The organism is Streptomyces sp. NPDC048211 (assembly GCF_043202315.1).
Lineage (GTDB): Bacteria > Actinomycetota > Actinomycetes > Streptomycetales > Streptomycetaceae > Streptomyces.
On the sequence record NZ_JBIDAD010000004.1, the window covers coordinates 1 to 57,445 of the forward strand.

Here is a 57,445-nt window from a genome sequence, read left to right on the forward strand (position 1 = left end):
GGTGCCGACCATGAGGGCGGTCGGGGTGGCGAGGCCCAGGGCGCACGGGCAGGCGATGATCAGTACGGCGACGGCGGCCGTGAACGCGGCCGTCACGTCGTCCGTCACCAGCAGCCAGGCGACCAGGGTGGCCAGGGCGATCAGCAGGACCACGGGGACGAACACCGCCGAGATCCGGTCGGCCAGCCGCTGCACCTCGGCCTTGCCGTTCTGCGCGTCCTCGACCAGCCTCGCCATCCGGGCCAGCTGGGTGTCGGCGCCGACCCGGCTCGCCTCGACGACGAGCCGGCCGGAGATGTTCACGGTGGCGCCGGTGACGGAGTCCCCGGCCCGCACGTCGACGGGTACGGACTCACCGGTGAGCATTGACGCGTCCACCGCCGACGCGCCCTCGACGACGGTGCCGTCGGTGGCGACCTTCTCGCCGGGGCGGACGACGAAGCGGTCCCCGACGGCCAGCCGGCCCACGGGGACGCGTACCTCCGTACCGCCCCGCAGGACCGCGACGTCCTTGGCGCCCAGGTGCATCAGCGCCCGGAGCGCGGAACCGGCCTTCCGCTTGGACTTCGCCTCCAGATAGCGGCCCAGCAGGATGAAGGTGACGACTCCGGCCGCGACCTCCAGATAGATGGTGGAGGCGCCGTCGGCGCGGGAGACGGTGAAGTCGAAGGCGTGCCGCATGCCGGGCATGCCGGCGTCGCCGAGGAACAGCGCCCAGAGCGACCAGCCGAAGGCGGCGAGGGTGCCGACCGACACCAGGGTGTCCATGGTGGCCGCGCCGTGCCGCAGATTGGTCCAGGTGGCGCGGTGGAAGGGCAGCCCGCCCCAGATGACGACGGGGGCGGCGAGCGTGAGGGAGAGCCACTGCCAGTTGTCGAACTGGAGGGCCGGGATCATCGCGAGCGCCACGACGGGGGCGGCGAGTACGGCGGAGACGAGGAGCCGTTGCCGCAGCGCGGCCAGCGCGGGAGTGTCTCCGGCGGCGGCGGCGGCAGCGGCGGCGTCGGTGCCGGACTCCGCGCTGACGTCGGTGGCGGTGGAGGTCCGGGTATCGGCGCCGGTGTCGGAGTCGGGCGCCGGCGCGGGAGGGGGTGGCGCGGGAGGGGTCGGTGCGGGCGGCGTGGGTGCCGGACGGTGCACCGGCTGCGCGGTGTACCCGGTCTTCTCGACCGTGGCGATCAGATCCGCGAGGCCGGTCCCGGGACCGAAGGCGACCCTGGCCTTCTCGGTCGCGTAGTTGACGGTGGCGGTGACCCCGTCCATCCGGTTCAGCTTCTTCTCGACACGGGCCGCGCACGACGCGCAGGTCATCCCGCCGATCGTGAGCTCGGCCTGCGAGCTCTCCGCTGCCGGGACCTCGACATCTGTTGCGCTGTGCATGTCCGAACTCCTGAAACGCCGACCGGGCCGTGCCCTACCAGTATCTGCTGGTCGGTCCGGCCCGGCGGCAAAGGGGGTGGTGCGGTTGCGGTGGATCCCGAAGCGGTCAGGCGGCCCGGCCGGCGAGCTCGTAACCCGCCTCGTCGACGGCCGCCCGCACGGCCTCCTCGTCCAGGGGGCCCTGGGAGACGACCGTCACCTGCCCGGTGGACGCCACGGCCTTCACCGAGGTGACACCCTCGATGCCGGAGATCTCCTCGGAGACCGCACCTTCGCAGTGTCCGCAGGTCATGCCGGTCACCTGGTAGACGGTGGTCACGCCGCCCTGCGCCGTGGCGTCCGCGCCGTCGTGGCAGGAACCGCTGGGCGAGCAGCAGGAACCGGTCGCCTGGGGGAGCTGGGTCTCGGCGGTCATCGTGTTCTCCTCTTCGACGAGCACAAATGGATGTGGCGGCTGGGGCCCCAGGGCGCTCCGGGAAGGCCGGTGCGCCTCCACACTCACGACTGTATACCCCTAGGGGGTATAAATGCGAGCGCTCGCCGGAGGAGTGGGCCAACCGGGTGACCGGGCGGGGAAGCGGTCACTCCCGGCGGCCCCGATTGCCCGGGCGGGCGGCGACCCAGGTGCGGATGGTGTCCGCGTACCAGTACGGCTTACCGCTCTCCACGTGGTCCGGAGCCGGGAGAAGGCCGTGCTTGCGATAGGAGCGGACGGTGTCCGGCTGCACCCGGATGTGCGCGGCGATCTCCTTGTAGGACCAGAGCCTTCTGTCCGTCATACGTGTCACCTCTCTGCGCCGCAGCATGGGCCCGGGGGCCGTCGGGGGAGCTGCGGCACGGACGCTTTCGATCACTCAGCCTCTGGGCGGTGAACGAGGGCGACGGGAGGTGGGGTGGGGCTGTCGACCGCCTGTGACGGAAAACCCGCGTAACGGAGACATGTGTGACGAAGGGGTCACTTCCGGGACGGGAGAAACACAGGGGGCGGAGGTGGCGGCGGGTGCGCCGGGGAGCGGGGCCCCGGGCGCACCCCGGTCGTCAGGCGTGCCAGAGCGCCGACCAGGTGCGCGGCCCGACGAGCCCGTCCGGGGCGAGGGGCGGGTGGTCGGCCTGGAAGCGCTGGACCGCGGCGAGGGTCCGCGCGCCGAACACGCCGTCGACCGCCTCCCACGGCAGGTAACGCCGGTTGGCGAGCATGCACTGCACCTGGGAGACGCGCTCGCCCTGTTCGCCGAACGCGGTCAGCGCGTCCCCGTCGTAGAAGGCGCAGACGGGGCTGGAGCCGGCCGGGGGCACGTTGTTCTCGTCGGCCGTGGCGCCGGGGGCCACGGCCAGTGCGGCGGCCAGGGCGAGCGCGGCCAGGACCGGGCCCCGGGCGGCGCGGCGGAACGGCGGAGTCGTACGGATCACGGTGGGGTACTCCTCGAACGATGCGGTGACGGTGGCCGGTGCCAAAGCGCCGTGCCCCGTCCTCTCGTCGAGGACAACACCGCGTACCGCCGTCACGTCACTCCCGGGACGGCCGCCGGGACCCGGAACCGGGAGGAGTTCACCTACTTGTCACCGGGGAGAGCGAAGGGACCGTACTGCCGTCGGCCGTTGGCTGTACGGTGCACACCTCAGATGAGATCTTTGAACTGCTGGGCCGGACAAGAGTGTTCAGCGGGGTATCCGTCTTCCCGTGTGTACGCGTGGCGCCCATGCACAGATCGCCTCCGGCGTAGGCGGCCGCTTCGCCCTGGCAGGAGCGAAGTGCGAGCGACGACTCCCCGCTCGCTACGGCCCCGCGCCGGAGGTACCCGTCGGGCCGTGCGGCCCCGGGAACCGCACGCGCCCAAGCCGGTCCCTCCGCCTCCGCCGAGGCCGGCACGCCCCCGCCCGGTCCGTCCTCCTTGTGTCTACGCCGGTACCGAAACGGCAGACACAGTGTCGGGCCTCCCCTTGGCGCGGGCGTGGTGGGATGTTGACGTAGGAGGGCGGGAAGACCACGACCGGCGCCTCACCGACCGACGCAGCCATCTCTGAAGGAGACACAGTATGAAGACCGTCAACCACTGGATCGGTGGCAAGACCGTCGAGGGCGCGTCGGGTAACTACGGCCCGGTCACCGACCCGGCCACCGGAGCCGTCACCACCCAGGTCGCACTCGCCTCCCCGGAAGAGGTCGACGCCGCGGTGGCCGCGGCGAAGGACGCGTACGCGACGTGGGGCACCTCGTCGCTCTCCGCCCGCACCGCGATCCTCTTCCGGTACCGGGCACTGCTGGACGCCCACCGCGACGAGATCGCCGCACTCATCACCGCCGAGCACGGCAAGGTGCACTCCGACGCGCTCGGCGAGGTCGCCCGCGGTCTGGAGATCGTCGAGCTCGCGTGCGGCATCACCACGCAGCTCAAGGGCGAGCTGTCCACCCAGGTGTCCACCCGGGTCGACGTCTCCTCTATCCGCCAGTCGATCGGTGTCGTCGCCGGCATCACGCCGTTCAACTTCCCGGCCATGGTGCCGATGTGGATGTTCCCGCTCGCCGTCGCCTGCGGCAACACCTTCGTCCTCAAGCCGAGCGAGAAGGACCCGTCGGCCGCCAACCTCCTTGCCGAGCTGGCCTCCGAGGCCGGTCTGCCGGACGGTGTCCTGAACGTCCTGCACGGTGACAAGGTCGCCGTCGACGGCCTGCTGAACCACCCGGACGTGTCCGTCGTCTCCTTCGTCGGCTCGACCCCGATCGCCCGCTACATCCACGCCACCGCCTCCGCGAACGGCAAGCGCGTCCAGGCGCTCGGCGGCGCGAAGAACCACATGCTTGTCCTGCCGGACGCGGACCTCGACGCCGCGGCCGACGCCGCCGTCTCCGCCGCGTACGGCTCCGCAGGCGAGCGCTGCATGGCGATCTCCGCGGTCGTCGCCGTCGGCTCCGTCGCCGACGACCTGGTCGCCCGGATCAAGGACCGCGCCGAGAAGATCAAGATCGGCCCCGGCAACGACCCGACGTCCGAGATGGGCCCGCTGATCACCGCCGCCCACCGCGACAAGGTCGCCTCCTACGTCACCGGCGCGGCCGCCCAGGGCGCCGACGTCGTCCTCGACGGCACCGGCCACACGGTCGAGGGCTTCGAGGACGGCCACTGGATCGGCCTCTCCCTCCTCGACAACGTCTCCACCGACTCGGACGCGTACCGGGACGAGATCTTCGGCCCGGTCCTGTGCGTGCTGCGCGTCGACACGTACGAGGAGGGGGTCGCGCTGATGAACGCCTCGCCGTACGGCAACGGCACCGCGATCTTCACCCGCGACGGCGGCGCCGCCCGGCGCTTCCAGCTGGAGATCGAGGCCGGCATGGTCGGCATCAACGTCCCGATCCCGGTGCCGGTGGGCTACCACTCCTTCGGCGGCTGGAAGGACTCGCTCTTCGGCGACCACCACATCTACGGCAACGACGGCGTGCACTTCTACACCCGCGGCAAGGTCACCACCACCCGCTGGCCGGACCCGGCCGACGCCCCGGCCGGTGTCGACCTGGGCTTCCCCAGCAACCACTGACCCGGGCCACCCGCCCGCACCGCACAGCACTGCAGGGCCGCTCCCCCGGGGCGGCCCTGCAGTGGTTCGTGGGAGGTCAGCGACCCGTACCGGCCGCCTCCTCGATCATCCGCTCCATCGGTACGACGGCGACCCGGCCCGAGACGACGAACGCGAGCACCATCGCCGCCACCAGGACGACCGTCCCGGCCCACACCATCGTCTCGACCGGCACGGTGTACGCCCCGACGGCCCGCACCGCGCACTCGCCCAGCAGCGCCGCACCCCACACCACGGAGAACCGCTTCTCGGCCCGCCGGAACGCGTCCGACTCCGTGGAGAGCCGCGCCCAGGCCGCGGACTTGCCCGTCTCGCCCCGCGTCAGCCACGGCCGCAGCGCCGCCGACATCATCGGCCGCCCGCGCAGCGCCGTCACCAGGACCACCAGGCCGATGGTGCTGCTCACCCCGCTGTCCTTGAGGAGCATCAGCCGCGGGTCACCGGCCACCAGACTCAGCAGCAGCCCCACCACGTTGACGGTCACCATCAGCGCCGCGAGCCCGTTGAGCCGCCGGTCGCGCACCACACCCCACACGGTCCGCACACCCGGCACCACGCTGCTCCAGGCCAGGGCGCCGAAGGTACCCATCCCCGCCGCCTTCAGCAGGTAGTACGAGGCGAGCGGCACCGCCACGTCCGCGAGCAGCGGCATCATGCTGTCCAGCAGGGCCTTGCGCGACGAGAACGCAGCGGCGCCGGCGGGAGCGTCGACGACAGGTGCGGTGACGGTGGCGACCGGGCTGCTCATGACGGGTTCCTCCCGTATCGGCGGCGCCCTCGCGGCTCCCGCTCTCGATACGTACAGACTGGCCGCCGGGCCCCGGTCCCCGGCAGAGCCGGGTGTACTGACCTCGGTATGACGAATGTCAGTGTCCGCGGATGACGCGGGTGTCCCGACGAGCGTCGAGTGACGAGACGTCAGAAGAGTGTCGCCCAAGCCGCTTCCGGAAACCCGTTCGCCCGCGACGGCCCCTCGGTGCTGGGATGGCGCCATGACCGCACCGCAGCCACCGCAGCACGAGATCCGCGCGCTCCACACCGACACGACCGTCACCGTCTACCAGGCGTACTCCCCGGCCCTCGGCCTCCCCGCCGCCCGCGACGGCCGCTTCCCGCCCGCCTGGAAGCGCGACCGGATGACGTGGATCAAGCCGAGCTTCCTGTGGATGATGTATCGCTGCGGCTGGGCGGCCAAGGAGGGCCAGGAGACGGTCCTGGCCGTCGAGATCAGCCGCGAGGGTTTCGACTGGGCGCTGGGCAACGCCGCACTCTCGCACTACGAGCGCGGCGTGCACCCCGACCGCGCCACCTGGCAGCGCAGTCTCCGCGGCGCCCCGGCCCGTGTGCAATGGGACCCCGAGCGCGACCTGCACCTGAACCGGCTCCCGTACCGCTCCCTCCAGCTCGGCCTGTCCGGGGAGGCGTCGCGGCGGTACGCGGACGAGTGGACGGTGGCGATCCGGGACGTCACCCCGCTCGCCCGGGAGATCCATGAACTGGCGCGGGCGGGCAGGGCGGACGAGGCGATCCGGCTCCTGCCGCCCGAGCGGGCGTACCCGGCGCCCACGGGGACCCCGGGAGCAGGGTGAGGAGTCGCGCCCGGACCTCTCAGTGCGCGATGCCGTCGATCAGTTCGCGCGCACCCTGGCGCAGGAGGGCGACGGCCACGGAGGTGCCGAGCGTGGCGGGGTCGAGGCGCCCGGCCCACTCGTGGGCGTTGAGGACCGTCTTGCCGTCCGGGGTGAAGACCTTGGCGCGGAGCGAGAGTTCGCCGTTGCCCTCGACCTGCGCGTAGCCGGCGATCGGCGAGTTGCAGTGGCCCTGGAGAACGTGGAGGAACATCCGCTCGGCGGTCGTCTCACGGTGCGTGGCGGGGTCGCCGAGCGCGCTCACCAGGTCGATGAGTTCGGCGTCGTCCTCGCGGCACTGGAGGGCCAGCACCCCCGCGCCGATCGGCGGACACATCACCTCGGGCGACAGGACCTCGGTGATCACGTCCGTGCGGCCGATGCGCTCCAGGCCGGAGAGGGCCAGGATGAGCGCGTCGGCCTCCCCGGCGGCGAGCTTCTCCAGGCGGCGGTTCGCGTTGCCGCGCATCGGTACGCAGTCCAGGTGCGGGTGGGACGCGGCCAGTTGGGCGATGCGCCGCACGGAGGACGTGCCGATCCGGGTGCCGGGCGGGAGCTGGTCCAGGCCGGCACCGGCCGGGTGGATGAGGGCGTCCCGCACGTCGTCGCGCTTGAGGAACGCCGCGAAGGCGGTCCCGGCGGGCAGCGGCCGGTCGGCGGGGATGTCCTTGACGCAGTGCACGGCGAGGTCGGCGTCACCGGCGAGCAGCGCCTGGTCGACCTCCTTGGTGAACGCGCCCTTGCCCTCGACCGCGCTCAGGTCGCCCATCCACTTGTCGCCGGTCGTCCTGACCGGGACGACCTCGGTGCGGGTGCCGGGGTGGAGCGAGGCCAGTTCTGCACGGACACGTTCCACCTGGGCGAGGGCCATGGGCGAGTCGCGGGACACGATGCGGATCAGATCAGGGGCCGACATGGCGACCATGATAGGCCGTCAGATACGTCACGTGGGCCGGCGCGTACCGGTGAACCGGCGCGGGGCGGACCAGGGGTGGCGGACGGTGGCCCGGTGCCGGACGGGCCCGCGCCCCGCCACCACCGATCGTCCCGGAACCGACCCGGCCGGGCGGGCATGGGTGGATCATGAGCCGAGGCAGGGGGCGCGACGGGCGGCGGAGGGGGAGCGGGATGATTTCCGAGCCGGAGATGACGGGGGAGTCCGGCGATCCGGGCACGCGGGATGTGCTGGACCTGGGCGCCCCGCCACCCGTGCGGGTACGGGAGCCGCGGCCTCCGGGGGCGCGCAGGCGATGGCTGTGGGCGCTCGGCGGGGCCCTGGTCGCGTCCGCCCTGTGGGGAACGGCCCTGATGGTGTACACACCGGCCGACCGGACGCCGGATCTGCGCGGGTACCGGCTGGACAGGGACCCCTGCCCGGACATACGGCTGAAGTCGGTCGGCGAGGCGATCGCACCGAGGGAGCCCGGGGGATCCCTCGGCCCGGGCATGCTGCGCGACGGCGTGCTGGACCGGGTGCGGTGCTCCATCATGCTCGGGGAGGGGAAGAGCGGACGCCGCCCGGACGCGGGCGGCTCGGAACGCTATGCGGTCGCCGTCACCATCGCCCTGCACAAGAAGACCGACCCGCGCGCCGAGTTCGAGGCCGCGCGGAGCGAGACCGACCTCGGCGTCGACCCCGGGACCGAGGTGGAGATCGTTCCCGACCTCGGTGACCAGGCGTACCTGCTGTCCCTGGTGGACGGGGAGACCGAGCTGCGGGTCCTGGACGGCGGCGCGGTGCTGTCCCTGCGCCTGTCACAGTTCTTCGTCTACGACGACGCCGACGGCGGCGGCGGGCACCTCACAGCCGACGACGCCGAGGACCTGGATCTGTCCGCCCATAAGCCGGCGCTGATCAGCGACATGCACGACCTCATGTCCTCCCTCAAGCACTGAGCCACGGCCACCGGGTGGTCCCGGAGGGCTGTCCGGGGCCGGCCGGGCAGTGCGGCGGGCGTACCGCAGACGGAGTACGCGCGGCGGGCCCCGTACGCCCTGAGGATGCCGGGCACCTCCCCCTGACGGCAGCGGAGGCGGGGAGGCGGTCCGCTTAGGCTCGACATCATGGAGACCCCTATTGCGCGTACGCCCCGGTGGCGGCGCCTGCTGCCCCGCACTCGCGGCCGGTGGGCGGCGGGCATCGCCGCGCTCGCCGTGCTGGCCGGCGCGGGCACCTGGACCGCCGTGGCCGACGACAGCGCGCCGGCCGTGCACCGGCAGGACCGGATGATGCGAGTCGACGGGGTGTCCGTCGACACGTCCTACTTCACCACCGGCGGCACCCGGCGCCGGCCCGCCGTGCTCATCGGCCACGGCTTCGGAGGCAGCAAGGACGAGACGAGGGCCCAGGCCGAGCAGCTGGCCGCCGACGGCTACGCCGTCATGACCTGGTCCGCCCGGGGGTTCGGGAAGTCCGGGGGCAAGATCTCGCTCAACGCACCCGACCGCGAGGTCAAGGACGTCTCCCGGCTGATCGACTGGCTCGCCGGCCGCCCCGAGGTACAGCTCGACGGCAAGGGCGACCCCCGCGTCGGCATCACCGGCGCCTCCTACGGCGGAGCCGTCTCGCTCCTCGCCGCCGGGTACGACAAGCGCGTGGACGCCGTCGCCCCGGAGATCACGTACTGGAACCTCGCCGACGCGCTCTTCCCCGACGGCGTCTTCAAGAAGCTCTGGGCCGGCATCTTCGTCACCACCGGCGGCGGCTGCGGGAACTTCGAGAAGCAGCTCTGCGACATGTACGAACGGGTAGCCGTCAGCGGGAAGCCGGACGCCGCCGCGCGTGCCCTGCTCGCCGAACGCTCCCCGAGCGCCGTCGCCGACCGCATCAAGGTCCCCGCGCTGATCGTGCAGGGGCAGACCGACTCCCTCTTCCCGCTCGGCCAGGCCGACGCCATGGCCGAGGCCGTGAAGGCCAACGGCGCGCCCGTCTCCGTCGACTGGATCGCCGGCGGACACGACGGCGGCGACCGGGAGACCGGCCGGGTCCAGAAGCGGGTCGGGGAGTGGTTCGACCGCTATCTGAAGGGGGACGAGGGCGCCGACACCGGACCCGCCTTCCGCGTCACCCGGACCGGTGGCATCGACTCCACCGACGGGGCCGCCCTCACCCGGGGTGCGAGCAGCGACACCTACCCGGGGCTGCGCAGCGGCCCGGAGGGCATCCGGCTGCGGGGTGGCGAGCAGAAGTTCAGCAACCCCGCCGGAGCCAGCCCGCCCGCGATCTCCGCCGTTCCCGGTGTCGGCGGCGGTCTCGCCCAGCTCTCCACGCTCGGCGTCGGGCTCTCCATCGACTTCCCGGGGCAGCACGCCACGTTCGAATCCGCCCCGCTGACCGCCTCGCGCCGCATCACCGGCTCACCGACCGTCCGCGTGAACGTGAAGGCGGGACAGGGCGACGCGGTGCTCTTCGGCAAGGTGTACGACGTCTCGCCGGACGGGAAGCAGCAGGTGCTCCCCTCCCAGCTCGTCGCGCCCTACCGGATCACCCCCGAGCAGCAGGGCAAGCCGCTGGAACTGACGCTGCCCGCCGTCGACCACGAACTCGACTCCGGGCACCGCCTCCGGCTCGTGCTGGCCGCCACTGACCTCGGCTACGCGTCCCCGGCCGCGCCGACCACGTACACCGTCTCGCTCGACGGACCGCTGACCATCCCCACCGCGCCCGGCCTGAAGACCGCTGCCGCCACGCTCCCCTGGTGGACCTGGGGGCTTCCGGCCGCCGCTGTCGTGATCGCCGCGGCCCTGCTGCTCACCGCCCGGCGCCGTACCGCCACGCCCGCCCCGGACCCCGCACTCACCGACGTACCGCTGCAGATCACCGGCCTGTCGAAGAAGTACGCCAAGTCCGCCGACCGGTACGCGGTCAAGGAGCTGTCGTTCCGCGTCGAGAAGGGGCAGGTGCTGGGGCTGCTCGGGCCCAACGGCGCCGGGAAGACCACCACCCTGCGCATGCTCATGGGGCTCATCACGCCCGACGACGGCGAGATCCGCGTCTTCGGGCGGGCCATCCGGCCCGGCGCCCCCGTGCTGTCCCGCGTCGGGTCCTTCGTCGAAGGGGCCGGATTCCTGCCCCACCTGTCCGGCCGCGCCAACCTGGAGCTGTACTGGCAGGCCACCGGACGCCCCGCCGACGACTCGCACATCGAGGAGGCACTGGAGATCGCCGGGCTCGGCGACGCACTGGCCAGGGCCGTCCGTACGTACTCGCAGGGCATGCGGCAGCGCCTCGCCATCGCCCAGGCCATGCTCGGGATGCCGGACCTCCTCATCCTGGACGAACCGACCAACGGGCTCGACCCGCCCCAGATCCGCGAGATGCGGGACGTGATGATCCGGTACGCGGCCGGCGGCCGCACCGTCATCGTCTCCAGCCACCTGCTGTCCGAGGTCGAGCAGTCCTGCACCCACCTGGTCGTCATGGACCGCGGCCGGCTCGTCCAGGCCGGGCCCGTCGCGGAGATCACCGGCTCCGGCGACATGGTGCTGGTCACCTCCGCCGAGGAGATCACCGAACCGCTCGCCCGGAAGATCGCCGCGCTCGCGGGGATCGGCTCCGCCGTCCGCACCGACGACGCGCACGGGCTGCTCGTCCGGCTCGACGGTGCCACCTCGCCGCAGCTCGTCACCGAACTGGTCCGTCTGGACGTGCCGTTGACCGGCGTCGGGCCGCACCGCCGCCTGGAGGACGCGTTCCTCACCCTGATCTCCGGAGGCTCCGCATGAGTACCTCAGCCGCAGTCGCCGAGGCCCCGGAGGCGCCCGGATACCGCGCCCGGCGCACCCTTCCGCTCCGCGTGGAGGCCGTACGCCAACTGCGCAGACGGCGCACGCTGCTCATGGGCGGGGTGCTGGGCGCGCTGCCCTTCATCCTGATCATCGCGTTCGCGATCGGCGGCACCCCGGGCGGCGGGCCCGGGGGCGGTGACCGGCTCACCCTGATGGACACGGCGACCGCGTCCGCCGCGAACTTCGCGGCGACCTGCCTGTTCGTCTCGGCCGGCTTCCTGCTGGTGGTCCCGGTCGCGCTGTTCTGCGGCGACACCGTCGCCTCCGAGGCCAGTTGGTCCTCACTGCGCTATCTGCTGGCGGCGCCGGTGCCCCGGGCCAGGCTGCTGTGGAGCAAGCTCGTCGTGGCGCTCGGCTTCAGCCTTGCCGCGATGGTGCTGCTGCCGCTCGTCGCGCTGGCCGCGGGAGCCGCCGCGTACGGCTGGGGGCCGCTCGAACTGCCCACCGGGGGCGCGCTCGCGACCGGGGACACCGTGCCCAGGATCGCGCTCGTCGTCGCCTTCATCTTCGTGTCGCAACTCGTCACCGCGGGGCTGGCGTTCTGGCTGTCGACCAAGACGGACGCCCCGCTCGGCGCGGTCGGCGGCGCGGTCGGGCTGACCATCGTCGGCAATGTGCTGGACGCGGTCACCGCGCTCGGCTCCTGGCGCGACTTCCTGCCCGCCCACTGGCAGTTCGCGTGGGCCGACGCGCTCCAGCCCGACCTGGAGTGGGCCGGCATGGCGAAGGGCGCGGCCATCTCGGTGACGTATGCCCTGATCCTGTTCGCCCTCGCCTTCCGGGGGTTCAGTCGCAAGGACATCGTGTCCTGACCTCGACGTTCCGCCGGACCGCCGTCCGCCGTTGCCGCATCGAGATGCTTCCGCAACGTCTTCGACGGCTCCGGCACCCCGGCTCGCACGTCACATTCACACGTGCTGACATGACGACACTGGGGGGCCGAAGGATGGAACGGCGGACACGGATGTACCGGGGAGCAGTAGGACTGCTCCTCGCCGGGGGCGTACTGCTCACGGGCTGTTCGGGTGGTGGGGCGACCCAGGACACGAGCGCGGAGAAGCGCGGACGGGCACCCGCGCAGGCGCCCGCCGCCACGGGCGGGGCGGCCGGGGACGCGGCGGAGCCGGCGGACGGGGCGGAGAAGCCGGACGGGCTGAGGGAGGCCGCCCCGCCCGACTACCTCTCCACCTTCGCGCTGGACGTGGACACCGCCTCGTACGGATACGCCCGCCGCACCCTCGCCGACGGCAGGCTGCCGGTCCCGGAGACCGTACGGCCCGAGGAATTCGTCAACAGCTTCCGGCAGGGCTACCACCGCCCGGACGGCAACGGCTTCACCGTCTCCGTCGACGGCGCACGGGCCGGTGGGGCGGACGGCGACTGGTCGCTGGTACGGGTCGGCCTGGCGACGAAGGCCGCGCCCAGCGGCGCCGAACGGCCGCCCGCCGCTCTCACCTTCGTCGTCGACATCTCCGGCTCCATGGCCTCGCCCGACCGTCTCGGCCTGGTGAAGACCTCACTCGGCATCCTCACCGACGAGCTGCGTGACGACGACTCGGTCTCCCTGGTCACGTTCAGCGACGAGGCGACGACCGTCCTGCCGATGACCCGGCTGCGCGACCACCGCGGAAAGATCCACGACGCCGTCGACTCCATGGAGCCCGCCGACTCCACCAACGTGGCGGCGGGCGTCGGGCGCGGTTACGAGGAAGCGGTCGACGGCCACCGCAAGGGCGCCAACAACCGCGTCGTCCTGCTCTCCGACGCACTCGCCAACACCGGAGAGACCGACGCCGACGCGATCCTCGAACGGATCGACTCGGCCCGCCGCGACTACGGCATCACCCTCTTCGGCGTCGGCGTCGGCAGCGACTACGGCGACGCCCTGATGGAACGGCTCACCAACAAGGGCGACGGCCACACCACCTACATCGCCGACGAGGAGCAGGCCCGCAAGGTCTTCGTCGACCAGTTGCCCGCGCACGTCGAACTCACGGCGCGCGACGCGAAGGCGCAGGTCGCCTTCGACCCGAAGACCGTGGAGAAGTTCAAGCTGATCGGCTACGAGGACCGCAAGGTCGCCGACGACGACTTCCGCGACGACAGCGTGGACGGCGGCGAGATCGGCCCCGGCCACACGGTGACGGCGCTGTACGCCGTACGCCTGCGGGACGGCGCCTCGGGCCATGTCGCCACCGCGACCGTGCGCTGGCAGGACCCGAAGTCCCGTGCGGCGCACGAGCGTACGGGATCGGTCGAGACCAGCGACATCCACGGCAAGCTGTGGGGCGGCAGCAGCACGCGTCTCCAAGTGACCGCCGTGGCGGCCTATTTCGCCGACAATCTGCGCGGCGGCGGACTCCCGGGGGCGCCCGGCCTCGGAGAACTCGCCACCAGGGCGACCGAACTGGCCCGGAGCACCGAGGACGACTCGGTGGCGAAGCTGGCCACCGCCATCGGCCGGGCGGACGGCCTCAGGGGCGGCCGCGAGGACACCGGAACGCGGACGGGCGAGGGCGAGATGGACTGACGGGTCCGCCCGCCACCCCGCGGGGGAGTTCGGGAGGGGGGCCGCCCGCCATCCCGAGGGGGAGCTCGCACAGCCTTGCGGAATCGGGCTGTGCGAGCAGCTCCGCCGAGCCATGATGGACCGGTGGCCTCCCTGATCCTGACCCTCGCCGTGATCACGACCGGCCTCTACGCGGGCTTCATGCTGACGTTCCTCCTCGCGGTGATGCCCGGTCTCGCCGCACTGCCGGACGACCGGTTCACCGCCGCGATGCGCCGCTTCAACGAGAAGGTCCCCGGGCCCGTCTTCCTCCTGCTCTTCCTCGGGGTGATCGCGTTTCCGGTCGTCGCGCTGTTCACGGAGTCCGGTGAGGACCGGTGGCCGCAGGTGGTCGCGGCGTCTGCGTGCGCCGTCGCCTCCCACCTCGTGACGATCGGCGGCAACATTCCGCTGAACAAGGCGCTCGCGGAGTCCGAGGGCGGCGACGACAGCGCGGCACGGGCCGCGTTCGAAACCCGCTGGAACACCCTGCACCGCTTCCGAACCGTGCTCTCGCTCGCCGCCTTCGTCCTCCTGGCCGCCGCCGCGCACTGACCCGTCGGGCCGGCCGCCTCTCCCCTCGCCGCGCTGCTGGACACCTGGCGCACGCCGGTCGGTCCGGCGATTACGATGCCGCTGAATTGGTCACCCCACAGGGGACATTGACTGCGTTCACTGCCTGTGGGGGGCGGCATGGTTCTGCGGTTCGGTCTGCTCGGCCCGGTACTCCTCCACGACGGCGCACGCGCCGCGGGAGTGAGCAGCCCCAAGGGGAGAGTGCTGCTCGCCGCCCTGCTGCTCCAGGCCAATCGGCCGGTCGCGCTGGAACACCTCAGGAACGCCCTCTGGGGTGAGCACCCGCCCGCCGGAGCCCAGGCGGCGCTGCCCAATCACGTGACCCGGCTCCGGCGGCTCCTCGCCGCGGCCGACGGCGGGGCGTCGAGGCTCCGGGCGGTTCCACCGGGATACCTGCTGGAGGTCCACGACGGCGAACTCGACCTGGACGTCTTCGAGGAGCGACGGACCCAGGCCCGCCGTGCGCACACGGACGCCGACTGGACCGCGGTCGCCCGGACCACCGACGCCGCACTCGATCTGTGGCGCGGGAATCCGCTGGCCGACCTCCCGGACTTCGCCGAGGCCCCCGCCCGGCTGCCGGTGATCCGGCGGCTCGTGGAGGCGCGGCTTGAGCTGCTGGAGTGGCGCTTCGACGCCGCGCTGGGCCGGGACAGCCACCACGAGGTGCTGGCCGAACTGGCATCGGCGGCCGATGAGCATCCGTTGCGCGAGGTGTTCCACCGCCAGCTCATGCTCGTCCTGCACCGCACCGACCGGCAGGCCGAGGCGCTTGAGGTGTTCCAGCGGCTGCGCCTGACCCTGGCCGATGAACTGGGTGTCGCGCCCGGCCCGGCCGTGCAGGAGGCGTACCAGGAGATTCTGACCCGGCCCCCGGGCCGGCCGCCCTCGGACCGTGCGCAGGCGGCCGGCCCGGCGCCGAGCGCACCCGAGGACGCCCCGCCGCCGCCCGGAGCGCAGGCGGCCGCACCAGCGCGCGTGACGCCCATCGGCCCCGTCCAGGAACAGCCGGCCTTCAACAGCCAGCTCCCCATGGACGTGCGCCACTTCGTCGGACGGCAGGCCGAACTCGAGAGCCTGGTCACTCTCCTGACCCCGGCCCCGACGAGCGGCGCGCCCGTCGCCACCGCTCCCGTCGTCGTCACCGGCATGGGCGGGATCGGCAAGACCGCGCTCGCCGTTCATGCCGCACACCGGCTGCGGCACCTCTTCCCCGACGGGATCCTCTACGCCGACCTGCGCGGCTTCGGGGCGGGGGAGGCCCGCGGCGCCGGAGACCTGCTGGCCCGCTTCCTCTCGGACCTCGGCGCCGTCCACGGGCCGCTGCCGGAGGAGACCGACGACCGGGCCGCGACGTTCCGCGCCGCCCTCGCCGATCGCCGGGTCCTACTGGTGCTGGACAACGCCCGGGACGCCCGTCAGGTCGCCCCGCTGCTGCCGGGCAACGGGGCGAGTGCCGCGATCGTGACCAGCCGGCAGACCCTTGCCCCTCTGCCGGGAGCCGACCTGCTGCCCCTGAAGCCGCTCGGCCCCGCCGAGCAGCGGGATCTGCTGGCCGAACTGTGCGATGTCGCCCGGCTGCGGCACGAGCCGGCCGCTGCCGCCGACATCCTGGCGGCCTGCGGCGGGCTGCCGCTCGCCCTGCGTATCGCCGGGGCCCGGCTGGCGGCCCGGCCGTCCTGGCCGCTGACCGCGCTGGCGGAGCGGCTGAAGGGCCCGAGCGGCCGGCTGAGGGCCCTGTCCGTCGGAGGTGCGGCCGTGCGTTCGACCCTGGGTATGAGCTATGTCGCGCTCCGCGACAGCGAGCTCCCCACCGAACGGGCCGCGGCACGGGCGTTCCGGCTGCTGGGCCTGTGGCCGTGCCACGTCCTCTCCCTGGAGGGTGCTGCCGCCCTCCTGGGACTCGCCGTGGACGACGCGGAGGACGCCGTCGAGGCGCTGGTCGACGCCCATCTGCTGGAGAGCCCGCAGCCCGGCAGGTACACCTTCCACGACCTGCTCGGCGAGTACGCGCAGGAGTGCGTCGAGGCCGAGGAGAGCCCGCTGGACCGGCACGACGCGCGGTCCCGGCTGCTGGTCTGGTACGCGGCGGCGGCGGCGGAATCCTGCCGGACCGTCTCCTTCACGAGCCAGGCGCCGCCCCCGCTGGACGACCCGGCCGGGGCGCCGATGCCCGTTTTCGCCGATGCCGAGTCCGCTCTGCACTGGTGCGTACAGGAACTGCCGGCGATCACGGAGGCGATCGGTCTGGCGGGCGAGCTCCGCCGCCCCGACATCGCCTGGCGTCTCGCGGTGGAGATGTTCGGATACGCGGAGACGTACTGGTGGACCGGTGAGTGGGACGCCCTCCTGGACGAGGCCCTGGCTATCGCCCTTCGTGAGGACGACACCTTCGGGCAGGCGTGGCTGCACCGGCGGATCGGGGTGGCCCACGGCATGGCCTACCGCAACGAGGCCGCGCTGGAGAGCCTCCTGGAGGCACTGGCCCTGTACGAAGCGATGGACGACGTGGGCGCGGAGGCTTCGATCACGGGCAACATCTTCATGTGCTACATGCAAATGAACAGACCCCAGGAGGCGTTGCGGTACGCCCGCCGCTCCCAGGAGCTGTTCGGGCTGGCCGGGAACAAGGTGAGCGCGCTGATCGCCCTGACCCGGACGACGGACGCGCTGGTCCTCGGTGGCGAACTGGAGGAGGCCGAGCGCCAGTTCCGCAAACTGGTCGCTCTCCTGGAGTCGGAGCACAGGCATCCCACTCAGGTCGCCACCGCACTGACCAACTTCGGCAGGACCCTCGTCGCCCTGAACCGGCGTGAGGAAGCGCTTGAGACGCTGTACAAGGCGCTGGCCATCCGGCGCCGGCTCGATGACCAGGGCGGCACCGTCGACTGCCTGGAAGCGGTGGCGGAGGCGTACTTCGCGTTCGGCGACTGGCAGCAGGCCCGCGTCCACTGGGAGCAGTCCCTGCTGATCAGCCGGACCCTGGGGCTGGCCCACGGGATCGAGCAGGCCCGGCGCGGCCTCGCGATGCTGGCGGAACACGCCTGACGGGCGGGACCGGGGAGGGACCTCGCCCGGATCGCGAGGCGACGGCGACCGGCACCCCGCTGCCGTCACCCGAAGCCGTCCACCCCCGGTTCCCGGCCGACTACCGTCCGGTCCGTGGCCAACTTCCGCCCGGCGTGCGGCCGGACCGCGCGGTCCGGCCGGGCCGCGACCCGTCGGCCGTCGTCCCGCTCAGCCGCTGTGCCCTGCGTCAGGACGGCTGCCGCGACGGCCGGCTCCGCCCTTCGCTCAGTACCAGAGGGTGCATGTGCGCCCGGCCCAGTCGCCGAAGCGGTAGAGGCAGGCGCGGGATACCCGGCCCACGTCGTAGTACATGGGGGACCGGGTGAGGGAGTAGTTGGGCGAGCTGGAGGACACGGTCCTGCCCTCCGTGCCGGGCTGGGTCTCGCCGAGGATCTCGCACACCGTGTGGTCGTTGTGGCAGCGCTCGATGTACATCGAATAGTCGTACGGATTGGAGCCGTTGACGTACTCCGTGCGGGCCCAGACGTAGAAGTCCCCGTCGGTGGTGCCACTGCGCATCTCGATGGAGTACCCACTGGTGTAGTCGTACGGTCCGGACTGTGTACGCGGACCGTACTGCCAGGTCTGGATGTTCGGATCGTGCCCGTCGCATCCGAAGCCGGAACACGAGGCGGCCCAGGCGGGAGCCGGGGCGCTGAGCAGGGCGCCGATGGCGGCGCAGAGAGTGGCGAGCACGACTCCCGCCCTGACCCGGAACGTTCTTCTTCGCTGCTGCTGCATGATGGTCTCTCCTTGTCGACGACTGTGTGCGCGGTACTCGGTCAGCAGGCCGGCTACCAGCGGTAGAGGGCCCACACCTGGTTCCAGTTGTTGTCGTCGGTGTTCTTGTGGTTCCACTGGACGACGTCCGTGCCGTTGTTCAGATCCGAGTACGGGACGTCGATGACGAGCCAGCTCGCGTTGTTCCAGAGGACGCCCTCGTTCGCGACCTTGTCGTTCTGGCCGAAGGACCACTTCTGGTTCGCGCCCCCGTGGCAGTCCCAGACCCGGATCGGCGCCCCCGGGTCGGTGCGCCAGTCCGCGACCTCCAGGCACTTGCCGCTCTCGGCGTTGACCAGCGTGGTCCCGGCGCTCTTGTTCAGGTCGTCGAGGTACCAGCGCTGGTTCAGACCGCTGTTGCAGTCCCACTGCTGGGCAACGGCGCCGTTGAAGTCCTGACCGCCGGGGATCTCCAGGCACTTCCCGCTGTTGGTGTTGACGACCTCGAAGTAGCCGTAGTCCGTCGCGGCCGATGCTGGGGAGACGGCCACGCCCATCAGCAGCCCCGCCGCGCCCGCTGCCGCGACCGCGGCACGTCGAACCGACCTCATCACATGCGTCTGCACGGTCCACCCGTTTCCACTCGCGGGACCACACCGTGCGGCCCCGATGCGGCGATCCTGGCGGGGGCCCTTAACCGTTGCCTATCCGTTCGCTACCCGGGCTGTCCCGCCGCAGGTGAACAGGTGCGTCACGCACAAAGGCCGGTCCGGATTCCAGGGGAATCCGGACCGGCCTTCCCGCCGCATGTCTCACGCCAGGTGGAACACCTCGGTGAGCGGCACCATCGCCTCGTCCGCAGCCTCCGACTGCTCGAAGAAGTCCGCCATGTCGCGCTGCCACCGCTCGTTCACCTCGGTCGAGGCCATCGCCGCGCGGGCCGCGTCGAAGTCCTCGGTCTCCAGATAGCCGACGAGCAGCCCGTCCTCACGCAGGAAGAGCGAGTAGTTGTGCCAGCCCGCGTCGGAGAGGGCGGCGAGCATGTCCGGCCAGACGGCGGCATGGCGCTCGCGGTACTCGGCGATGCGGTCCTTGCGTACGGTCAGCAGAAAACAGACGCGCTGCATGGTCGGGCTCCCGGGCGGTGGGCGCGCCGGTGCGGGACCGCGTGGCGCGCGGAGTGAGGGGCGGACTGAAAGGTTTCAATCCGCTCGTCGCAAGTTAGACGGGCAGCGGGCAAACGGTCAATGGATCGTCCCAGCGGTGCGCCCGGGGCTGGTGCGTCCGGATGAATCTCGGCCGAGGTGCGATGCGGAACTTTCGGAATCGGGCTGTATGGGGAGGTCGAGAACGAGCCACCGGCTCCGTCCCAGGGGCATCGTTGGCCACCACGGGCCGCACGAGGAAGAAGGAGAGGCCGGTATGGCGATTCAACGGATGGACAACGTCGGCATCGTCGTCGAGGACATGGACGCCGCCGTCGCGTTCTTCGTGGAGCTCGGCTTGGAGCTGGAGGGCAGGACGGAGGTCCAGGGCCTCTTCGCCGACCAGTGCACGGGACTCGATGGTGTCCGCTGCGAGATCGCGATGGTCCGCACCCCGGACGGGCACAGCCGACTGGAGCTGGCGAGATACCACAGCCCTGCGGCGACCGCCGGCCCGCGCAACCCGCCCCACAACGTCCTGGGCACGCACCGCGTCATGTTCGCGGTCGACGACATCAAGGACACCGTTGCCCGTCTGCGCCCGCACGGCGCCGAACTCCTGGGCGAGATCGCCCGGTTCGAGGACAGCTATCTGCTCTGCTACGTCCGGGGCCCGGAGGGCATCATCGTCGGACTGGCCGAGCAGTTGGGCTGAGGAAGAGGTGAGGTGGGTCCGCCGGCCCCGTGAGCAGGCCGTGGCCGGCCTTGGGGGAGGGCGCTCTCCGCGGAAGCTGTTCCGCGGAACCTGCCCTGCGCGACGTGCCCTGCGGCGCCAAGTGAATCACCGACGTGGTGAAGGCCGTACCCGTCCTTCACCACGTATCGACGTGAGACCGGGAAAAGCTCGGCTACCCGACGCTCTCCCAGTCTTTTCGTGGCGCGTTCGGCTACTCAGTGATGCTGGAAACCGTGCACGTGCTGTCGATGGGCTTGCTCTTCTCGCTGAGGCAGACCGTGATCCACTCGGTGTGTCCGTTCGGGAGGTTCGGGGGCTTGAATTCGAGGCCGCCGCCTCCGTAGCCTTGATTGAACGCCTTGAAGTAGGTTTGACCGTTGGGGTGGTCCACTCTCAGGAAGACTCCGTGCCCGTCCGCGCGCAAGTCGACAACGACGAAACTGTCCGCGTCATTGGACGGCTCAGGCTTGTAGTAGTCGTTCCATTCGACGCGCCCCGTCTGCGCGTTCGCCGGGTAGTACTCGGCCCCTTGGGGGGTGTCCACGCCCACTTGGGCGGATGCGAAACCCTGCGAGCCTATGGCGAGGGCTATACCTGCGACCGTCACAACGGCGGCCTTGGTGCGCTTATTCATGGCCATCATTCCCCTCCGTAATTTATTCGGTGATGTTCCACGACTGGCATCGCGTGGAGATGGGCTTCCCGTTCTGGGTCATGCAGATCTTGAGTTTGCCCGTGGTGTTGTCCTTGAGGTTGGCGATGTTCAGGGCCACGCCGTTACCGTTCGCGCCGTTGGTGTTCGTCACCGAGTAAGTGGTGCCATTGGGATGGGCGAATGACGCGTAAGTGCCGTAGCCGTCCTTGGCGATGTCGTAGACGAAGAACTCGTCCAGGTCGTCGAGCGAGTCCGGGTCGAAGTCCCACCAGTCGACCTGTGCGGCCGCAACGAGGGGCGGGTCTATGTAGTAGTACGAGGTCGGGTTCGCATCGAGCGGTCGCGGCTGAACCGCGTCGGCCTGCGACGGGGCTGCTCCGGTCGAGAAAGCAATCGCAACGACAGCGGCCGCGACACCGAGAGACGATCGCGTGATTCTGCGCATGGTGACTCCCTCACTGTGGATTGGATGCGCCACACGCTGGAGAGTGCCACGTCCCCCTTGCAAGACTCCTGCAACCGGGTTGCAGGACACGCCCGTTGGGCGATGTGCCTGATGTGCGTCATCTCGCCCACGGTGACCGAGAGGGCCCTTTCGCGGCGCGTCGGCGACTACCGCGAGCGGGCTCCGCGACCGGGTCGGCCGGTGCCCTGGACCGGAGGCGCGGGAGCACCACGTCGACCGGGTGCTACGGAAGGGGGTGCCAGTTCGTCCGACGAGCGCCGCTGCCCAAGGGCTGTCCCGCCCGTGCCCCGCCCGCCCCGGCCGGCCCCGCGCGGATGCGTACTCCGACGCGGGGCTCAGCCGTCCCCCGCAGGGGACAGCGCCTCGACGAGCAGCCAGGTCACAAGACCCGGGTCGCGGGATCCGGCTCAGCGGTGATGGCCGCAGTGCTCCGCGTCGGCGCGGCCGACCGCGGCCAGGACGGCCCGGGCGCGCTGCTCGGCCGGACGGAGGCACAGCTCCTCGGCTACGGTCAGGGCGGCTTCCGCCTGCTCCGCGGCGGCCGGCACGTCGCCCTGCGCGTACCGGACCCGGGCGAGGCCGATGCGGGCCTCCGCCTCCTGGTGGCGGAAGCCGCAGCGGGTGGTGATCTTCAGTGCTTCCGTCAGGTGCGCCACCGCCTGCGGGAACTCACCGCTGAGACGCAGGAGTTCACCCAGGTTGGTCAGGTGGCCGTTCAGTGTGCCGGGGTCGGCGTACTCGCGCGCGTACGCAAGCGCCTTCTCGGCAAGTGGGCGGGCGAGACCGAGACGGCCGGTGTCGCGGTGCGTGCGCGCCAGGATCTCCAGGGCCTCGGCTTCGTTGCGGCGTTCCCGGTGCTTCCGGGACAGCCACAGGGCCTGGGTGCCGTCGGCCAGGGCCGCCCCGTAGTCCCCCCGCCCGTGATGGGCGATGGCCCGGTTGACCAGCGGGCTGATGGTCTCCAGTGGCTGTCCGTGGCGCCGGGAGAGAGCGATGGCCTCGCTCGTGGACTCGATCGCCTGCTCCGACTCGCCGAGATAGGAGTGGATCAGCCCCATGATGTCGAGCGCGACACCCAACAGCACCGGGCGGTCGAGGCCGCGGATCAGTGTCAGGGAGCGCTTCTGCCATTCTTCGGCCCGGCGCATCTCACCCCGACGTCCGTAATAGACGGACAGATTGCTCAAGGCTGCTGCCTCGCCGGGGGTGAAGCTGCCGGCCCGGAATCCCTCCAAGGCTCCGAGGAGGTGCTTCAGGTTGTCCCCCTGGTCCTCGACGTGGTGGCCGAGCACGCCGAGGCTCTGGAGCATCGCCGCCCGGGCGAGGATGTCGCCGGCGGCTTCGGCGGCGTGCAGACCGGCGGTGGCCATCCTCTTCCACTCGACCCGGTGGAGCCGGGCGCAGAGGTACATGCGCAGCTGGTCGGTCAACTGCCAAGCGATGTGATGCGGTCCAGTCGAGGCGGCCTGGCTGACCACGGCGGTCATGTTCGCGAGTTCCTGATCCAGCCATTCCAGGGCCTGTTGCCGGTCGGCGAATCTGTCGGAACCGGCGCGCGGCCGGGGCAACTGCGCGATCCCGGTGTACTCGAAGGCAGTGGCGGCATCGGCGGCCGCGAGGTACCAGTCGCACAACCGCTCCCATGCCTCTTCGTGCAGGGGATCCTCCGCGGCGTGCTCGGCCGCGTAGAGCCGCAGCAGATCCTGGAACTGGAAACGGTCGGTCGCGGTGCGCTGTACCAAGCTCGCGGCGGCCAGGATGTCCAGCAGCTCCTCCGCCACGCTCGGCTCGGCCCCCAGCAGCGCGGCCGCGGCTTCCGTGCTGAACTCCGGTCCGGGGTGCAGGCCCAGCAGGGCGAACAGGCGTGCCGCGGACGGTTCGAGCTCCGCGTACGAGTGATCGAAGGCGGTACGGACAGCCTGGCGGTCACCGGCGATGGACAGCTTCGTGAGCCGCGCGCCATCGGCCAACTCGGTGGCGTAGGTCGCCAACGACCGTCCGGGCCGGGCCGCGAGATTGGCGGCGGCGATGCGCAGGGCCAGCGGCAGCCGGGCGCATTGTTCGGCCAGTCGCCCCGCCGCTTCCGGCTCCGCCGCCACCCTCTCCTCGCCCAGGACGCCGGACAGCAGGGCGCGTGCCTCGCCCGGTTCCAGGACCTGCAGCCGAACGGCGTGAGCGGCGTGGCTGACGCTGAGACCGCGCAACTCCCTCCGGGCGGTGATCAGCACCGCTGCCCCCGCGGTGCCGGGGAGCAGGGGCCGAACCTGCTCGGCGTCCGCAGCGTTGTCGATCACGAGGAGCACGCGACGGTCGGCCAGCCGGCTGCGGAAGGCCGCCGCCTGGTCGTCCACGGTCCCCAGGGGGGCGGCGGCGTCCATCCCGGAGGCGTGCAGGAGCGACGTCAGGATCTCGGAGGGATCTCGCGGCCGGTCACCGGCGGCCGGCATCTGTACGTACCACTGGCCGTCCGGGAAGGCCGCCCGCAACCGGTGGCCGAGGTGCACCGCCAACGTTGTCTTGCCGACACCGGGTGAGCCGGTGATGACGACGGGGCCGACCGGAGTCCCCTGCGCCGCTCGCGTCAGCAGGTCCTCCAGTTCCTCCATGTGTCCCGATCGGCCGACGAAAACCGGTCCTGCGGGCGGTAGTTGGCACTGCACGAACCAGTCCGGCCGCGGGGCGGCCACAGCGACGTCCTGGGCCGGGGCGGCAGGGGCCGGGGACGCGCTCAGCTCCGGATCGTCACGCAGGATCGCCTCGTGCAGACCCCGCAGGGCTGCGCCGGGGTCAACTCCGAACTTCTCCGCCAGGCCGCGCCGGAACGACTCGAAGTGGTCGAGCGCTTCGGCCTGGCGGCCGCAGCGGAACAACACGGTCATGAGCTGGGCGACGAGTCGCTCGTCCCACGGGTTCTCGGCCGCGAGGTCGCGCAGCTCAGCCGTCAGCCCGCCGGCTTCCCCCACGGAGAGCCTCCGGTCGATACGGTCCAGCTCCGCTGCCAGCCGTTCCTGCCGCAGACGGGCACGCATCGCTTCGGCCCAGTCCCCGGCAATACCGGAAAGCGGTTCACCACGCCACAGCGCCAGCGCCTCTTCCAGGATCCGCTCGGACTCGACGCCGCTGCCGGCGGCGCGCGCCTCAGCCGTCAGGTCCCGGAAACGATGCAGGTCGACGTCGTCGGCCGGGACCGTGCACACATAACTGCCGGCCCGGCGCACGATCGCTACCGCGCTGTCCTGCCGGCGCAGGGAACCACGCAGACGCGCGACGTAGCTGTGCAGCGTGCTGCGCGCGGTGGCAGGCGGGAAGTCTCCCCATACACACTGGATCAGCTGCTCGGTGGAGAGCGTCTTCCCCGGAGCCAGAAGGAGCGCGGCCAGGACACACCGCTGCTTGGGTGAGCCCAGGGGTATCGGGTGGCCGCCGCACGACGCCGCTATGGGGCCGAGGAGTTGGAATCTCACAGCACGTCACCCACCGATGGTCGGGGGAGGCATGCCCCCCATGCCCCTGAATCGATCAGGACAGCGGCCTGTGGACGACGACTACGCGCGCATGCATACACGGCGTCGCGTCGTCGGTTGTGGCCGGTGTTCTGGTGGATCACTGCGCCAACTTAGCGCGGGCCGACTCTCCAGCCGGAGCGAATAAGGGAACCGTCATGGCGCGCGCCACCTCGTAGTTCTTCCTCCGGCCGTTCACCTGCCGCACCCTCTCCCGGACCTTGCGGTGGGCGGCATCGTCGTCCTCCTGAGCGGGGAGCATCGGCCATCGGGGGCGCTTGCGTTGTGGCGCGGCGATGCCGCAGTCGGGGCAGGCGCTGCCGCTGCCGGCGAGGTCTGCCGGCACGGGGCGGCAGGGGTGGGTGGACGCCGGGAAGCCGCGGTGGTCCAGGCGGGGCGATGGGCAGCTTCACCGTGCATTCACCGTGGACACCCGTAGAAACCCGGTGACAGCCGGACAGCGCCGGGCCGTCCTCGCAGCCTGCAGCGGCCGGTCCGGCGCTTACGCGGCCTCTACGGGCCACTCTCTAGTCTGCTCCGACCAGCGAAAAGGCCCTCCGGGGTGGAGGGCCTCATAGTGGTGCGCGCTGTGCGCCCCCGGCAGGACTCGAACCTGCGGCCAAGCGCTTAGAAGGCGCCTGCTCTATCCACTGAGCTACGGGGGCCGGGTATTGGCCGCGGTGGCCTGGAGCCCCTGGGACCCGGGCGGTCCGTGACCTTGCCGGGACAAGGATAGGGCTCCGATTGTCTCGGCCCGGTTGCTTCACCTGCGTGGCACGATGTGGAGGTTCGGTGAAGCGAGACGATAATCGCAGGTAGGTGCGATTCATGCACCGCTTTTGGCGCCTCACGCCCCGGGTGTTGTGCACTCGTTATGCCTGCGCCCCACTCGTCCCCTCTGTCCGGACGGGGGAACCGGCGCGCAGAGGTGGCTATACGCTTCAAAAAGGCGCCAAAATTGGGCATTCTTCGCATGTGGTGACCTTGGACGTACGGCCTCAGCTCATCGACGCACTTTCCGCCCTGCGCGACCGTGTCGCTGCCGTGCGTCTTCCACTCCCGCTCCCAGGAGCCCCACGCGCCCGGCAGACCAGGATCGAACTGCTCGCCCAGCTCGACGACTACCTGCTGCCCCGGCTCAAGGACCCCGAGGCCCCCCTGCTCGCGGTCATCGGCGGATCCACCGGCGCGGGCAAGTCGACGCTCGTCAACTCCCTCGTCGGACGCCGGGTCAGCGAGGCCGGGGTGCTGCGGCCGACCACGCGCACACCGGTGCTCGTCTGCCATCCGGATGATCATCACTGGTTCGCCGGAGTCCGGGTGCTGCCGCAGCTCACCCGGGTCTGGCTGCCGCCCGAGGAGTCCGCCGACCCCGGCCAGTGCGACGACCTCGACGGACTCGACGGGAACGCGGCCGAGGAGGGGACGGCGCTGCGCGTCGAAACCGCCGCCGGGCTCCCGCGCGGCCTCGCCCTGCTGGACGCCCCCGACATCGACTCGCTCGTCGTGCGCAACCGTGTCCTGGCCGCCGAGCTCATCTGCGCGGCGGACATCTGGGTCATGGTGACCACCGCCTCCCGCTACGCCGACGCCGTGCCGTGGCATCTGCTGCGTACGGCCAAGGAGTACGACGCCTCCCTCGTCACGGTCCTCGACCGGGTACCGCACCAGGTGATCGCCGAGGTGTCCCGGCAGTACGGCGCCCTGCTCACCAAGGCCGGACTCGGCGAGGTGCCGCGCTTCACCATCCCCGAACTGCCCGAATCGGCCGGTGGCGGCAGCGGACTGCTGCCCACCACCGCCGTCGCCCCGCTCCGCGCCTGGCTCACCCACCGCGCGCAGGACCCGGCGGCCCGTCAGCAGGCGGTCGGGCGGACGGCGGCCGGGGTCATCGACTCCCTCGACGTCCGGATGCCGGCCCTGGCCGGAGCGGTGGCGGCGCAGTACGCCGCCGCCGTACGGCTGACCGGTGGGGTGGAGGACGCGTACGGCAGGGAGGGCGCCCGTGTCCGCAAGCGGATCCAGAACGGCGGGGCGCTTGCCGGGGACGCGCGGACCCGGTGGCGGGGTTACCCCCTCTACAGCACCGCGGAGGAGGTGCTCGACGCACTCGTGGACTCCCTGGCCGCGCTCCTGGAGTGTGCGGTGGCCGCCGCCGACGAGCAGATCCGTACGACCTGGCGGCGCGAGCCCGCGGCCGCCGTCCTCGGCTTCGAGGTGACGGGCCGGGAAACGGGCGGCTGGGGTCCCGCCGAGGACATCGGCGGCCGGATCGCCATGACCGTACGGAGATGGCGCCGGGTCCTGGAGGAGCTGGCCGAGGAAGAGCTGCGGCTCATGGAACGCAACACCGCGCCCGACACCGAGACCGTCGCCGCACTCCTGGCCGCCGCACTCCTCGGCGGCCGCCGCGCCCGTACCGCCGGAGAGCAACTGGCCGAACGCATCGGCGTCCAGGGCGCCCTGCGGCTGCGCGACAAGGGCGGCGCGCTGCTCACCACCTATCTCGACCAGGTGCTCGGCGGCGAACGCGACCGTCGGCTCGCCCCGTTGGACGCGCTCGACGTGGCCCCCGAACCGCAGGCCGAACTGATTGCCGCGCTGTCCGTACTGCAGAAGGAGAGGTGGCAGCGATGACTGCCGTCACTGACGAAGGTCCGGGACAGAGCCGGGGACGGACCCGGGCCCCGGAGCCGGCCCCCGGGCAGAGCCCGGACGGCGGAGCCGCCCCCGGCGAGAACCCCGGTCACGACCGGGAACGGCCGCCCGGCGGCTGGGACGACGGACTCATCGCCCGCAGGTCCGCCACCGCCACCGGCAAGGCCGTGCCCGACGCGGCGCCGGTGACGGTGACGGACCCGGAGGGCGACGTACGGCCCCAGGTCGAGGCGTACGTCCCCTCGGGCAGCCCGCTCAGTCCGCGCCTGGACGCGCTGCGCGAACTCGTCGGCCTCTCCAGGGCCCGGCTCGACCGGACCGCCCTCGCCGAGGCGGGCCGGGTGCTCGACGAGGCCGCGGCCAGGCAGAGACTCTCCTCCCGGCACACCGTCGTCGCCATCGCCGGGGCGAGCGGCAGCGGCAAGTCGACCCTCTTCAACTCCCTCGCGGGCGCCCAGATCTCCGAGACCGGACTTCGCAGGCCCACCACCGCCTCACCCCTCGCCTGCTCGTGGACGGACGGCGCCGCGGGGCTGCTGGACCGGCTCGCGATCCCCGGACGGCTCAGGCGCAGGCCCCAGGCCGGCGGCACGGCGGCAGACGAGGCGCTCCAGGGCCTCGTCCTGGTCGACCTGCCCGACCACGACTCGGCTGCGCGAGGACACCGCGACCAGGTGGACCGGGTGCTGGCGCTCGTCGACGCGGTGATCTGGGTGGTGGACCCGGAGAAGTACGCCGACGCCGCCCTGCACGAGCGCTATCTGCGGCCCCTCGCCGGACACGCGGAGGTCACCTTCGTGGTCCTCAACCAGATCGACCGGCTGCCCGGCGAGGCCGCCGACCAGGTCCTGGACGATCTGCGCCGGCTCCTCGACGAGGACGGCATGGCGCTGGGCGAACACGGCGAACCCGGTGCCACCGTCCTGTCCCTGTCCGCGCTCACCGGCGACGGGGTCGGTGAGCTGCGTGAACTCCTCGGCCGGTTCGTCCAGGACCGCACGGCCGCGACCCGCAGGCTCTCGGCGGACGTGGACGCAGCCGCGGCCAGACTCCGACCGGTGTACGTCGCCGAGGGGCGGCCGGGGCTCGGGGAGCGGGCCCGGGAGGAGTTCGCCGACCGGCTCGCGGAGGCGGTGGGCGCCGCCGCGGCCGGACAGGCCGCCGAGCGCGAATGGCGCCGCAACGCCGGACGGGCGTGCGGCACGCCGTGGCTGCGGCTGTGGCGCTGGTACGAGGCCACCCGGCAGCCCGGTGGCCTGGACCGCGGCGCACTCGCCGCGCCGCCCGAGGAACACCTCACCGCGCGCCAACGGGTCGAACAGGCGGTGCGCACGGTGGCCGACGATGCCGCCGACGGGCTGCCCGCACCCTGGGCCCAGGCCGTGCGCGAGGCCGCGGTGCACGGAGCGCAGGGGCTGCCCGAGGCACTCGACGAACTGGCCGGACGGGCCACGGAGGCGGAAGGGCGGGGCACGGACGCGGGCGGCGGCCCGGCCGGTGCCGGGGCCGGCGCCCGAGGCGGTGCGGCTCAGCCCGCCGCGGGCCGCGGTGCGAAGCCCCCGCGACCGGCCTGGTGGCCGGCCGCCGTACTGGCGCAGGTGGCGATGACACTGCTGCAGATCTTCGGGGGGCTGTGGCTCGCCGGACAGATCATCGGGGTACTGCAGCCGGGGCTGCTGACACCCGCTCTGGTGATGCTGGCGGGCATCATCGGCGGCCCGCTGGTGGAGTGGTCGTGCGCGGCGGCGGCCCGGGGGCCCGCGCGGCGGTACGGCCAGGAGGCCGAGCGGCGGCTGCGCGAGGCGGCGGCCGCCTGCGGGCGGGCCCGGGTACTCGATCCGGTGGCGGCGGAACTGGTGCGCTACCGGGAGGTGCGCGAGCGCTTCGTGGCGGTGACGGAGTTCTCCACAACGGGCCGATAGTCCACAGGCTCCAGCAGGAATTCCGCCTCCCCTTCAGCATGGGATCAGTGACCGGACGCAGAAGCGCGGTCACCGATATCCGGACCGAAGGGGAGGCGGAGTCATGAACGAGACCCTGGTGACACTGGTGGGGAACGCGGCGACGGGCGTGGAGTTCCGGGAGACCGCGAGCGGGGGAATGGCGCGATTCCGGTTCGCGGTGACGCCGCGTCGGTGGGACCGGGAGAAAGAGCACTGGGCGGATGGGCACACCAGCTTCTACACCGTGTGGGCCTGGCGCACCCTGGCGTCGAACCTGTCGGGTTCGGTGGCGGTGGGGGAGCCTTTGGTGGTGCACGGCAGGCTGAAGGTGCGCGAGGAGGAACGGGAGGGGCAGCGCCGGACCTTCGTGGACATCGAGGCGGTGGCGGTGGGACACGATCTGACCCGGGGGACATCGGCGTTCCGGCGCGTGGTCAGGGGCGATCCGGGGCTGACGGCGCGGACCGGCGGCCGGGAGGCCGACGAGCCGGACCGGTGGGCCGTCCGGGACCGTCCGGCGGACCGGGAAGACCCCGCGAGCGAGGGGGAACCACGGGATGCGGAGCCTGAGTCGACAGCGTCCGACCGTGCTGGGGGCCGTGCGGCAAGGCGCCGGACGGTGCGTCAGAAGAGTAATCCGGAACTGGTGTCGGCGCCCTGACGGACTACCTGCTGGAAGGAGCGGGGACCCTTTCCGGCCCGAGTCCCCTCCCTCATCGGGACGTTACCCGGGATAACGATTCCGATTCGGAATGGTTGTCGGACGGTATGACGGGGGACTGTGCTTCGCTCGGGTCCTTAGGATTCCTCAGTACTCACAGGGCACTTGAGTCGGCTGGCGGGACAATCCCCACACGCGTAACGGACGCGAGGGTCTCGCCCGGAGGGGAATTCTGTGTTTTCTGCTTCTTCAGCGACCGCATCGTCATCTACGGCGACGGCCAACCCTCGACGGACCCGGGGCATAGCCCGGCTGGCTGCCGCGGTGGTGGCATCGGGGCTGGTCGTCGCCGGCGCCCTCACCGGCGCGGGCGGCGCGGTCGCTGACGAGGCACCCCTGCACCAGGGGGGAGCGACCGCGACCCTGGACGGGCTGAAGACGTTCGACACCGCGGTCCTCCGGACGAACGGCGAGAAGCAGAAGCTCCCCGCCGGGCTCTTCGAGATGACCGTCGACGGCGGCGGCAACTTCAAGACGTACTGCATCGACATCCACAACCCCACCCAGGACAAGGCGAAGTACCTGGAGACCCCCTGGAACCAGACCTCGCTCGGCACGAACAAGAACGCCGGGAAGATCCGCTGGATCCTGGAGCACTCCTACCCGAAGATCGACGACCTCCAGGTACTCGCCGACAAGGCCGGCACCGGCCCGCTCACCGAGCAGACGGCAGCGGCCGGCACCCAGGTCGCCATCTGGCGCTACTCGGACAACGCCGACGTGACCGCATCCGACGCCCAGGCGGAGAAGCTCGCCGACTGGCTGCAGCGCTCCGCCACCGACACGGCCGAGCCCAAGGCGTCCCTCGCCCTGGACCCGGTCGCGGTGTCCGGCCGCTCCGGTCAGCGCGTCGGCCCCGTCACGGTGCGCACCAACGCCGGACAGGTCTCCGTGGCCCCGCCCGCCGACTCCGCGAGCGGCGTCAGGATCACCGACAAGAAGGGCAAGGCCGTCACCACGGCCGTCAACGGCTCCCAGCTCTACTTCGACATCCCGGCAGGCGCCTCCGACGGCTCCGCCTCCCTGACCGTCCAGACCACCACCTCGGTCCCCGTCGGCAGGGCCTTCGCGGGCGCCACCAAGAGCCAGACCCAGATCCTGGCCGGCTCCAGCGAGTCCACGGTCTCCGCGAGCGCCACCGCGACCTGGGCCGGCAAGGGTGCGATCCCGGCGGTCACCGCGAAGAAGAACTGCGCCAAGGGCGGCGTGGACGTCACCGCGAGCAACGAGGGCGACGAGGCGTTCACCTTCGACCTGGCCGGAGCGCAGCACACCGTCGCGCCCGGCACGTCCGAGACGGTGACCGTGCCGGTCGCCGAGGACCAGGCGTACGACTTCACGGTCACCGGTCCCGACGGCTTCACCCGCACCTTCAAGGGCGTGCTGGACTGCCTGACCACCGGCACCGGCAACGACGGCCTCACCACCCAGACCGCCGAGCAGCCCACCACGACCACCGCCACGGCCGGCGGCAGCACGACCGGAGCCGAGGGCAACCTCGCCGAGACCGGCAGCTCCAACGCCACCCCGATCATCGCGGGCATCGCGATCGCCCTGGTCGTCATCGGCGGCGGCGCGGTCTTCTTCCTCCGCCGGCGCAAGGACCGGCCCGCAGGCGAGTAACGACGTGGGCACCCGATCACGAGGTGCTGATCACGGCCCCGGTACGGCTTCGGCCGGCCGGGGCCTTCGCGTACTCCGGGGCGGAGCCGGGCGTTCCGCGCGACGCGGGAAGCAGACGGGACCACGATCCGCGCACCAGGCCGAGCCGGCCGGCGCACGGCTGCAGCGCACCAGGCCGCTACGAGCCGGCCGGCGGACGGCCGCCCGGGCCGAGCCCCACGCCCAGGTCCGCTCGCATGACATTGCGCATGCGGTCCCATCGTTGCCAGAGCAGCAGGAAGTCCGTTCCCCGGATCTCCTCGAAGGAGCCATCGGCGTCCGGATGCCCTTCCACCAGAGACATGATCCGGCGGTACACCTCCGACAGCGCGGCGGTCATGCCGTCCAGCTCGCCCAGCACCGCGCCGGAAGCGATCAACTGGGCCTCGGCGAAGGACGAATGATGGTCGCGCCGCGCCTCTTCGACGGCCTCCCGGCCCTCCGGGGTGGCCTGCCCCCTCTCGAAGTCCCACAGGAAGTCCATCAGACGGGTCCGGTAGCGACGGAAGACCGCGTTGACCGTCACATAGCAGTCACGCCGGAGGATCAGCTCCGAAACCTGCTGCTCGCGGAGCCACTGGGCGTGGGCCGCTCGCTGTTCCCGGTCGAACTGCTCCGCCTGGACGCGTGCCACCACGCGTTGGGACAGCAGCGGCGAGAGCAGGGTGCCGATCACGCCGACTACGGCGATGACGAGCGCAAGCGTGGTGCTGCCCATGGTGTCCCCCAGCAGACGGCCCGGTCCTCCGGTGCCATCCTGCCGGGGTCATGGCCGCGGCGCGGCTTTCTCCGCAATAGCCCCGCCCCGGTCCGGATGCGGCCGCGTCCCCCGCGGTGACGCGCGCGAGGACCGCCGACGGCCCGGCTCGCCCACGGAGACTCCCCGGCCCCACCCGCCACCTGCCGCGCACCCCCGCGTGCGCGGGCTCACGGGCGCTCGAAGTACTGGAGCACCCCTCCGACGGAGAAGCAGACCGCTCCCGTGAGGGTGCCCCAGTTGGCGATGTCGACGTTCACGAGGCTTCCCGTCGCGGGGCGGGTGAAGTCGGCCAGCGCCGCCCCGAGGAAGAGCACGGACCCGAGCTGATTGACGGCGACGATCCACCACCCGAGATCGCGGGCCCGGATCCCCGGACGGCCGTGACAGACCTCGACCAGAGCAAGGTGTCCGGAAACGAGGAACAGGGCGCACCCGACCATGTCGGGGGCCCAGATCAACCTGTTCACCTCCTCCACCGACAGCCCCTGCAGCAGGGAGCTCAGCAGGTTGATTCCGAACACCAGCGTTCCCACGAACAGGACGAAGGTGCTCAGCCAGTCGATCCGGCCGGGCTCGTAGCTCCACCATCTCCAGCGCCGAGTGGCGAGCGCCCCGATCCCGTCGTCCTGGCGAGGGGCGTTGACCGCCTGGAGAAGCGACACATAGCCGCCCAGGTTGAAGAACAGCCCGCCGACGAAGTAGATCCAGGCACCCGTCCTGTGACCCGTACCGAACTGGGCCACCGCGGCGCCGGAGGCGAACAGCCCCCCACCGACCATGAACGCACCCGCCGCCCAGGCGTTAAGCCTGCGCAGACGGCCCACCGACGCGCTGTCGGCCTGCCGGGAGCGGGGTTCGGACTCACCTGCCGCCCGCACGGTGAGGAGACCCCGCTTGCGGGCGGCCCGCGACTCCCAGACGGCAGTGGCCCCGTCACTGAGGCGCCAGGTCAGCCGCGTGATGAAGGGGCCCGCGCCTTCGGCGGTCCGCTCGATTCGACTCACTGCGCGACTTTATCCGTTTGGCGACCTTTCAGCCCTTATGCCGCTCGGCGTTCCCGGCCAGGGGAATCGGGCGCCCCGCCCCGACCGGTTCACGGCAGTGGCAGAAGGTGACGGATCACCTACGGGTACGCGTCGGCGTAGGGCCAGGTCACGGCCACCAGCCGATACGGGTTTCCGTCAAGAGGTAGCCGTCAGGCAAGATGGGGTGTATCTGCCCACTCATCGATTGCCGGACGGTTTCTCTTGGCTGAGTACATCTACACGATGCGCAAGACACGCAAGGCGCACGGCGACAAGGTCATCCTTGACGACGTGACGCTGAGCTTCCTGCCCGGCGCGAAGATCGGTGTGGTGGGTCCCAACGGTGCCGGTAAGTCCACGGTGCTGAAGATCATGGCGGGCCTGGAGCAGCCGTCCAACGGTGACGCCTTCCTGTCGCCCGGGTTCAGCGTCGGCATCCTCATGCAGGAGCCCCACCTCGACGAGTCGAAGACCGTCCTGGAGAACGTCCAGGACGGCGCCGCCGAGATCATGGGCAAGCTCAAGCGCTTCAACGAGGTCGCCGAGCTCATGGCGACCGACTACTCCGACGCGCTCATGGACGAGATGGGCAAGCTCCAGGAGGACCTGGACCACGCCAACGCGTGGGACCTGGACGCTCAGCTGGAGCAGGCCATGGACGCGCTGGGCTGCCCGCCCGGTGACTGGCCCGTCACCAACCTGTCCGGTGGTGAGAAGCGCCGCGTCGCGCTCTGCAAGCTCCTCATCGAGGCGCCCGACCTGCTGCTCCTCGACGAGCCCACCAACCACCTCGACGCCGAGTCGGTGAACTGGCTGGAGCAGCACCTCTCGAAGTACGCGGGCGCCGTGGTCGCGGTCACCCACGACCGGTACTTCCTGAACAACGTCGCCGAGTGGATCCTCGAACTCGACCGCGGCCGTGCCATCCCGTACGAGGGCAACTACTCCACGTACCTGGAGAAGAAGGCCACCCGCCTCAAGGTCGAGGGCCGCAAGGACGAGAAGCGGCAGAAGCGCCTCAAGGAAGAGCTGGAGTGGGTGCGGTCGAACGCCAAGGGGCGCCAGACCAAGTCCAAGGCGCGTCTCGCCCGGTACGAGGAGATGGCGGCCGAGGCGGACAAGATGCGGAAGCTGGACTTCGAGGAGATCCAGATTCCGCCGGGCCCGCGGCTCGGTTCCATCGTCGTCGAGGTCGAGAACCTCTCGAAGGCCTTCGGCGACAAGGTCCTCATCGACGACCTGTCGTTCACGCTGCCGCGTAACGGCATCGTCGGCATCATCGGTCCGAACGGCGCGGGCAAGACCACGCTGTTCAAGATGATCCAGGGCCTGGAGACGCCGGACAGCGGCTCCATCAAGGTCGGCGACACGGTCAAGATCTCGTACGTCGACCAGTCCCGCGCCAACATCGACCCGAAGAAGACCCTCTGGGCCGTCGTGTCGGACGAGCTGGACTACATCAACGTCGGACAGGTCGAGATGCCGTCGCGGGCGTACGTCTCCGCCTTCGGCTTCAAGGGCCCGGACCAGCAGAAGCCGGCCGGTGTGCTCTCCGGTGGTGAGCGCAACCGCCTCAATCTGGCGCTGACGCTCAAGGAGGGCGGCAACCTGCTGCTCCTCGACGAGCCCACCAACGACCTCGACGTCGAGACCCTGTCCTCGCTCGAGAACGCGCTGTTGGAGTTCCCCGGTGCGGCCGTGGTCATCTCCCACGACCGTTGGTTCCTGGACCGCGTCGCCACGCACATCCTGGCGTACGAGGGCGAGTCCAAGTGGTACTGGTTCGAGGGCAACTTCGAGTCGTACGAGAAGAACAAGGTCGAGCGTCTCGGCGCGGACGCGGCCCGTCCGCACCGTGCCACGTACAAGAAGCTCACGCGAGGCTGATCGTCTTGGCTCGTCACATCTACAGCTGCCCGCTGCGCTGGTCGGACATGGATGCCTTCGGGCACGTCAACAACGTGGTCTTCCTCCGCTACCTGGAGGAGGCGCGCATCGACTTCATGTTCCGGCTGGCGCCGGGGGACGGCTCGCCGTCCTTCGCGGGCGGTTCCGTCGTGGCCCGGCACGAGATCGACTACGTGCGCCCGCTGGTCCACCGGCACGCGCCGGTGACCGTCGAGTCCTGGGTCACGAAGATAGGCGCCGCGTCGCTGACGATCGCCTACGAGATCAAGGACCCCGACCAGGTGTACGTCCGGGCGTCGACCATCGTCGTCCCGTACAACCTGGCCGAGGAGCGGCCCCGGCGGATCTCCGCCGAGGAGAAGCTCTTCCTCCAGAAGTATCTGGCAGAGGAGCCCGCGGCGGCATGACCGCGCCCGTGCAGTCCCTGCAGTTCGCCGACGCGAGGGAGGCCGCCGACCTGGCGGCCTTCCTCGGCCGGCTGCTCCACTACGACCGTGCGGCGGCCGTACGGCTGCAGGCGGGCGGCGGCGCGCTCGCCGTGTTCGGCAGGCCGCCGTCGTTCGAGGTCCTGGCGGTCCGGGCCGTGCGGCTGAGGGACCCGTACGACTTCGACGTGACCGTGTCCGCCGGCGAGCTCCTCGAGTCACTGGAGGAGGCGACCGGCTCCGGTGCCGTCCCCTCGCCGGTGACTGGGCCTCCCTGGACCGGTGTGCTGCCTCCGCGCGGCGGCTGGCAGGAGCGGCCGGGACTGCCCGATCCCCTCGCCCTGCGTGCGGCACTGAGTGACGCCGTCGCCGAGTTCCGTACCCGCGACGCGGCACTGCCCGAGGACCGGCGTACGCGGGCGGAGCGGGATCTCATCGGGCGGGACATCTGGTCGCGGACCGTCGGCTCCACGGAGCTTCCGCTGCGCGCCGTGCACGCGGCGCAGGCCCTCGGCTTCCTGCGGGCCGCGCCGGACTTCCCCGTGGCCCTGCTGGCGACGGGTGCGTGGCTGCGGCTGCGTACCCCGTACGGGGCCATCGCCCTGCGGCGGGCAGGCGCGGCGGGCGGGCTGGGGACGCTGGCCGTCTCCGTCGGCGGGTAGTACCTTCACGAGGTCGCGTCACCAGCGCATGTGGACGTCCTCGGCCCAGCCCAGCAGGCGTTCCACGGCGATCTCCGTGCCGTCCTCCGTACGGACGTGCCCGTCGTAGTAGCCGAAGCACTGGTCCGTGCGGTTGTCGATCAGGCCGGTCTCCGTGCGGGTCGACCGGTTGTGGAACGGGGTGAACGTCAGGTCGACCCGGTCGGACGACGGCGTGCGGATGGTCCAGGGCGCGAGGAAGTCCGTCGTCGACCACCGCCAGTCCAGTTCCTCACCGATCTTGGTGAGGCGGCCGTCCACGCAGAGCCCGTTCTCCGTCGAGCCGGTGCCCGCCGTCCAGCGTCCGCCGAACTGGAGGCCCACCGTGTGGCCGTCGGTGCGTCCGGACGCGGCGCCCCAGTTCCAGTCGACCGTGCGCGGCCAGCGCCCGCGGCCGTGGTCCAGGACGGCCCAGGTGTCGTCCCCGTCGAACTCCAGGAACTCGCCGCCGATCCTGACCCGGCCGGACGCGGGGAGTGCGGTCTGCTTGGACGTGTACTGGAATCGGCGGCCGTCCCACGGCACGACGACGGAGAGCGACTCGTGGCCCGGGGGCCGGGCGACCAGGAGGTCGACCTCCAGCGGAATCCGGTCCGCGGTCAGGCAGCGGGCCCTCAGCCGGGTGCCGGCGTTCTCGTCGCGGATCTCGATGCGCACCTTGCCGCTCGACGGGCGCTCGGGCCCGACCACCACGTCCCTGGAGCCGGGCGCGCCCGCGACGGTGTCGGGGAGCTCGACGCCGAAGCCCCCGGGGATGATCGCGGTGCGTTCCGTCTCCAGGCCGCCCGGTGCGTATTCGAGCAGGTAGACGGTGTTCAGGGCGAGGAAGTCGAGATCACTGGCGGTCAGCGCCACCAGATGGGTGGGCGTGGTGACGCACCAGTACTCCCAGCGCTTCGTCCGGCCCCAGCCGCGCAGATTGGCGCGGTGAAGAGGCGTCCGGGACCAGCCGACCGCGGCCGGATTCAGACTGCCGTCGGGCAGGCAGAGGTCGACCGGTTCGGTGATCTCACGTTCGGGCGTCGTCATGCGGCGATCCTATGGCCGGGGCCGGGGCCGGGGCCGGGCTGTGGCTACGGCTGCAGGGGTGGGGCTGTGGCTGCGGAATCGGGCTTCGGTTCCTGGCCGTCCGGCCACACGCCGATGTGGTCCTGCTCCAGTTCCAGCATCACGCGGTGCTCCATGCCCAGCGCCTCCGTGTAGTCCGCGGGCAGTTGGAGCCGGCCGGCCCGGTCGAGCATCGCGTACTCGCGGGCCACCTGGGACTCCTGGCCCGTCGCCGCGTCGACCTCCGTGCGGCGCAGCACCTCGAAGGACGTGCGGCCGTCGCGGATGGCCACCGTGCGGCGGACCTCGTTCGCGACCGCCTGGTCGTGGGTGACGATCACGATGGTCGTGCCGAGCTCCTCGTTCGCGCGGCGGAACGCGGCGAAGACCTGTTCGCCGGTGGCCGAGTCCAGCTCCCCGGTCGGCTCGTCGGCGAGCAGCACCGAGGGCGAGTTGGCCAGGGAGACCGCGATCGCCACCCGCTGCTGCTGGCCGCCCGACATCTGCTGCGGGCGCCGGTCGCGGCAGTCGGCCACGTCCAGCATCTTCAGCAACGACTCGGCGCGCGCGGCCCGTTCGCGGTTGCGGCCGCGGCCCCGCAGCTGCATCGGCAGGGTGACGTTCTGGATCGCGGTCAGATAGGGGAGCAGGTTGCGGGAGGTCTGCTGCCAGACGAAGCCGACGACGTCCCGGCGGTAGCGGAGCCGTTCCTTCTGCCCCATGGAGAGCAGATCGCAGCCCGCCACCTTCGCCGCACCCGCCGTGGGTTCGTCCAGGCCCGCCAGGATGTTCATCAGCGTCGACTTGCCGCTGCCGGACGCGCCGACCAGGGCCAGCAACTCGCCCTCGGTGACCAGGAGATCGAGGCCCTGAAGAGCCTGCACCTCCACGCCGTCCGTGGTGAAGATGCGGACCAGCCGGTCGCAGGCGATCAGCGCGTCATGTCCGTAGGAGGGCCGGTCGCGGCGGGCGGTGGCCCGCTGTTCGAGCTCCGCCAGTGTGGAATCGGTCGACGGCGTCGTCATCGGGAGTCTCCTGCCCTGAGTTCGGTGATCGATCCACGGCGGCCTGCCCACCAGGCCTGCACGCCGGCCACCGCCGCGGCGAGGGCGACCACGCCCAGCGCCGGCAGGACCAGCGACCAGGGGTCGGTCCGCAGCGGTGCGGAGTCCAGCAGGCCGGAGCCGGGACCGGACGAGAGTGCGAGGCCGGCCAGGTCGATGCCCGGTGACAGCAGCGCGATGGTCGCCCAGCCGACGAGGAGCCCGCCCCCGGCGGCCAGCAGTGCCTGCGGCATGGCCTCGAAGCCGAGGAGGCGGCCGCCCTGCCGGGAGGTGAGGCCCATGGTGCGCAGCCGCGCCAGCAGCGTGGCGCGTTCCGGGGCGGTCTGCAGCAGCGAGAGGAGGACGGCGAGCAGGGCGTATCCGGCACCGGCCGCGATCGCCGCCGAGTAGATCCGCTCGGCGCCCGTCTGCATCGGGGTGTCGACGTACGTGGCACGCTCCTCGGCGCGCATCCGCACCGTGGTGTCCTCGCCCGTGTGCCGGGCCGCCGCGCGCAGCGCCCCGCCGTCGAGCCGGTTCCCGGTGAGCAGCAGCGCGGTGGTCTGCCGGTGGGTGAGCGAGGCGGAGTCCACGACGATGAACGAGGTGTCGTCGACGGCGGGAGTGTCGGCGACCGTGCCCGCCACCTGGATCCTGAAGTCCCCGGCCAGCGACTGGAGATCGCGCGGCCGCTCGCCGAGCCGTTCGGCGACGGACGGCGAGACGAGGACCGGCAGGACCCGGTCCTTCGACGGCATCGTGCCCTCGGGCGTCGCGGGGCCGTTCGCCTTCAGCCGGTCGGCGGAGAAGGCGCCGATGCCGGTGGAGCGGGACAGCCGGGCGTAGGTGACCGGGTCGACCCCGACCAGGGTGGCCCCCTTGGCGTCCTCGAATCCTCGCTCGGGCGCCGGCAGGGCGACCCCGTACTCGATCTGTACCGGGGCCACGTCCCGTACGCCGTCCGTCTTGCGCACCGCACGGATCAGCCGGTCCGACAGGGGTGCGGAGTCGGCCTGGCCGCTGACGCGGGCGTCGGCGCCGACGGCACGGACCGCGGCGCCGTCCCGGGCGTCCGCCACCCCGGCGAGCACCGAACCACCGAACGCCGCCGTCGTCAGCGCGACCAGCAGCGCGAGCAGCGGCAGGGTGCCGGCGGCTGAGGAGCGTCCGGCGCGGGCCAGCGACAGGAAGCCGACCGCGCCGCGCAGCCGGGACACGGAGCGCAGGGCGAGCCGCAGCGGCAGCGGGTAGAGCCGGACGAGGACCACGGCGGCGATCAGCCCGACCAGCACGGGAGCCGCGCTGATCAGCAGGTCCGTGCCGCCGGTACCGTCCGTTCCGCGTCGGCGCAGCGCGGCGACGGCGCCGGCGGCCAGGACCAGCAGGGTGAGTTCGGCGACGGTGCGCCGGCGGGACGGGCGGGCGGACACCAGGTCGTCGCGGCCGCCGTGGAGTTGCGGGGTGCGGTGCAGCAGCGCCGTGCGCAGCGGGAGCGCGACGCAGACGAGCGCGACGACCGCGGCGGCGCCGGCCGCGGCGGGCCACAGCCGGGCCTGGCCGATGGTCAGGACCGCGAGCAGCAGGCCCAGCGCCCCGGCCGGCACCGCCGTCACCGCGGTCTCGGCCAGCAGCCGGCCCCCGATGCCGGGGAGGGACCCGCCGCGGGCCCGCAGCAGGGCCAGTTCGGCGTGGCGGCGGCCTGCCATCAGGCCGCCCGTCATCAGCAGGACGACGGCGGCGACGGCCCCGATGCCGACGGCGGCGACCGTGACGACCGGCTGGATCGCGGCGCGCATCCCGTCGTACGCCGTCAGCACCTCGTCCAGGCCGGTCGTCACCGTGACCGTGTCACCGGCGACCTCGCGCATCTTCAGGAGCTCCGGGCCGCCCTCCAGGGAGGCCACCGCGGTCCGCAGCCGCGGTACATCGAGCGCGGCGAGCCGTGAACCGTCCGGTGCGATCCGCCAGTACAGCTCGGGCTGGCCGGTGGTGGCGAGCAGGGCCGGCGCGGCGTCCGGCGGGAGCAGCAGCGCGGCGGTCCAGTAGTAGCGCGGCGTCTCCTTGGTGGGCCTGGCGACCAGGGACGGGGTGCGCAGCAGGGGTTCGGCCGACCAGTAGGAGGCTTGGGGGTCCCGCGGGGCGACGATGCCGGTGATCCGTACCGTCAGCCGCTCACCGCCACGCGTCGGGACGGCGATGGTCGCGCCGGGCTTGATCCGCAGGGCCTTCGCGGTCTCCGCGGTGACGGCTGCCTCGACCTCCCGGGTCGTGAGGGACACCTCGCCGTGGACGACGGGCCACTTCCCGGCGCGCAGGGTGGAGTGGCCGGGCAGCGCGGACTGGGTGACGTAGGTCAGCGCGGGGTCGAGGCCGTACGGGCGGGGGAACCACGGTTCGGTCGCCAGGACCGCCTCCGAGGTGCGCACCCCGTACGCGGACTGGGAGGCGTCGGCCCGCACCGGGTCGGGGAGACCGGCGAGGATCCTGCGCTGCGCGGAGGCCAGGGTGGCCCCGCGCACGGCGGCCTCGCGGGCGGCCACGGGAAGTTCCAGGCCGGGCTGGGGCCCGCTGAGTTCCAGGACACTGCGGGTGGGGGCCACATGGCCGAGGTCGTGGCGCAGCCCCTTGTTCTCGTAGTTGTCGACGGCCCGGGGGAAGGCCGCGGCGAGGAAGGCCGTCACCACCACCAGGAGTGCGAACGCGCAGGCGGCGCCGGGGGCGGTCCGCAGCCGGGTGCGTACCCAGGGGGCGCAGGCGGTCGCGGCGCGGGGGGTCCTCGTGTCCGGGCTCATGTCAGTTGTCCCCCTGGGTGCGCAGCGATATCGCCGGGTCGGCGCCGCGCAGGGTGAGGGCCGCGACGATGAGCAGCGGCAGCGCCGCGACTCCCGCCAGCAGCGCGGCCACCTGTCCGGCCGGCAGCTGTACCAGCACGGGTGGCACGGGCTGGGCCGCCTGTCCGGTCAGCACGATCAGCGGCACGACGGCCCGGGTGAGCAGGGCTCCGAGGGCGGCCCCGACCAGCAGCCCGATCGTGATCAGCACGCCCTGTTCGGCGGCGGTCATCCGGGCCAGCTGGCGGCGGGGGGTGCCCAGGGCGCGCAGCACGGCGAACTCCGCGGAACGCTCCCGCTGCGAGCCGACCGCGGTCACCGCGAAGCCGACCGCGGCCAGCGCGGCGGCGATGACCGCCACCGCGAGCAGCGCGGACTGCGGACCGGCGCCCAGCGGGTCGCTGATCAGGTCATCGGCGACCTCGTCGCGCACCTGGACCTGTACGGGGTCGGTGTCGGGCTGTTTGCGGAGCGCGGCCGCGACCTCCGGGGCCCGGCCCGGTTCGGTGCTCAGCCACCACTCGGTGGCGGTGAGCCGGGCGTTCGGGCGCTCGGCGAAGACCTGGGCCAGGGAGCGGAGGTCGAGGAGCAGGGCCCCGCCGTCCCGCGCCCGCTGCGACTCCCCGGTGGACGCGGAGGAGCCCGAGCCGGGTCCGGTGGTCGGCAGCCGGTGCACGGTCCGCGCGATCCTCACCCGGACCGTCTCGCCGGCCAGCGTGACGTCGACGTCCTGCCCCTGCTTCGCCCCGGTCGCCTTCAGATAGGCGTCCGTGGCCACGGCGTTGAGGGCCGGAGCCTTGGCGCGGGTCGCGGTGATCCGCACGTTGAGGGCCGGAACGGCCCACACCGCGTCCTCCGCCGTGACGGATCCCGTCGCGTAGTCGAGGCCCAGCGGGGTCGCGGCCGAGGCGGTCGGGTGGGCCGGCGCGCCGGGCTGCACCTCACCGAACGCGTCGGAGGTCACCGCCGCCTGCCAGCGGAAGCCGTCCGGGACCGGGACCGGCTGTTCGGCGCCGCCCGGCCCCACGCTCCGCAGGGCGCTCACGGCGAGCCGGTGCGACTCCGCGCGGCCGACGGGCTGCTTGCCGTCCAGCTCGATCCCGGTGAGAGCCAGCTCACCGGCGGCGGCCACGTCGACCGAGACCGGATGGGCCCTGCCGTCGACGGGCACGGAGCCCACGACCACCTGGTACGGGATGCCGTAGCGGTCTTCGAGACCCACGGTCACCAGCGGGCCCATGCCGGACGGCGAGACCTTGCCGGGCGCGCTCACGGCGGAGATCCGTACGTCGAAGCGGAGCTGCGTGCTGTTCTTCGGCAGCAGCAGTCCGGCGCGGGCCGTTCTCGGTGGGGAGAGCGTGTCGAACAGCCGGTCCACGGACCCGTCGCCGAGGTCGTCGCGCATCAGCATCCGCTCGTCGGCGTGCGCGGTGTCCAGCGCCAGTACCTCGGCGGTGCGCTCGTCGGAGAGGTCCACGGAAGCGCGGAAGGCGGGCGCGGCGTCCCGTACGCCCGGCAGTTTCGCGTACGCACCGGATCTCGCCGGGTCCGCGTTGACCGCGCCCGTCATCCGCACCGACGCGCCGGACCTGAAGTCGGCCTGGTCGCTCTGCGAACGGTTCCAGGACGCGCTCTGCCCGATCGCCAGCATCCCCATCGCCACCGCGAGCACCAGCAGCAGCACCGGCCCGGCCCCGCGCAGGGGGCGGCGGCTGAACTGCCAGCCCGCCAGCGCCGTCGCCAGCCCGCGGCCGCCCGCCGCCCGGCGTTCGGCGAGCCTCGCGGCGGGCGGCAGCAGGCGCAGCGTCAGTACGGTGCCGGCGAGCAGGGCCAGGGCGGGCGCGGCCACCAGCAGCGGATCGATGCCGAGTTCGCCCTGGCGGTCGCCGCTGAGCGCGCCGCCGCCCGAGCCCTTGGTCTGCCGGTCGAGCTGCCAGTACGCGACCGCCGCGATCACCAGCAGCGCGAGGTCCGCGCCCGCCCGCACCGGCGCGGGGAGGGCGGCGGAGCGGGTGGAGCGCCGGCCTCCGGCACTGGCGGCCAGCGCCGGGGCCACGACGGCGAGGGCGCAGGCCAGCGCGGTGACGGCCGCGATCAGCCACACCTGGCCGGTGACGCCGCCGTCGAGCCGCAGCCCGATCCGGGAGAGTTCGCTGCGGTCCGCCAGGAGCCGGGTCAGCGGACCCGAGAGCAGGGGGGCGACGACGGCGGCGGGCAGCGCGAGCAGCAGCGCCTCGACCGCCGCGAGCGAGGTGATCCGGGCGCGCGATCCGCCGCGTGCCCGCAGTAGTTCGGTCTCGCCTCCGCGCTCGCTGCTGAGCAGCCGTGCCACCAGCAGCAGGGCGTATCCGGCGAGCAGGACCAGCTGCACCGCCACGATCGTCAGCGTCGAGCGGGAGACCAGCAGGGCCCGGTCGATCTGGTCGAGAACGGTCGGCAGCGAGGTCTGCGCGGTGGCCCCGTCCTTGAACTCCGGAGTGGTGAGCAGGGCCTTCGTGCCGGTGGTCGCCGAGTCGTGCAGCGCGGCCATCCGGCCGGTGGTGACGGTACGGAAGTCGGCGGCGGCCAGCCAGGACATCTCGCCGGAACTGATCCGGCCGGAGCCGAGCACGGCCGGGTCGGTGAGCAGCGGACCGTACGTCGTGAAGACGACCTTGCGGATGCCGCGCCCCCCGAGCGCGTCCAGCTGCCAGTACGGATCGGACTGGTCCGCTGCCTTGTAGAGGCCGCTGATCAGGATCTGTACGGGGGCGCCGCCGAGCCGGTCGGTGAGCTTCAGCCGGGCTCCGGGCTTCAGCCCGAGGGTGTCGGCGGCCGTGGTGGGGAGCGCGACCTGGACGGGGTCGCCGGCCCTGCCCGTGCCGGCGACCGGCAGGCGGCCCGCGGCGAGCCGGATCCGGCTGCGGTCCAGGGAGGCGAAGTGGGTGAGGTCGGGGTCGCCGCGGCGGGCGGCGGGGGCCTGCAGGCTGCGCGGCAGCGCGTACGGGCCGGAGGCCTCCAGCTTCCGTACGGTCACCGGGAGCCCGTCGAACGTGTCGTGGGCGGCCCGGCGCGCGGACGCGTCGGCGGCGGCCCGCCGGTCGCGTTCCACCTGCACGGACATGACGAGGGAGGCGGGCACGGCGGACCGGTGGGTCAGGGTGTGGCGCAGCGCGGCGTCACCGATGGATCCGGAGAAGGCGGTGAGAGCGGCCAGAACCGAGGTGGTCAGGAGGACGGCCAGGACGGCTGCGGCGAGAAGGAGCCGATGGGCCCTCACCCGCAGAAAGACGAACCCCGTCACCTGGCCCCCTAGTCACCGCTCACGTCGCACTCACCGCCCCCCGGCGCGTCGTCTCGGATGCTTTCAGAAGGCAGCTGTCGCTGGAAACCGCTTACGGGTACACCTTGATGGGATTGTGATCGATATCCGGCGGTGGAGTACCGGATTCCGCACACCTGTGATCGGGTCTCAGCCTTCGGTGTTCACCATCGAGGCGGCGGCGTAGGTGAGGTAGTCCCACAGCTGCCGTTCGTGCTCCGGGGCCAGCCCGAGTTCGTCCAGCGCCACTCGCATATGGCTCAGCCAGGCGTCGTGCGCGGCACGGTCCACGCGGAACGGAGCGTGCCGCATCCGCAGCCGGGGGTGTCCGCGCTCGTCGCTGTAGGTGCGGGGGCCGCCCCAGTACTGCATCAGGAACAGCCTGAACCGCTCCTCGGCCGGGCCCAGATCCTCCTCCGGGTACATCGGTCGCAGCAGCGGGTCCCCGGCCACGCCCTGGTAGAAGCGGTGGACCAGGCGCCGGAAGGTCTCCTCGCCGCCGACCAGCTCGTAGAAGGTCTGCTCCTGCAGCGTGTCGCGCGGATTCTCAGTCACCCGTCCATGGTCGCAGACGCGCCGTCCGGGCACGGGGGCCCGGGGGACAGGGGGCAGGGTCCGGGGAGGCGACGTTCATGCCGTCCGCGCCCCGGCCGTGGATTCGGTGGCCGGATCTCGTCGCTCCTGCTGGTGCAGTTCGTGATGCGAACTATTATGGTTCGTGTTGCGAACGATTAATGCCGATGTCGGGAACGCTGATGTCGGTGACGCCGATGTGGGGAGTGGGGGACGGTGAGCGGAATGGGAAATGCGGAGAGTGGACATATGGAGAGCGGGAACGGGGAGAGCGGAGCCGGGCAGGGGGAGAGGGCGAACCGCACGGTGGTCGTCATCGGCGGGGGATACGGAGGAGCCGCCGTCGCGAAGGCGCTCGACGAGGAGACCGACGTCGTGCTCGTCGATCCCAAGGACGCGTTCGTGCACGCGGCGGGATCGCTCCGGGCGCTGGTCCGGCCCGACTGGGCGGGCAACATCTTCTTTTCCTACGACACCCTGCTGCGGCGCGGCAGGGTCCGCCGCGAGCGGGCCGTCTCGGTGGATCCGGGCGGTGTCACCCTGTCCTCGGGGGAGCGGATAGCGGCGGCCTATCTGGTCCTCGCCACCGGCTCGGACTACCCGTTCCCGGCCAAGATGGACACCGACGTCGCCGGCGAGGCGCTGGAGCGCATCCGCGAGGCCCACGCCGAACTCGCCGCCGCCGGGCGGGTGCTCATCGCCGGGGCCGGCCCGGTCGGGCTGGAGCTGGCCGGCGAGATCAAGGCGGTCTGGCCGGACAAGCACGTCATCGTCACCGATCCCGAGGCACAGCTGGTGCCGGGCTTCCTGCCGGAGTTCCGCGAGGAGCTGCACCGCCAGCTGGACGCGCTCGGGGTGGAGCTGCGGCTCGGCACCGCCCTGACGGAGCAGCCGCCGGCCGGACCGGGCCGGACCAAGCCCTTCACCGTGCCCACCACCGACGGCGGGGAGATCTCCGCCGACATCTGGTTCCGCTGCTACGGCGTGCGCACCAACAGCGACTACCTCGCCGACGGCCGGGTCGCCGTCCGCACCCCGCAGGGCCGGGTGGCGGTCACCGAGACCCTCAACGTCGAGGGTCATGACCACATCTACGCCCTCGGCGACATCACGGACGTGGCCGAGGCCAAGATGGCCGGCTATGCCATGAAGCACGCCGAGGTGGTCGCGGAGAACGTCCTCGCGCAGGTGCGGGGCGAACGGCCCACGGCCACCTACCGGCCGTCGCCCGTGCCCTCGGCCCTGCTCCCGCTCGGTCCCGAGGGCGGTGTGGGCCAGGTGCCCACACCCGACGGGCCCGCCGTTCTGCCCGCGGCGGCGGTCAGCGAGTACAAGGGAGCGGACCTGTTCACCGGCAGGTTCGCGGACCTGTTCGGAGTGACGCGCGGCTGAGGGGCCCCGCGCCCTTACATGGTGGCCGGGCCGGACGGGAGCGAGGGCGCGGCGGCTTCGTCCGACTCCATGAAGACCACCGGCACCTCGTTGTTCAGCACCAGCCGGCCGAGCAGCATGGCGAGCTGCTCGCGGTCCGCCTCGCCGAGGTCCGCCGACAGCGCCTCCACCCGTCGGCAGGTCGCCGCGTAGAACGTGTCGGCCAGGGCGTCGCCCGCCGGAGTCAGGGCGACGCGGACCGCGCGGCCGTCCTCGGGGTCGGGTTCGCGGCGCACCAGACCGCGCTGGACACTGCGGTCCACCAGGCCGGTGAGGCTGGACTTCGCCAGCCCGAGCATCGCGCCCAGGTCGCTCATCCCGTACGGCTGCACCATGAGCACGCACAGCAGCTGGCCCTGCTGCGCGGTGATTCCGTGCTCGCGGCCGGAATCGGCATACACGGCATTCACCAGGAACGAGGAACGCACCAATGCGGTGACGACTCCCATGTGTCCGCGCTCGGCCTTTCGCATTCCACCAGAATACGGCAGACGGTGACGCCGGTAACTCGTCGGTTCCTTGCCGGTTTCTCGGCGGTACCTCGGCTGGAGGGCTGATATTCGCGGTGCGAACTATGTGCCGGGTCCGGACGTGCTGCCGATGAGAAGAACCGCGTACCGGTCGGTGTCGTGTTGCCGACCGGGGAGAACTGCACAGCGGCCTACGTCGTGCTGACGACCGGGAGAACAGCGCCACGGCCGGTGACTTGCAGCCGACCGGGAGAACAGCACAGCGGCCGGTGACGGGGTGCCCCCTCACCGGCCGCCGTGTGCGTCGGAGCCGTCAGTCCCGGCGGATCGTGATCGTCGTCCACGCGCCGACGTGCACCTGGTCGCCGTCCTGGAGGGGTACGGGGACGTAGGGCTGGATCGGGTCCTCGGCGCCGTTGAGCGTGGTGCCGTTCGTCGAGTTCTGGTCGACGACGGCCCAGCTGCTGTCCGGCTGCTGCACCAGCACCGCGTGCTGGTGCGAGACGCCCGGGTCCTCCGGAGGCACGGACAGGTCGATGTCGGGAGACTCGCCCGTGCTGTGCCGGCGGCGGCCGATGGTGATCTGGGTGCCGATGAGAGGCAGTTGCTGCTCCGGGGAGTACGCCGGGAGGTTGAGCCCGGTGGCCTCGGGGCCGCTGCGCTGCATCATCGCCAGGAAGTACTCACGGTCGGGCGCGATGACCGCGGTCCAGTTCATGGACTGCGGAGCCTGCCCCTGACCCTGGCCGGGGCCCTGGTCCTGGCCAGGGCCCTGACCGTGGTCCTGCCCCGGGTACGGCTGCTGCTGCATCGGCGTCTGCGGGCCCTGGGCCTGCGAGGGCGGCGACAGCAGCCAGTCGTCGCCGGCGGTCTGCGGCGCCTGCGGCTGCGGCGGTGCCGGCGGTCCGGGCTGCTCGAAGACCGGGGGAGCCGTCTGCTGGAACGCGGGCGGCGCGCTCTGCTGCTGGTGGAACGGCGGCGGCGGGCCCTGCTGGCCCTGCCCCTGCTGCTGGAACGGCGGAGGCGGCGGGCCCTGCTGCTGGAACGGCGGCGGGGGCGAGCCCTGCGGCGAGTTCTGCTGCTGGGCGTGCTGCTGGCCCTGCGGGAAACCCTGCGGGCCGCCCTGCTGTCCCTGCTGCTGGAACGGCGGCGGAGGCGGCGGGCCCTGCTGCTGTCCCTGCTGCTGGAACGGGTGAGGGGGCTGCTGACCCGGTCCCGGCGGGCCGGGCCGGCCAGGACCCGGGCCCGAGGAGAGCGGCTCGGCCGACCGGTTCACCTGCGAGGGGCGCGAGCTCTGGTACTCGAACGGATCATGGGACTCACGCTGCGGCGGCGGGCCGGGCTGCTGGGCCTGGAAGCCCGGCGGCAGGTTGAGGCCGGGGACCGGACCGCCGGGACCACCCGGGACTCCGTGCTGCGGTGCCAGCGGCGTGTACGACGTCGCGGTGTTCGTGAGGAAGTTCCAGCGGCACTCCTCGCAGAAGGGAGCCATGGACTCCCGCGGGGTGCGGCACTGGGGGCAGAGCTCGGCCTGCTGGGTCGCATCGGGGCCGGAGCCCTGGGGGTATCCGTAACCGGGCGCGGGTGGCGGGGGAGGCGGCGGGGGAACGGCGCCCGCAGGCGCGCCCGCCCCGGCCATGCGGTGGCCGCAGACCTCGCACCAGTCCTCGGAACCCGACTGGTGTCCGTTCGGGCAGGTCGGCATGTCGGCGCTTCCCCCTCTCCTCGTCCGGCCCCGGGGGCCGTCATTTTCCTTGCGTGGCCGCCCGGCGGACCTGGCCGGTCGGGCGGCTCATCAGTGCCGATATGTGGTTACTTCTTGACGCGAACCGTCTTCGTGGAGCGCGTTTCGAGTGTCATCTCGTCCGCTTCCGCGACCTTCGCCTTCAGTCGCACAGTACCGGTCGCCGCGTCGACGACGTCTACCACCTTCGAAAGCAGTTTCGCAGTGTCCTCGTTCCCGGACGCCGATGCCAACTGCACCGCCCGGCCGAGTTTGGCCGTCGCGCCGTCGAAGTCTCCCGACTTGCGTGCATCGAGCCCCTGCTGGATGACTTGTGCCAGTTCGGCCTGACCCGTGTAGTGCGCGACCTGCGGATTGATCGAGGTCGACGCCACCATGTCGTCCGTCCACACCGCCCGTACCAGACCCTGCGAGAGCGTCTGCGGCGTCCCGCCGGCGGGGGCGGGAAGGATCAGCGAGACACGGGCCGCCAGCATCTCCTGCCCGATGCCGGCCTCCGGCACCTGCACACACACGTGGTAGTCGCGGGACTCGTCGCCCCAGGAACCGGTGGGGTAGTCGCCCGCCCGGGGGCCGGCCTCGGTGCGCCGGTCGGTCAGTTCGGCCACCGTCGGCGCGACCTGCTTCACGAACTTGATCTCCACACCGACCGGGGTCCAGAGCCGCAGCGCCACGTCCGCGACCTCCTTGCCCATCGCGTTCTCCATCATCTGCGTGAAGTCCGCGGCCAGCCCCGCCGGGTCGGCCACGATGTCGGCCGTGCCGAGCAGCGCCGAGGCGATCGCTGTGACCTCTTTCACTTCCCAGTCGGTGCCGACGCCGCGGGCGTCACACGTGAACCGGCCGGCGCAGGAGTCGAGCGCGGCCTTCAGGTCCTCCGGGGCCTCGTGCTCGTTGCGCCCGTCCGTCAGCAGGATGCCGTGCCGGATCTCCACGTCCGCCGCGCCGAGCAGCCGGTCGGCCAGCCGCAGCCAGGTCCCGATCGCCGTGCCGCCGCCCGCGCTGAGCCGCCGCAGCGCCTCCTTCGCCTGGGTCCTGGTCTGCGCATCGGCGACGGCGAGCCGCCCGTTGCCCGGGTAGACCTCCTTGGCCACGTGCGTGCCGCCCACCACGGCGAAGGACGTGCCGTCGCGCAAGGTGTCGATGGCCGCCGCCGTCGCGTCGCGGGCGTTGCGCATCTTCGTCGGCGGGTAGTCCATGGAACCCGAGCAGTCCACCATGATCACCACGGCTGCGTTCGCCGCGCCGCCCGGCAGGTGCGAGGGCGGCGCGCCGGTCAGCGGAACGCCACCGGTGGTGCCGCCCCCGGTCGAGGTGACGGTGATGATGCCGTTGACCTCACGGCCGCCCTCGGGCAGATATTCGTTCTGATACACCTCGACGGAGAACTGCGGCACGTTCGACTTGGAGAAGTTGGCCATCTGATCGGCTCCTTGAGGCTCCACGTGTCAGATGAAGACAGAGTTACGGACAAAGGCATCGGAGGTGCACGGGGCGGACGGAACGGGACTCACCCGCTGCTGTAGGCGGATCCTGCCCCTTGCGGTGCCACGGCGAACGGCACCAGTGCCACTGTTACGTTGTCGTGGCCCCCGCCGTCCAGGGCGTGACCCACCAGCACCTGGGCTCCGTGCAGCGGCCGTTCGTACGCGTCCTCGGGTACCGCGGCGGCCATGTCGGCCGCGGACTCCGCGTAGTTCCACAGGCCGTCCGTGCAGACCACCACGAGCCCCGGCCGGTCCGGTTTGAACGACGCGGTGTGCGGCTCCAGTTCGTAGGAGTCGGCGCCGAGCCAGCCCGTGATGGCGTGGGCACGCTCGTCGGCGTACGCCTCCGCCTCGTTCATCAGGCCGGCCGCGACCATCTGCGCGGCCCAGGAATCGTCCTCGGTGAGGCGGGCCGGCGGACTGCTCCGGTCCTCGGGCACCCAGTACACGCGGCTGTCGCCGACCCAGCCGACGACCAGCAGACCGCTCGCCATGATCGCGCCGACCAGGGTGCACGCCGGAGCGTTCTGGTGGCGTTGCGGATCGTGCTCCTGGCCCTGACCGGGGTCCTGGGCCAGCCGGTTGACCGACTCGCCGGCGGCGACGATCGCCTCGTGCATCGCCTGCTGCGGATGCGTGCCGCGCGGCAGCGACTCCAGCAGCGCCTCGTTGGCGGCGTGCGCGGCGGCGGCCGAGGCCTCGTCGGGCCGGCTGGCCGACGACACCCCGTCGCAGACGATCGCGACGACGGCCGGGGAGCCGTCCGGCAGGGCGGTGGTCGACACCGCGAAGGAGTCCTCGTTGCGGTGATGGCGCAGCCCGCGGTCACTGACTGCGGCGACCGATTCGAGCTCCTGCTCCATGTGGTCGCGCTCGCGCGGCTGGGCGTGGCCGCAGTTCTCGCAGTAGCCGTCGTTGTCGACCCGGCCGGCCCGGCAGGCCACACACACCTTGGTGCCGGCCGGCGGGGTCGGCGCGGGGTCGGGGGAGGTACGGGGATCGGGCGCCGCCCCCGCGGGCGCGGGCGCGGCCAGCTCGAAGTCCCCCGAGGCGTCGGGGCCGTCGAAACGGACCCCCGGCGCTGAACCGGCCGGCGGCGGGGCCGACCGGTCCGCGCCCGGAGCGGAGCCGGGCGCCTGCCCGGGGGCGGGCTCCGGCGCCCCGCGGGACGGACCGAAGCCGGCCCCGGGCGCGGGCTCCCCGGCCGGGGTGGCGATGGCGATCGTCGGACGGTCCTGCGGCGGCTCGGGCACGGCCGACAGGTCGTACCCGCACGCACCGCAGAACAGGTCCCCCGGCTCCAGCGGCTCCTCGCAGCCGGGACACCTCGACAAGGCAGCCTCCTGGTGCTTCTGCGACATGTTCACACCCACGTTCGGGGGCGGAAACGGTTGGCCCGCTCCACCAGTTCGATCCTCTCGTCACCGGGCTCCGCAAGCCGGGCGAGCATCCGGTACGACCGTTCCAGCCCGAAACGCAGGCCACGCTCGTCCAACTCACTGCCGAGCAGCGTCTTCGGCCCCTGCGCCCCGGCGTACGGGACCGACTTCGGGTCCGAGGGGCGAGCCTCGGGACTACCGGAGAGTACCCAGTCGAGGGCCGTCCCCAGCACCTCGGTCGACAACTGCTCGCGGCGCACCGCGTCCAGACCGAGCCCGGCCAGCCCCGAGACCTGGGCCGACGCCGCCATCAGATCGGTGATCAGCGGCTCGTCGGGCGACCGCTCACGGAGCCGGGCCCGCACCGCGGCGACCCGGGCCGCCGTGAAGTGGATCGACGCCTCCGGCACCGATTCCAGGGTCCTGACGGCACCGCCCCGGTCCCCGGCGGCGATCTGCACCCGGGCCAGGCCGAACGCCGCGCTCACGAAGCTCGGGTCGGTCATCCACACCAGCCGGTAGTACTCGGCGGCGTTGTCCAGCTGGCCCAGGACCTCCGCGCAGATGCCGAGAGCCAGCTTCGGCGCGGGCTCCCCGGGGAACGCGTCGTAGACCGCGTCGAAGGACAGCGCCGCGTTCTCCTTGTCACCGGACACCAGGGAGGTGAGCCCGCGGTACCAGACCACCCGCCAGTCGTCCGCGTGCTGCGCCTCCAGCGAGGCCAGGGTCTTCGTCGCACCGCCGAGGTCGTTCATCTCCAGGGCGGCCCGCAGCTCGCGCAGCCGCGTCTCCAGCGAGGCGGCCGGAACGGCCTGCAGTGCGGCAATCAGTTCGGCGGGCGCCGATGCCATCACCCCGGCGAGGAAACCCGCGTTGGGGTCACTCGCGTCGACGCGGGGGACCGGCAGCGCGAGCGAGGTCCCGCGCACATCGAGCCCGGCCAGCCGGGGGCCGGTCGCGCTGTACGGACCCGGCCCGGTGCCGGGACCCGCGACGGGGACCCGGGGGGCCGGGATGGCCGCCTGGGGCTGCGCGTACGGAGGCGGGGCGCCGTTCGCCCCGCCGCCCGGGGCGCCGCCGCGGACGTGGGTGGTGGTGGAGGGCACGGGTCCGGCACCCGCGGCGAACCCGGGAGGCGGGCCGGCGGGCAGCGCGCCCGGGACACCGCCGGGCGGCGCCACCGCGGCCGGCGGGGAGACGGGCGGCGCCACCGGCGCTCCGCCGCCCCGCCGCCGCCCGAAGAGCCCGGCCCGGACCGGCTCCGGCGATCTGGCCCCCAGGCGCGAGACATCACCGGTCTGGAGGGTGAAGAGCTCCGTGTCGGTGACCCGCAGCTCCGCGCCGAACAGTGTCGACAGCGCCGGACGCGGGCGCCCGGTCTGCAGCGACACCACCTCGCGCAACACCCCCGTCAGCTGTTCCGCCATCTCCGAGGCGGAGGCGAACCGCCGTGCCGGATCGGGATCGGTCGCCCGCACCAGCAGCCGGTAGAACGACTCGTAGGTGCGGAACACCTCGATGTTGTCCGGGTCCGGCAGCGAGTCCACGAAGACGTTCGTGTACCCCTGGAAGTCGAAGGTGAGCACCGCGAGCGTCCGCGCGACCGTGTACAGGTCGGAAGCCACCGAAGGGCCCGCCTCCGCGACTTCCGGCGCCTGGTACCCCACCGTGCCGTAGATGGCCGACTCCTCGTCGTCCATCCTGCGGACCGCGCCCATGTCGATCAGCTTCAGCTGGTCCTCGGTCTGGATCGCGTTGTCGACCTTGAAGTCGCAGTACAGCAGGTTGCGGCTGTGCAGATGGCCCAGCGCCTCCAGCGCCTCGATGCCGAACGCGCACGCCTGCTCGACCGGCAGCGGATCCCGCTTACCGGACGGGGTGCGGCGCTCGTTGGCGATCTCCTTGAGGGCCTTGCCGCCGACGTACTCCATGACGATGTAGCCGTCGAGGGAACCGGTCCGCTGGTCGAGGTGCTCGACGAAGTTGTAGATCCGGACGATGTTGGAGTGCTCGATCTCGGCGAGGAACCGGCGCTCCGAGATGGCCGCCGCCATGGCGTCCTGGTCACCGGTGTCGAGCAGACCCTTGAGCACCACCCACCGGTCGGAGACCGCACGGTCCACCGCGAGGTAGACCCAGCCGAGCCCGCCGTGCGCGAGACAGCCCGCGACCTCGTACTGCCCGTGGACGATGTCGCCCCCCTGGAGCTTGGGCACGAAGGAGTACGGGTGGCCGCACTTGGTGCAGAACCCCTCCGTACGCCCCGGCCGCTCGCCCCGGGCCCGGCCCACCGGCGCCCCGCAGTCCGAACGCGAACAGAACCGCTTGCGCTCGGGTACCTCCGGGTTCTCCATCACCGCGGTACGCGGATCGGGGCGCGGCACATCCGGTACGAGCACCAGCCCGGCGCCCAGCCGGTTGCGGCCCGAGGAACCGGTCGACCTGGCCGACGAACGCACCGAGACGGATCGCGACGTGGCGTTCCCGGACAGCGCGCGCGAGAGCCGCCCCGACACCGAACGCCGCGAGGTCGACGAGCGCGAGGAGGACCGCGAGGACGCCCTCGACGAGGACTGCGAACCGCTGCGGGCCGAGGAGCTGTTACTGCCCCTGCTGCCGCGCCCGCCGCCCGCGATACCGGTGGGCGGGGAGCTCACCATCCCATCCCCGAGTTCTCGGCTTCGCTCGAACAGGGGAGACCCCGTTGGTGAGACGACCGGCGCCAGACCGCAGGTGTCGCAGTACAGCTCACCGCCGCCCATGTCCTCGTAACTGCCCTCGCACGCGGGGCGCTGGCACTGCGTACTCATGGTCATTCCCCCTGTTCGCCCCGCCGCCGCGGCGGCCACGATGCTCCGTCACTACCCGTCCTGCACACCCTGTGCACCACGCACCCGAGACGTCTCATGGGTGCCCCCGCCGGTCCTCGGGGCCGGACGGGCCGCGCCCCGCCAGCATGTCCAGCGCCGCGTCCTGATAGCGCTGCACCGCCAGTGCGGCGACCCGCAGATCGCACGGCGCGCTCCACAGCATCCGGCGCGCCGCGTCGTACCGCTCGATGAGGACCGGGTCCTCCGCCAGCCCGTGCCGGGCCACCTTCGCCTTGTAGGCGTCGAGCCGGCCGCGCAGCTCCGCCCGGACGGCCAGCGGCGCCGTGACCGCGGTCAGCTGCTCCCGCGCCCGCAGCAACTCCTCGCCGGCCTGCTGCTCCAGGGACTCCAGAAGCGGTGAGAGCCGGTGCCACTGCGCGTGCCTGCGGTACTCCGACGCCGCGGCCAGACGCTCCTGGAGCGCCGTCGGCGGGCCGTTGACCGCGGGCACCTCGGACGCGGCGATCTTCGCCAGCACCTCACCGCGCGCCGCCCTCGCCTCGGCCAGGGTGCGGTCGGCCCGGGACAGGACATCGCGCAGCTGGACGAGACGCTGTTCGGCGTCCTGCCGGACCGCGAGCACCGCCTCGACCTCCCGCCGCACCTCGTCCAGCGCCCGGGCCGCCCGGTCGTAGCGCGTCGTGTCCGGACGGCCGCCGCCCGGCGCCGAACTGCCGGGCCCGGGAAGCCAGAACGCCAGCGGGTCGGAGATCACCTGCACCCGCAGCGTGGTCAGCTCCTGGACGATCGCCTCCAGGTCGTCGCCCGCCGGGTGTTCTCCGGGCCGTACGCCGACCGAGTGCGCCAGTGAGTGGGTGCGGCGCAGTTCGGCGGCGAGGAGATCTATCCGGGCGGGCATCGCCGACCACACGGAGTCGGAGGCGACGACCATGTCGAGCGAGCGCGCGTACAGCTCGTTCATCCGCTGGACCAGTTCCTCCAGCGTGAAGCGCTCCGAGAGCCGGGCCGGGCCGGTGATCGACGGATCGTGGGCGGCGGCGGCATGCGCCACCGTGACCCCCTGGCCGCGCAGCAGTTCGGTGAGGGCCACCAGGTCCTCGCGGTTCGGCTGACGACGCCGGGCCCGCACCTCGCGTGCCCGGTGCAGGGCTCCCGCGTACGCGTCGAAGTAGGACCACAGCAGCGTGATCGACTGCTCGGTGGTGGTCCAGCGCTCCTTGGTGACACCGGTGAGGTCGGCGCCCTCCAGCAGCCGGCGCCCGGCGTGGTCCTGCAGGGCGAGGAGCGAGGTCTCGATCGCCTCGTGCTCCGCACCGAGCCGGGCCAGCGCACGGTCGGCCTCGTCCCGGTCCATGACCGGGCCGGGAGGCCGGGCCGCGTAGCTGGGGAAGGGGCCCGCGACGCCCATCGATCACCTCTCCGCTCTTCCTGCCGGGCGGGGGCCCGGCAGGATCAGTGCTGTCGACCGCCGGCCGGTCGTCAGTTGCTCGCCGGCCGGGAACCAGGTCCTAGTTCCGGTACTTGGGCGCCGGCGGCGCCGTTATCCCGGGCAGCCCGGCATTCAGCCACTTCCGGTACGACTGCATCCACAGACTGTCCGCGCCTCCGGCGCGGTAACCGACCAGCACCTTGTTGACCCGGGACACCAGGTCGTCCGCGCCCTTCTTCGTGGCCACGCCGTAGTACTCGGTGGTGAAGGGGGCGCCCTTGAGCTCCACGGCGGGGTCCTGGGCGGCCTGGCCGGCCGCGAGGGCGTTGTCCGTGACGACCGCGTCGACCTCACCCATCTGGAGCCGCACCAGGCAGTCCAGCTGGTTGGGGACGGTGAGCTTGTCCTCGTCGGCCCCGGTACCGTCGTGCTTGTCCTTGAACACGGAGCCGAACGACTCCTTCTCCAGCGCCTCGTACGCGGTGGAGCCCTCGGCGGTGCAGACCCGCTTGCCGGCCAGCGAGGAGTTGAAGCCGGTGATTCCCGCGTCCCCCTTGGGGTCCGCCTTCGGTGCGAGGACCTGCTGACCGGCCTGGAAGTAGGCCGTGGAGAACGACACCTGGTCCAGTCGGGCGCAGTTGATCGTCATCGTCCGGACGACGACGTCGACCTTGTCGTTCTCCAGCGCGGCGATGCGCTGGTTGGTGGGGATCGCCCGGAAGATCACCTTGTCCGGGCTGCCGAGGATGTCCTTGGCGATGGCCCGCACCAGGTCGATGTCGAAGCCTTCGAGGTTGCCGGACTCCGGATTGCGAAAGCCCCACTGGAAGCTGTTCTGGTCGACGCCGGCGATCAGCTTGCCGCGCTCCTTGATCCGCTTGATCGCGTCGCCCTCCGCCAGGCCGGGCGGCAGGCTGGCCTCCGGGTCCGTGCAGTCGTCGGCCCGCGTCTGAACGGCGTGGGCCGTCCCGGGTCCCGCGTCCGCCCCGTCGAAGGGGCCCCCGCTCCCGTGGGAGAGCGGCAGCAGGGTCAGCGACGCCGTCACCGCGCACGCCGCGGCCATGGCGGTCACCCCGCCCCAGCCGCGCAGCCGGTTCAGCCGGCCCCCGCGGGCCGTCCGGGGGCCCGTCCTCGGGTCCTTCGCTGTCATCGCTCCCCCTGTCACCGGAACTCCGAGAGCCTGCGGTTGACCCCGACGATCGCCGCCACGGCGCCCAGCACCGCGAGGGCCGCGGCGCCGATCGGCAGCCCGCCGAGGGCCCCGCGCCCGTCCTTGGCGGCCCGGG

Annotated in this window: 44 protein-coding genes, 1 tRNA gene and 1 pseudogene (1 of these 46 cut by a window edge); 18 read left to right on the plus strand and 28 right to left on the minus strand. The window is 72.2% G+C overall.

Annotated elements, in window-relative coordinates; genetic code table 11:
- The 4 genes from ACGFZA_RS16400 to ACGFZA_RS16415 form a co-directional block, all read right to left on the minus strand.
- Positions 1 to 1,380, minus strand: a 1,380-nt coding sequence (locus ACGFZA_RS16400; protein WP_393679730.1) for a heavy metal translocating P-type ATPase, incomplete at its 3' end; no start/stop codon positions are given.
- A gap of 106 nt (positions 1,381 to 1,486) precedes the next feature.
- The gene (locus tag ACGFZA_RS16405) at positions 1,487 to 1,795 is read right to left on the minus strand and encodes a heavy-metal-associated domain-containing protein (protein ID WP_385271125.1); all 309 of its coding nucleotides are present in this window, start codon (positions 1,793 to 1,795) and stop codon (positions 1,487 to 1,489) included.
- Between the two features lie 166 nt (positions 1,796 to 1,961).
- Positions 1,962 to 2,159, minus strand: a complete 198-nt coding sequence (locus tag ACGFZA_RS16410; protein ID WP_385271122.1) for a helix-turn-helix transcriptional regulator — start codon at positions 2,157 to 2,159, stop codon at positions 1,962 to 1,964.
- A gap of 259 nt (positions 2,160 to 2,418) precedes the next feature.
- A complete protein-coding gene (locus ACGFZA_RS16415) occupies positions 2,419 to 2,886 on the minus strand; it encodes a peptidoglycan-binding protein (protein ID WP_393679733.1) in 468 nt (155 codons plus the stop codon).
- 29 nt (positions 2,887 to 2,915) lie between these two features.
- Between ACGFZA_RS16415 and ACGFZA_RS16420 the strand changes: the two are divergent.
- Positions 2,916 to 3,214 (plus strand): annotated as a pseudogene (locus tag ACGFZA_RS16420) (5-deoxy-glucuronate isomerase); the annotation flags it as partial.
- A gap of 203 nt (positions 3,215 to 3,417) precedes the next feature.
- Positions 3,418 to 4,917, plus strand: coding sequence for a CoA-acylating methylmalonate-semialdehyde dehydrogenase (locus tag ACGFZA_RS16425; RefSeq protein ID WP_393679735.1), 1,500 nt, complete (start codon positions 3,418 to 3,420; stop codon positions 4,915 to 4,917).
- Between the two features lie 76 nt (positions 4,918 to 4,993).
- Here ACGFZA_RS16425 and ACGFZA_RS16430 read toward each other — a convergent pair whose 3' ends face one another.
- Positions 4,994 to 5,704: a VC0807 family protein gene (locus tag ACGFZA_RS16430; RefSeq protein WP_393679737.1), complete on the minus strand. Its 711-nt coding sequence runs from the start codon at positions 5,702 to 5,704 to the stop codon at positions 4,994 to 4,996.
- Positions 5,705 to 5,948: 244 nt separating this feature from the next.
- Here ACGFZA_RS16430 and ACGFZA_RS16435 point away from each other — a divergent pair, with 244 nt between their 5' ends.
- Positions 5,949 to 6,545 carry a DUF4291 domain-containing protein gene (locus tag ACGFZA_RS16435; RefSeq protein ID WP_393679739.1) on the plus strand — a complete coding sequence of 199 codons (597 nt, stop codon included), beginning with the start codon at positions 5,949 to 5,951 and terminating at the stop codon, positions 6,543 to 6,545.
- A 19-nt stretch (positions 6,546 to 6,564) separates the two neighbouring features.
- Here ACGFZA_RS16435 and hemC read toward each other — a convergent pair whose 3' ends face one another.
- Positions 6,565 to 7,500: a hydroxymethylbilane synthase gene (gene hemC, locus ACGFZA_RS16440; RefSeq protein WP_385271107.1), complete on the minus strand. Its 936-nt coding sequence runs from the start codon at positions 7,498 to 7,500 to the stop codon at positions 6,565 to 6,567.
- A 212-nt stretch (positions 7,501 to 7,712) separates the two neighbouring features.
- Between hemC and ACGFZA_RS16445 the strand changes: the two genes are divergently transcribed.
- The 6 genes from ACGFZA_RS16445 to ACGFZA_RS16470 all read left to right on the plus strand — a co-directional run bounded on the left by ACGFZA_RS16445 (position 7,713) and on the right by ACGFZA_RS16470 (position 17,544).
- The gene (locus ACGFZA_RS16445) at positions 7,713 to 8,480 is read left to right on the plus strand and encodes a hypothetical protein (RefSeq protein WP_393679742.1); all 768 of its coding nucleotides are present in this window, start codon (positions 7,713 to 7,715) and stop codon (positions 8,478 to 8,480) included.
- Between the two features lie 168 nt (positions 8,481 to 8,648).
- The gene (locus ACGFZA_RS16450; protein ID WP_393679744.1) at positions 8,649 to 11,309 is read left to right on the plus strand and encodes an alpha/beta fold hydrolase; all 2,661 of its coding nucleotides are present in this window, start codon (positions 8,649 to 8,651) and stop codon (positions 11,307 to 11,309) included.
- On the plus strand, positions 11,306 to 12,184 hold the full coding sequence (locus tag ACGFZA_RS16455; protein WP_393679746.1) for an ABC transporter permease: 879 nt from the start codon (positions 11,306 to 11,308) through the stop codon (positions 12,182 to 12,184). Before ACGFZA_RS16450 ends, ACGFZA_RS16455 begins: the two co-directional genes overlap by 4 nt.
- A 134-nt stretch (positions 12,185 to 12,318) precedes the next feature.
- Entirely contained in the window at positions 12,319 to 13,902 is a 1,584-nt protein-coding gene (locus tag ACGFZA_RS16460) for a von Willebrand factor type A domain-containing protein (protein WP_393679748.1), read from the plus strand.
- 123 nt (positions 13,903 to 14,025) lie between these two features.
- The gene (locus tag ACGFZA_RS16465; protein ID WP_385271092.1) at positions 14,026 to 14,475 is read left to right on the plus strand and encodes a DUF1772 domain-containing protein; all 450 of its coding nucleotides are present in this window, start codon (positions 14,026 to 14,028) and stop codon (positions 14,473 to 14,475) included.
- A gap of 138 nt (positions 14,476 to 14,613) precedes the next feature.
- Positions 14,614 to 17,544, plus strand: a complete 2,931-nt coding sequence (locus ACGFZA_RS16470) for a BTAD domain-containing putative transcriptional regulator (protein WP_393679751.1) — start codon at positions 14,614 to 14,616, stop codon at positions 17,542 to 17,544.
- Between the two features lie 246 nt (positions 17,545 to 17,790).
- Here the strand turns inward: ACGFZA_RS16470 and ACGFZA_RS16475 are convergent, their stop codons facing one another.
- The 3 genes from ACGFZA_RS16475 to ACGFZA_RS16485 form a co-directional block, all read right to left on the minus strand.
- On the minus strand, positions 17,791 to 18,306 hold the full coding sequence (locus tag ACGFZA_RS16475; RefSeq protein WP_393679753.1) for a hypothetical protein: 516 nt from the start codon (positions 18,304 to 18,306) through the stop codon (positions 17,791 to 17,793).
- A gap of 53 nt (positions 18,307 to 18,359) precedes the next feature.
- Complete coding sequence (locus ACGFZA_RS16480) at positions 18,360 to 18,896, minus strand: RICIN domain-containing protein (protein ID WP_393679755.1); 537 nt, start codon at positions 18,894 to 18,896, stop codon at positions 18,360 to 18,362.
- A gap of 201 nt (positions 18,897 to 19,097) precedes the next feature.
- Complete coding sequence (locus ACGFZA_RS16485) at positions 19,098 to 19,412, minus strand: L-rhamnose mutarotase (protein WP_385271080.1); 315 nt, start codon at positions 19,410 to 19,412, stop codon at positions 19,098 to 19,100.
- A 295-nt stretch (positions 19,413 to 19,707) separates the two neighbouring features.
- On the opposite strand from ACGFZA_RS16485, the gene ACGFZA_RS16490 reads away from it, so the two are divergent.
- The gene (locus ACGFZA_RS16490; RefSeq protein ID WP_393679758.1) at positions 19,708 to 20,145 is read left to right on the plus strand and encodes a VOC family protein; all 438 of its coding nucleotides are present in this window, start codon (positions 19,708 to 19,710) and stop codon (positions 20,143 to 20,145) included.
- A 232-nt stretch (positions 20,146 to 20,377) separates the two neighbouring features.
- On the opposite strand, the gene ACGFZA_RS16495 is transcribed toward ACGFZA_RS16490, so the two are convergent.
- The 4 genes from ACGFZA_RS16495 to ACGFZA_RS16510 form a co-directional block, all read right to left on the minus strand.
- Complete coding sequence (locus ACGFZA_RS16495; protein ID WP_393679760.1) at positions 20,378 to 20,800, minus strand: hypothetical protein; 423 nt, start codon at positions 20,798 to 20,800, stop codon at positions 20,378 to 20,380.
- 22 nt (positions 20,801 to 20,822) lie between these two features.
- Positions 20,823 to 21,266, minus strand: a complete 444-nt coding sequence (locus ACGFZA_RS16500; protein WP_385271071.1) for a hypothetical protein — start codon at positions 21,264 to 21,266, stop codon at positions 20,823 to 20,825.
- A gap of 428 nt (positions 21,267 to 21,694) precedes the next feature.
- The gene (locus ACGFZA_RS16505; RefSeq protein WP_393679763.1) at positions 21,695 to 24,751 is read right to left on the minus strand and encodes a BTAD domain-containing putative transcriptional regulator; all 3,057 of its coding nucleotides are present in this window, start codon (positions 24,749 to 24,751) and stop codon (positions 21,695 to 21,697) included.
- A 631-nt stretch (positions 24,752 to 25,382) separates the two neighbouring features.
- Positions 25,383 to 25,455, minus strand: a tRNA-Arg gene (locus tag ACGFZA_RS16510).
- Positions 25,456 to 25,774: 319 nt separating this feature from the next.
- Between ACGFZA_RS16510 and ACGFZA_RS16515 the strand changes: the two genes are divergently transcribed.
- From ACGFZA_RS16515 to ACGFZA_RS16530, 4 genes are all read left to right on the plus strand, one after another.
- Positions 25,775 to 27,427, plus strand: coding sequence for a dynamin family protein (locus ACGFZA_RS16515; RefSeq protein WP_385271890.1), 1,653 nt, complete (start codon positions 25,775 to 25,777; stop codon positions 27,425 to 27,427).
- The gene (locus tag ACGFZA_RS16520; protein WP_393679765.1) at positions 27,424 to 29,370 is read left to right on the plus strand and encodes a GTPase; all 1,947 of its coding nucleotides are present in this window, start codon (positions 27,424 to 27,426) and stop codon (positions 29,368 to 29,370) included. Before ACGFZA_RS16515 ends, ACGFZA_RS16520 begins: the two co-directional genes overlap by 4 nt.
- Before the next feature lie 103 nt (positions 29,371 to 29,473).
- A complete protein-coding gene (locus ACGFZA_RS16525; protein WP_393679768.1) occupies positions 29,474 to 30,052 on the plus strand; it encodes a single-stranded DNA-binding protein in 579 nt (192 codons plus the stop codon).
- Positions 30,053 to 30,286: 234 nt separating this feature from the next.
- Positions 30,287 to 31,735: an LAETG motif-containing sortase-dependent surface protein gene (locus ACGFZA_RS16530; RefSeq protein WP_393679770.1), complete on the plus strand. Its 1,449-nt coding sequence runs from the start codon at positions 30,287 to 30,289 to the stop codon at positions 31,733 to 31,735.
- Positions 31,736 to 31,913: 178 nt separating this feature from the next.
- Here ACGFZA_RS16530 and ACGFZA_RS16535 read toward each other — a convergent pair whose 3' ends face one another.
- Positions 31,914 to 32,492, minus strand: coding sequence for a hypothetical protein (locus ACGFZA_RS16535; protein ID WP_385271053.1), 579 nt, complete (start codon positions 32,490 to 32,492; stop codon positions 31,914 to 31,916).
- A 209-nt stretch (positions 32,493 to 32,701) separates the two neighbouring features.
- A complete protein-coding gene (locus ACGFZA_RS16540) occupies positions 32,702 to 33,538 on the minus strand; it encodes a hypothetical protein (RefSeq protein WP_393679772.1) in 837 nt (278 codons plus the stop codon).
- Between the two features lie 243 nt (positions 33,539 to 33,781).
- Here ACGFZA_RS16540 and ettA point away from each other — a divergent pair, with 243 nt between their 5' ends.
- The 3 genes from ettA to ACGFZA_RS16555 are packed head-to-tail and all read left to right on the plus strand — an operon-like array spanning position 33,782 to position 36,554.
- A complete protein-coding gene (gene ettA / locus ACGFZA_RS16545; protein WP_385271047.1) occupies positions 33,782 to 35,446 on the plus strand; it encodes an energy-dependent translational throttle protein EttA in 1,665 nt (554 codons plus the stop codon).
- Positions 35,447 to 35,451: 5 nt separating this feature from the next.
- Positions 35,452 to 35,874 (plus strand): thioesterase family protein, encoded by a 423-nt coding sequence (locus tag ACGFZA_RS16550; RefSeq protein ID WP_326736223.1) that lies wholly within the window; start codon positions 35,452 to 35,454, stop codon positions 35,872 to 35,874.
- Positions 35,871 to 36,554, plus strand: coding sequence for a hypothetical protein (locus ACGFZA_RS16555; RefSeq protein ID WP_393679775.1), 684 nt, complete (start codon positions 35,871 to 35,873; stop codon positions 36,552 to 36,554). Before ACGFZA_RS16550 ends, ACGFZA_RS16555 begins: the two co-directional genes overlap by 4 nt.
- An 18-nt stretch (positions 36,555 to 36,572) precedes the next feature.
- Here ACGFZA_RS16555 and ACGFZA_RS16560 read toward each other — a convergent pair whose 3' ends face one another.
- From ACGFZA_RS16560 to ACGFZA_RS16580, 5 genes are all read right to left on the minus strand, one after another.
- Complete coding sequence (locus ACGFZA_RS16560; RefSeq protein ID WP_393679777.1) at positions 36,573 to 37,622, minus strand: DUF2804 domain-containing protein; 1,050 nt, start codon at positions 37,620 to 37,622, stop codon at positions 36,573 to 36,575.
- 44 nt (positions 37,623 to 37,666) lie between these two features.
- Positions 37,667 to 38,665, minus strand: a complete 999-nt coding sequence (locus ACGFZA_RS16565; protein WP_393679779.1) for an ABC transporter ATP-binding protein — start codon at positions 38,663 to 38,665, stop codon at positions 37,667 to 37,669.
- Positions 38,662 to 41,475 carry an ABC transporter permease gene (locus ACGFZA_RS16570; RefSeq protein WP_393679781.1) on the minus strand — a complete coding sequence of 938 codons (2,814 nt, stop codon included), beginning with the start codon at positions 41,473 to 41,475 and terminating at the stop codon, positions 38,662 to 38,664. The genes ACGFZA_RS16565 and ACGFZA_RS16570 overlap by 4 nt, the downstream gene beginning before the upstream one ends.
- A 1-nt stretch (position 41,476) precedes the next feature.
- The gene (locus ACGFZA_RS16575) at positions 41,477 to 44,797 is read right to left on the minus strand and encodes an FtsX-like permease family protein (RefSeq protein WP_393679783.1); all 3,321 of its coding nucleotides are present in this window, start codon (positions 44,795 to 44,797) and stop codon (positions 41,477 to 41,479) included.
- A gap of 168 nt (positions 44,798 to 44,965) precedes the next feature.
- Positions 44,966 to 45,370 carry a globin gene (locus tag ACGFZA_RS16580; RefSeq protein ID WP_393679785.1) on the minus strand — a complete coding sequence of 135 codons (405 nt, stop codon included), beginning with the start codon at positions 45,368 to 45,370 and terminating at the stop codon, positions 44,966 to 44,968.
- 267 nt (positions 45,371 to 45,637) lie between these two features.
- Here ACGFZA_RS16580 and ACGFZA_RS16585 point away from each other — a divergent pair, with 267 nt between their 5' ends.
- Positions 45,638 to 46,780 (plus strand): NAD(P)/FAD-dependent oxidoreductase, encoded by a 1,143-nt coding sequence (locus ACGFZA_RS16585; RefSeq protein ID WP_393679787.1) that lies wholly within the window; start codon positions 45,638 to 45,640, stop codon positions 46,778 to 46,780.
- Positions 46,781 to 46,794: 14 nt separating this feature from the next.
- Here the strand turns inward: ACGFZA_RS16585 and ACGFZA_RS16590 are convergent, their stop codons facing one another.
- From ACGFZA_RS16590 to ACGFZA_RS16625, 8 genes are all read right to left on the minus strand, one after another.
- A complete protein-coding gene (locus ACGFZA_RS16590; RefSeq protein ID WP_393680495.1) occupies positions 46,795 to 47,268 on the minus strand; it encodes a MarR family winged helix-turn-helix transcriptional regulator in 474 nt (157 codons plus the stop codon).
- Positions 47,269 to 47,602: 334 nt separating this feature from the next.
- Positions 47,603 to 48,994, minus strand: a complete 1,392-nt coding sequence (locus tag ACGFZA_RS16595; protein WP_393679789.1) for an FHA domain-containing protein — start codon at positions 48,992 to 48,994, stop codon at positions 47,603 to 47,605.
- A 107-nt stretch (positions 48,995 to 49,101) separates the two neighbouring features.
- On the minus strand, positions 49,102 to 50,454 hold the full coding sequence (locus ACGFZA_RS16600; protein WP_385271019.1) for a VWA domain-containing protein: 1,353 nt from the start codon (positions 50,452 to 50,454) through the stop codon (positions 49,102 to 49,104).
- 89 nt (positions 50,455 to 50,543) lie between these two features.
- Positions 50,544 to 51,887, minus strand: coding sequence for a protein phosphatase 2C domain-containing protein (locus tag ACGFZA_RS16605; RefSeq protein WP_393679792.1), 1,344 nt, complete (start codon positions 51,885 to 51,887; stop codon positions 50,544 to 50,546).
- Positions 51,884 to 54,709, minus strand: a complete 2,826-nt coding sequence (locus ACGFZA_RS16610; protein ID WP_393679794.1) for a tetratricopeptide repeat protein — start codon at positions 54,707 to 54,709, stop codon at positions 51,884 to 51,886. The genes ACGFZA_RS16605 and ACGFZA_RS16610 overlap by 4 nt, the downstream gene beginning before the upstream one ends.
- A 94-nt stretch (positions 54,710 to 54,803) precedes the next feature.
- Positions 54,804 to 56,138, minus strand: coding sequence for a hypothetical protein (locus tag ACGFZA_RS16615; protein ID WP_385271010.1), 1,335 nt, complete (start codon positions 56,136 to 56,138; stop codon positions 54,804 to 54,806).
- 100 nt (positions 56,139 to 56,238) lie between these two features.
- Positions 56,239 to 57,309: a glutamate ABC transporter substrate-binding protein gene (locus tag ACGFZA_RS16620; protein WP_393679797.1), complete on the minus strand. Its 1,071-nt coding sequence runs from the start codon at positions 57,307 to 57,309 to the stop codon at positions 56,239 to 56,241.
- A gap of 11 nt (positions 57,310 to 57,320) precedes the next feature.
- Positions 57,321 to 57,445, minus strand: the 3' end of a protein-coding gene (locus ACGFZA_RS16625; protein WP_393679799.1) for a hypothetical protein. It continues 1,279 nt past the right edge of the window; only the last 125 of its 1,404 coding nucleotides appear in the window; its start codon lies beyond the right edge, outside the window; the stop codon is at positions 57,321 to 57,323.

What these genes read in the sequence shown, in the direction of transcription:
- ACGFZA_RS16405 (WP_385271125.1), bottom strand. Translation starts at nt 1,795, where the DNA reads ATGACCGCCGAGACCCAGCTCCCCCAGGCGACCGGTTCCTGCTGCTCG.
- ACGFZA_RS16410 (WP_385271122.1), bottom strand. Translation starts at nt 2,159, where the DNA reads ATGACGGACAGAAGGCTCTGGTCCTACAAGGAGATCGCCGCGCACATC.
- ACGFZA_RS16425 (WP_393679735.1), top strand. Translation starts at nt 3,418, where the DNA reads ATGAAGACCGTCAACCACTGGATCGGTGGCAAGACCGTCGAGGGCGCG.
- ACGFZA_RS16430 (WP_393679737.1), bottom strand. Translation starts at nt 5,704, where the DNA reads ATGAGCAGCCCGGTCGCCACCGTCACCGCACCTGTCGTCGACGCTCCC.
- ACGFZA_RS16435 (WP_393679739.1), top strand. Translation starts at nt 5,949, where the DNA reads ATGACCGCACCGCAGCCACCGCAGCACGAGATCCGCGCGCTCCACACC.
- hemC (WP_385271107.1), bottom strand. Translation starts at nt 7,500, where the DNA reads ATGTCGGCCCCTGATCTGATCCGCATCGTGTCCCGCGACTCGCCCATG.
- ACGFZA_RS16445 (WP_393679742.1), top strand. Translation starts at nt 7,713, where the DNA reads ATGATTTCCGAGCCGGAGATGACGGGGGAGTCCGGCGATCCGGGCACG.
- ACGFZA_RS16450 (WP_393679744.1), top strand. Translation starts at nt 8,649, where the DNA reads ATGGAGACCCCTATTGCGCGTACGCCCCGGTGGCGGCGCCTGCTGCCC.
- ACGFZA_RS16455 (WP_393679746.1), top strand. Translation starts at nt 11,306, where the DNA reads ATGAGTACCTCAGCCGCAGTCGCCGAGGCCCCGGAGGCGCCCGGATAC.
- ACGFZA_RS16460 (WP_393679748.1), top strand. Translation starts at nt 12,319, where the DNA reads ATGGAACGGCGGACACGGATGTACCGGGGAGCAGTAGGACTGCTCCTC.
- ACGFZA_RS16470 (WP_393679751.1), top strand. Translation starts at nt 14,614, where the DNA reads ATGGTTCTGCGGTTCGGTCTGCTCGGCCCGGTACTCCTCCACGACGGC.
- ACGFZA_RS16475 (WP_393679753.1), bottom strand. Translation starts at nt 18,306, where the DNA reads ATGCAGCAGCAGCGAAGAAGAACGTTCCGGGTCAGGGCGGGAGTCGTG.
- ACGFZA_RS16480 (WP_393679755.1), bottom strand. Translation starts at nt 18,896, where the DNA reads ATGAGGTCGGTTCGACGTGCCGCGGTCGCGGCAGCGGGCGCGGCGGGG.
- ACGFZA_RS16485 (WP_385271080.1), bottom strand. Translation starts at nt 19,412, where the DNA reads ATGCAGCGCGTCTGTTTTCTGCTGACCGTACGCAAGGACCGCATCGCC.
- ACGFZA_RS16490 (WP_393679758.1), top strand. Translation starts at nt 19,708, where the DNA reads ATGGCGATTCAACGGATGGACAACGTCGGCATCGTCGTCGAGGACATG.
- ACGFZA_RS16495 (WP_393679760.1), bottom strand. Translation starts at nt 20,800, where the DNA reads ATGAATAAGCGCACCAAGGCCGCCGTTGTGACGGTCGCAGGTATAGCC.
- ACGFZA_RS16500 (WP_385271071.1), bottom strand. Translation starts at nt 21,266, where the DNA reads ATGCGCAGAATCACGCGATCGTCTCTCGGTGTCGCGGCCGCTGTCGTT.
- ACGFZA_RS16520 (WP_393679765.1), top strand. Translation starts at nt 27,424, where the DNA reads ATGACTGCCGTCACTGACGAAGGTCCGGGACAGAGCCGGGGACGGACC.
- ACGFZA_RS16525 (WP_393679768.1), top strand. Translation starts at nt 29,474, where the DNA reads ATGAACGAGACCCTGGTGACACTGGTGGGGAACGCGGCGACGGGCGTG.
- ACGFZA_RS16535 (WP_385271053.1), bottom strand. Translation starts at nt 32,492, where the DNA reads ATGGGCAGCACCACGCTTGCGCTCGTCATCGCCGTAGTCGGCGTGATC.
- ACGFZA_RS16555 (WP_393679775.1), top strand. Translation starts at nt 35,871, where the DNA reads ATGACCGCGCCCGTGCAGTCCCTGCAGTTCGCCGACGCGAGGGAGGCC.
- ACGFZA_RS16560 (WP_393679777.1), bottom strand. Translation starts at nt 37,622, where the DNA reads ATGACGACGCCCGAACGTGAGATCACCGAACCGGTCGACCTCTGCCTG.
- ACGFZA_RS16565 (WP_393679779.1), bottom strand. Translation starts at nt 38,665, where the DNA reads ATGACGACGCCGTCGACCGATTCCACACTGGCGGAGCTCGAACAGCGG.
- ACGFZA_RS16570 (WP_393679781.1), bottom strand. Translation starts at nt 41,475, where the DNA reads ATGAGCCCGGACACGAGGACCCCCCGCGCCGCGACCGCCTGCGCCCCC.
- ACGFZA_RS16585 (WP_393679787.1), top strand. Translation starts at nt 45,638, where the DNA reads ATGGAGAGCGGGAACGGGGAGAGCGGAGCCGGGCAGGGGGAGAGGGCG.
- ACGFZA_RS16590 (WP_393680495.1), bottom strand. Translation starts at nt 47,268, where the DNA reads ATGGGAGTCGTCACCGCATTGGTGCGTTCCTCGTTCCTGGTGAATGCC.
- ACGFZA_RS16595 (WP_393679789.1), bottom strand. Translation starts at nt 48,994, where the DNA reads ATGCCGACCTGCCCGAACGGACACCAGTCGGGTTCCGAGGACTGGTGC.
- ACGFZA_RS16600 (WP_385271019.1), bottom strand. Translation starts at nt 50,454, where the DNA reads ATGGCCAACTTCTCCAAGTCGAACGTGCCGCAGTTCTCCGTCGAGGTG.
- ACGFZA_RS16610 (WP_393679794.1), bottom strand. Translation starts at nt 54,709, where the DNA reads ATGAGTACGCAGTGCCAGCGCCCCGCGTGCGAGGGCAGTTACGAGGAC.
- ACGFZA_RS16615 (WP_385271010.1), bottom strand. Translation starts at nt 56,138, where the DNA reads ATGGGCGTCGCGGGCCCCTTCCCCAGCTACGCGGCCCGGCCTCCCGGC.
- ACGFZA_RS16620 (WP_393679797.1), bottom strand. Translation starts at nt 57,309, where the DNA reads ATGACAGCGAAGGACCCGAGGACGGGCCCCCGGACGGCCCGCGGGGGC.